The organism is Pseudomonas sp. RIT-PI-r (assembly GCF_001297015.1).
Taxonomy (GTDB): domain Bacteria; phylum Pseudomonadota; class Gammaproteobacteria; order Pseudomonadales; family Pseudomonadaceae; genus Aquipseudomonas.
On the sequence record NZ_LIGE01000011.1, the window covers coordinates 1 to 57,671 of the forward strand.

Annotated in this window: 44 protein-coding genes, 1 rRNA gene and 1 pseudogene (1 of these 46 running past the window's edge); 37 read left to right on the forward strand and 9 right to left on the reverse strand. The window is 59.6% G+C overall.

All coding sequences use genetic code 11. The features are described from left to right. The 7 genes from rrf to AK821_RS01485 all read left to right on the forward strand — a co-directional run. Positions 1 to 81: ribosomal RNA gene (gene rrf / locus AK821_RS31270) — 5S ribosomal RNA — on the forward strand; the annotation flags it as partial. 154 nt (positions 82 to 235) lie between these two features. Further along, entirely contained in the window at positions 236 to 3,688 is a 3,453-nt protein-coding gene (gene recC / locus AK821_RS01460; protein WP_064387814.1) for an exodeoxyribonuclease V subunit gamma, read from the forward strand. Then, entirely contained in the window at positions 3,685 to 7,374 is a 3,690-nt protein-coding gene (recB, locus tag AK821_RS01465) for an exodeoxyribonuclease V subunit beta (protein ID WP_064387815.1), read from the forward strand. The genes recC and recB overlap by 4 nt, the downstream gene beginning before the upstream one ends. Further along, positions 7,371 to 9,488, forward strand: coding sequence for an exodeoxyribonuclease V subunit alpha (gene recD, locus AK821_RS01470; protein WP_064387816.1), 2,118 nt, complete (start codon positions 7,371 to 7,373; stop codon positions 9,486 to 9,488). The genes recB and recD overlap by 4 nt, the downstream gene beginning before the upstream one ends. A 119-nt stretch (positions 9,489 to 9,607) precedes the next feature. Further along, positions 9,608 to 10,183 carry a YfiR family protein gene (locus AK821_RS01475; protein WP_064387817.1) on the forward strand — a complete coding sequence of 192 codons (576 nt, stop codon included), beginning with the start codon at positions 9,608 to 9,610 and terminating at the stop codon, positions 10,181 to 10,183. Beyond that, entirely contained in the window at positions 10,180 to 11,448 is a 1,269-nt protein-coding gene (locus AK821_RS01480) for a diguanylate cyclase domain-containing protein (RefSeq protein WP_064387818.1), read from the forward strand. The genes AK821_RS01475 and AK821_RS01480 overlap by 4 nt, the downstream gene beginning before the upstream one ends. Positions 11,449 to 11,494: 46 nt before the next feature. Continuing rightward, a complete protein-coding gene (locus AK821_RS01485) occupies positions 11,495 to 11,947 on the forward strand; it encodes an OmpA family protein (protein WP_177330934.1) in 453 nt (150 codons plus the stop codon). Here AK821_RS01485 and AK821_RS01490 read toward each other — a convergent pair. Then, on the reverse strand, positions 11,944 to 12,891 hold the full coding sequence (locus tag AK821_RS01490; protein ID WP_064387820.1) for a LysR family transcriptional regulator: 948 nt from the start codon (positions 12,889 to 12,891) through the stop codon (positions 11,944 to 11,946). The genes AK821_RS01485 and AK821_RS01490 overlap by 4 nt on opposite strands. Positions 12,892 to 13,040: 149 nt before the next feature. On the opposite strand from AK821_RS01490, the gene AK821_RS01495 reads away from it, so the two are divergent. Beyond that, complete coding sequence (locus tag AK821_RS01495) at positions 13,041 to 14,567, forward strand: CoA-acylating methylmalonate-semialdehyde dehydrogenase (RefSeq protein ID WP_064387821.1); 1,527 nt, start codon at positions 13,041 to 13,043, stop codon at positions 14,565 to 14,567. 10 nt (positions 14,568 to 14,577) lie between these two features. Then, complete coding sequence (gene mmsB, locus AK821_RS01500) at positions 14,578 to 15,480, forward strand: 3-hydroxyisobutyrate dehydrogenase (RefSeq protein WP_064387822.1); 903 nt, start codon at positions 14,578 to 14,580, stop codon at positions 15,478 to 15,480. Positions 15,481 to 15,642: 162 nt separating this feature from the next. On the opposite strand, the gene AK821_RS01505 is transcribed toward mmsB, so the two are convergent. Next, positions 15,643 to 15,987 (reverse strand): cupin domain-containing protein, encoded by a 345-nt coding sequence (locus AK821_RS01505; RefSeq protein WP_064387823.1) that lies wholly within the window; start codon positions 15,985 to 15,987, stop codon positions 15,643 to 15,645. Between the two features lie 564 nt (positions 15,988 to 16,551). Here AK821_RS01505 and AK821_RS01510 point away from each other — a divergent pair. From AK821_RS01510 to rfbA, 5 genes are all read left to right on the forward strand, one after another. Then, positions 16,552 to 17,523 (forward strand): acyltransferase, encoded by a 972-nt coding sequence (locus AK821_RS01510; RefSeq protein ID WP_064387824.1) that lies wholly within the window; start codon positions 16,552 to 16,554, stop codon positions 17,521 to 17,523. Between the two features lie 38 nt (positions 17,524 to 17,561). Next, positions 17,562 to 18,770 (forward strand): hypothetical protein, encoded by a 1,209-nt coding sequence (locus tag AK821_RS01515; RefSeq protein WP_224790783.1) that lies wholly within the window; start codon positions 17,562 to 17,564, stop codon positions 18,768 to 18,770. Between the two features lie 22 nt (positions 18,771 to 18,792). Further along, positions 18,793 to 20,970 carry a prenyltransferase/squalene oxidase repeat-containing protein gene (locus tag AK821_RS01520; RefSeq protein ID WP_064387826.1) on the forward strand — a complete coding sequence of 726 codons (2,178 nt, stop codon included), beginning with the start codon at positions 18,793 to 18,795 and terminating at the stop codon, positions 20,968 to 20,970. 64 nt (positions 20,971 to 21,034) lie between these two features. After that, positions 21,035 to 22,117, forward strand: coding sequence for a dTDP-glucose 4,6-dehydratase (rfbB, locus tag AK821_RS01525; protein WP_064387827.1), 1,083 nt, complete (start codon positions 21,035 to 21,037; stop codon positions 22,115 to 22,117). A 63-nt stretch (positions 22,118 to 22,180) separates the two neighbouring features. Further along, entirely contained in the window at positions 22,181 to 23,104 is a 924-nt protein-coding gene (gene rfbA / locus AK821_RS01530) for a glucose-1-phosphate thymidylyltransferase RfbA (protein ID WP_008083352.1), read from the forward strand. 13 nt (positions 23,105 to 23,117) lie between these two features. On the opposite strand, the gene AK821_RS01535 is transcribed toward rfbA, so the two are convergent. After that, positions 23,118 to 24,350 carry an LLM class flavin-dependent oxidoreductase gene (locus tag AK821_RS01535; RefSeq protein WP_236708290.1) on the reverse strand — a complete coding sequence of 411 codons (1,233 nt, stop codon included), beginning with the start codon at positions 24,348 to 24,350 and terminating at the stop codon, positions 23,118 to 23,120. A 122-nt stretch (positions 24,351 to 24,472) separates the two neighbouring features. Between AK821_RS01535 and AK821_RS01540 the strand changes: the two genes are divergently transcribed. The 7 genes from AK821_RS01540 to AK821_RS01570 all read left to right on the forward strand — a co-directional run bounded on the left by AK821_RS01540 (position 24,473) and on the right by AK821_RS01570 (position 33,675). After that, positions 24,473 to 25,381, forward strand: coding sequence for an NAD(P)-dependent oxidoreductase (locus AK821_RS01540; protein ID WP_269084678.1), 909 nt, complete (start codon positions 24,473 to 24,475; stop codon positions 25,379 to 25,381). A gap of 228 nt (positions 25,382 to 25,609) precedes the next feature. After that, the gene (locus tag AK821_RS01545; RefSeq protein ID WP_064387829.1) at positions 25,610 to 26,767 is read left to right on the forward strand and encodes an oxidoreductase; all 1,158 of its coding nucleotides are present in this window, start codon (positions 25,610 to 25,612) and stop codon (positions 26,765 to 26,767) included. Between the two features lie 135 nt (positions 26,768 to 26,902). Further along, positions 26,903 to 28,003 carry an efflux RND transporter periplasmic adaptor subunit gene (locus AK821_RS01550; protein ID WP_064387830.1) on the forward strand — a complete coding sequence of 367 codons (1,101 nt, stop codon included), beginning with the start codon at positions 26,903 to 26,905 and terminating at the stop codon, positions 28,001 to 28,003. After that, positions 28,000 to 31,077 (forward strand): MexW/MexI family multidrug efflux RND transporter permease subunit, encoded by a 3,078-nt coding sequence (locus AK821_RS01555; protein WP_064387831.1) that lies wholly within the window; start codon positions 28,000 to 28,002, stop codon positions 31,075 to 31,077. The genes AK821_RS01550 and AK821_RS01555 overlap by 4 nt, the downstream gene beginning before the upstream one ends. Before the next feature lie 10 nt (positions 31,078 to 31,087). Further along, complete coding sequence (locus AK821_RS01560; RefSeq protein WP_064387832.1) at positions 31,088 to 32,539, forward strand: efflux transporter outer membrane subunit; 1,452 nt, start codon at positions 31,088 to 31,090, stop codon at positions 32,537 to 32,539. A gap of 129 nt (positions 32,540 to 32,668) precedes the next feature. After that, on the forward strand, positions 32,669 to 33,034 hold the full coding sequence (locus AK821_RS01565; protein WP_064387833.1) for an ArsR/SmtB family transcription factor: 366 nt from the start codon (positions 32,669 to 32,671) through the stop codon (positions 33,032 to 33,034). Between the two features lie 80 nt (positions 33,035 to 33,114). Beyond that, entirely contained in the window at positions 33,115 to 33,675 is a 561-nt protein-coding gene (locus AK821_RS01570) for a chorismate--pyruvate lyase family protein (RefSeq protein ID WP_064387834.1), read from the forward strand. 33 nt (positions 33,676 to 33,708) lie between these two features. Here AK821_RS01570 and AK821_RS01575 read toward each other — a convergent pair whose 3' ends face one another. The 3 genes from AK821_RS01575 to AK821_RS01585 form a co-directional block, all read right to left on the reverse strand. Then, a complete protein-coding gene (locus tag AK821_RS01575; RefSeq protein WP_064387835.1) occupies positions 33,709 to 33,984 on the reverse strand; it encodes a LysR family transcriptional regulator in 276 nt (91 codons plus the stop codon). A gap of 67 nt (positions 33,985 to 34,051) precedes the next feature. Continuing rightward, positions 34,052 to 34,558 carry a flavin reductase gene (locus tag AK821_RS01580; RefSeq protein ID WP_045123182.1) on the reverse strand — a complete coding sequence of 169 codons (507 nt, stop codon included), beginning with the start codon at positions 34,556 to 34,558 and terminating at the stop codon, positions 34,052 to 34,054. A gap of 195 nt (positions 34,559 to 34,753) precedes the next feature. Next, a complete protein-coding gene (locus AK821_RS01585) occupies positions 34,754 to 35,635 on the reverse strand; it encodes a LysR family transcriptional regulator (RefSeq protein ID WP_064387836.1) in 882 nt (293 codons plus the stop codon). A 212-nt stretch (positions 35,636 to 35,847) separates the two neighbouring features. On the opposite strand from AK821_RS01585, the gene AK821_RS01590 reads away from it, so the two are divergent. After that, positions 35,848 to 36,612: a sulfite exporter TauE/SafE family protein gene (locus tag AK821_RS01590; protein ID WP_064387837.1), complete on the forward strand. Its 765-nt coding sequence runs from the start codon at positions 35,848 to 35,850 to the stop codon at positions 36,610 to 36,612. On the opposite strand, the gene AK821_RS01595 is transcribed toward AK821_RS01590, so the two are convergent. Beyond that, positions 36,602 to 36,916, reverse strand: coding sequence for a putative quinol monooxygenase (locus AK821_RS01595; RefSeq protein WP_064387838.1), 315 nt, complete (start codon positions 36,914 to 36,916; stop codon positions 36,602 to 36,604). The genes AK821_RS01590 and AK821_RS01595 overlap by 11 nt on opposite strands. A 185-nt stretch (positions 36,917 to 37,101) precedes the next feature. On the opposite strand from AK821_RS01595, the gene AK821_RS01600 reads away from it, so the two are divergent. From AK821_RS01600 to AK821_RS01635, 8 genes are all read left to right on the forward strand, one after another. Then, on the forward strand, positions 37,102 to 37,692 hold the full coding sequence (locus AK821_RS01600; RefSeq protein WP_064387839.1) for an NAD(P)H-dependent oxidoreductase: 591 nt from the start codon (positions 37,102 to 37,104) through the stop codon (positions 37,690 to 37,692). A gap of 120 nt (positions 37,693 to 37,812) precedes the next feature. Continuing rightward, entirely contained in the window at positions 37,813 to 38,724 is a 912-nt protein-coding gene (locus tag AK821_RS01605) for a LysR family transcriptional regulator (protein ID WP_064387840.1), read from the forward strand. Between the two features lie 103 nt (positions 38,725 to 38,827). Next, a complete protein-coding gene (locus tag AK821_RS01610; protein ID WP_064387841.1) occupies positions 38,828 to 39,721 on the forward strand; it encodes an NAD-dependent epimerase/dehydratase family protein in 894 nt (297 codons plus the stop codon). Positions 39,722 to 39,861: 140 nt separating this feature from the next. Continuing rightward, positions 39,862 to 40,479 (forward strand): Fic/DOC family protein, encoded by a 618-nt coding sequence (locus AK821_RS01615; protein ID WP_064387842.1) that lies wholly within the window; start codon positions 39,862 to 39,864, stop codon positions 40,477 to 40,479. Between the two features lie 631 nt (positions 40,480 to 41,110). Beyond that, entirely contained in the window at positions 41,111 to 42,460 is a 1,350-nt protein-coding gene (locus AK821_RS01620; RefSeq protein WP_064387937.1) for a GntP family permease, read from the forward strand. A gap of 16 nt (positions 42,461 to 42,476) precedes the next feature. Beyond that, the gene (locus tag AK821_RS01625) at positions 42,477 to 43,337 is read left to right on the forward strand and encodes a MurR/RpiR family transcriptional regulator (RefSeq protein WP_064387843.1); all 861 of its coding nucleotides are present in this window, start codon (positions 42,477 to 42,479) and stop codon (positions 43,335 to 43,337) included. A 1-nt stretch (position 43,338) separates the two neighbouring features. Next, positions 43,339 to 44,796 carry an N-acyl-D-amino-acid deacylase family protein gene (locus tag AK821_RS01630; protein ID WP_064387844.1) on the forward strand — a complete coding sequence of 486 codons (1,458 nt, stop codon included), beginning with the start codon at positions 43,339 to 43,341 and terminating at the stop codon, positions 44,794 to 44,796. A gap of 151 nt (positions 44,797 to 44,947) precedes the next feature. Continuing rightward, positions 44,948 to 45,316 carry a glyoxalase superfamily protein gene (locus AK821_RS01635; protein WP_064387845.1) on the forward strand — a complete coding sequence of 123 codons (369 nt, stop codon included), beginning with the start codon at positions 44,948 to 44,950 and terminating at the stop codon, positions 45,314 to 45,316. Between the two features lie 266 nt (positions 45,317 to 45,582). Here the strand turns inward: AK821_RS01635 and AK821_RS01640 are convergent. Beyond that, a pseudogene (locus tag AK821_RS01640) lies at positions 45,583 to 45,820 on the reverse strand (DUF6124 family protein); the annotation flags it as partial. Positions 45,821 to 46,112: 292 nt separating this feature from the next. Continuing rightward, positions 46,113 to 47,129, reverse strand: coding sequence for an AraC family transcriptional regulator GliR (gene gliR / locus AK821_RS01645; protein ID WP_064387846.1), 1,017 nt, complete (start codon positions 47,127 to 47,129; stop codon positions 46,113 to 46,115). A gap of 208 nt (positions 47,130 to 47,337) precedes the next feature. On the opposite strand from gliR, the gene AK821_RS01650 reads away from it, so the two are divergent. The 7 genes from AK821_RS01650 to AK821_RS01680 form a co-directional block, all read left to right on the forward strand. Then, positions 47,338 to 48,933, forward strand: a complete 1,596-nt coding sequence (locus AK821_RS01650; RefSeq protein ID WP_064387847.1) for an FAD-binding oxidoreductase — start codon at positions 47,338 to 47,340, stop codon at positions 48,931 to 48,933. Between the two features lie 5 nt (positions 48,934 to 48,938). After that, positions 48,939 to 50,534, forward strand: coding sequence for a glycerol-3-phosphate dehydrogenase/oxidase (locus AK821_RS01655; RefSeq protein ID WP_064387848.1), 1,596 nt, complete (start codon positions 48,939 to 48,941; stop codon positions 50,532 to 50,534). A 20-nt stretch (positions 50,535 to 50,554) separates the two neighbouring features. Further along, complete coding sequence (locus AK821_RS01660) at positions 50,555 to 52,123, forward strand: FGGY-family carbohydrate kinase (RefSeq protein ID WP_064387849.1); 1,569 nt, start codon at positions 50,555 to 50,557, stop codon at positions 52,121 to 52,123. Between the two features lie 241 nt (positions 52,124 to 52,364). Next, positions 52,365 to 53,654 (forward strand): phospholipase, encoded by a 1,290-nt coding sequence (locus tag AK821_RS01665; protein ID WP_064387850.1) that lies wholly within the window; start codon positions 52,365 to 52,367, stop codon positions 53,652 to 53,654. 49 nt (positions 53,655 to 53,703) lie between these two features. Further along, entirely contained in the window at positions 53,704 to 55,662 is a 1,959-nt protein-coding gene (locus AK821_RS01670; RefSeq protein ID WP_064387851.1) for a DUF1302 domain-containing protein, read from the forward strand. A gap of 163 nt (positions 55,663 to 55,825) precedes the next feature. Beyond that, positions 55,826 to 57,199 carry a DUF1329 domain-containing protein gene (locus tag AK821_RS01675; RefSeq protein ID WP_064387852.1) on the forward strand — a complete coding sequence of 458 codons (1,374 nt, stop codon included), beginning with the start codon at positions 55,826 to 55,828 and terminating at the stop codon, positions 57,197 to 57,199. Between the two features lie 164 nt (positions 57,200 to 57,363). After that, positions 57,364 to 57,671: the 5' portion of a hypothetical protein gene (locus AK821_RS01680; protein WP_105709261.1), read on the forward strand. Its footprint extends 172 nt past the window's final position; the window shows 308 of its 480 coding nt (coding positions 1-308); its start codon is at positions 57,364 to 57,366; the stop codon falls past the right edge of the window.

Consider the following 57,671-nt stretch of genomic DNA (forward strand, 5'->3'; position numbering starts at 1 on the left):
CATCCCGAACTCAGCAGTGAAACGATGCATCGCCGATGGTAGTGTGGGGTTTCCCCATGTGAGAGTAGGTCATCGTCAAGATTAAATTCCGAAACCCCAATTGCGAAAGCAGTTGGGGTTTTGTTTTGCCCGCAGGAAAGTTCTTACAGCATTCAAGGACGTCGTCCGGCTGTCACAGCCTGCCGACAATGCTAAGGTTCTGCCCTAGCTTTTGTACTTTTCCAAGGAAGCCTTTATGCCGGACGCCCAGTCCCTCAACGCTGCATTCATGGTGGTTCAGAGCAACAGCCTGGACGAACTGCGCAGCCTTGTGATCAGCATCATGCGACGCTATCCACTGGCGCCTCTGGAAAACGAAATTGCCCTGGTGCAAAGCAACGGAATTGCCCAATGGCTTAAATTGGCTTTGGCGGAAGACCCCGAAGAGGACGATCTCGGCGGCTGCGGTATTGCCGCAGCGATTGATGTGCAACTGCCCGGCAGTTTTATGTGGCAGCTCTACCGAATGGTTCTGGGCCGAGAACAAATCCCCGCCAAATCCCTGCTCGATAAAGCACCACTGACTTGGCGCCTCATGCGCCTGCTACCTCAGGTCATCGATCGCGCACATTTCGAGCCGCTGCAACGGTTCCTCACCCACGACACTGACTTGCGCAAGCGTTACCAACTCTCCGAACGCCTGGCGGATCTCTTCGACCAATACCAGGTGTATCGGGCTGACTGGCTTGAAGACTGGGCTGAAGGGCGGCATCAGCTAAGGAATGTCAGAGGCGAGGTTAAGGCATTGCCAGCCACCAGTTGCTGGCAAGCTGAACTGTGGCGAGCATTGCTGGAGGATGTGGGTGAACAAGGCATGGCACAAAGTCGTGCCGGTGTTCATCAGCGATTCATCGAGCGCATCAACAACCTCTCGGAAGCTCCGCCAGGGCTCCCCTCGCGAGTGATCGTTTTCGGGATTTCTTCGTTGCCGGCCCAAGTCCTTGAAGCGCTGGCCGGGCTCGCGCGTTTCAGCCAGGTTCTGCTTTGTGTGCACAACCCTTGTCGTCATCACTGGGCCGATATCGTCGCCGACAAGGACTTGCTGCGCCACCAATACAAACGACAGTCCCGCAAGAGCGGAATGCCTGTTGTGCTGGATCCGGAAACGTTGCACCAACATGCGCACCCGCTCCTGGCTGCATGGGGAAAACAAGGTCGCGACTACATCAACCTGCTCGATAGCTACGACGACCCCAACAGCTACCGTGCAGCGTTTCGCGATGGTCGAATCGATCTGTTCAGCGAAACTCAGGCGCACAACCTGCTCAATCAACTTCAGGACGATATCCTGGAACTGCGCCCGCTCAACGAAACCCGTGAGCACTGGCCTGCTGTTGATCTGACAAAAGACGACTCGATCCGTTTTCACATTGCCCACAGCGCTCAGCGTGAAGTTGAAATTCTCCACGACCAGCTCTTGGCCCGTTTCAGCGCAAATCCTGATTTGCGTCCTCGGGATGTCATTGTGATGGTGCCGGAGATCGACAGCTATGCGCCGCATATCCGTGCAGTATTCGGTCAACTTGATCGTCATGATCCACGCTTCATTCCTTTCACATTGGCGGACCAGGGCCAGCGGGGCCGCGATCCGCTACTGATCGCGGTCGAGCATCTGCTCAAACTGCCAGACAGCCGTTTTCCCGTCAGTGAGATCCTCGACCTGCTCGATGTTCCCGCATTGCGTGCCCGTTTCGGCGTGGAAGAACGCGACTTGCCGACGCTGCACCGCTGGATTGAAGGCGCAGGTGTCCGTTGGGGCATGAACGCCGAGCAACGTGCAGGGCTCGGCTTGCCCGATGAGCTGGAGCAGAACAGCTGGCATTTCGGTCTGCGCCGGATGTTGCTTGGTTACGCCGTTGGTAGCGCGAACGCCTGCGCGGGTATCGAACCCTATGATGAAATCGGTGGCCTGGATGCGGCATTGATCGGGCCGCTGGTGGCCTTGCTTGATGCACTGGAGCTCGCCCACCATGAGCTTACGCAGCCGGCCCAACCCAAAGAATGGGGCCAGCGACTGCAAGCGCTCATGCAACTGTTCTTCAAAGCCAGCAATGAACACGACGATTACTTGCTGACCCAACTCGAGGAGCTTCGCGAAACCTGGTTGGAGACCTGCGAAGCTGTGGGGCTGGTCGATGAATTACCACTGACTGTCGTGCGAGAAGCCTGGCTCGCCGGGCTGGATCAAGGCCGATTGTCTCAACGCTTCCTCGCCGGCGCGGTGAACTTCTGCACGTTGATGCCGATGCGCGCCATCCCCTTCAAACTGGTTTGTTTGCTGGGCATGAATGACGGGGACTACCCCCGTGCGCAACCACCCTTAGATTTCGATCTGATGGGCAGCGACTACCGTCCGGGTGATCGCTCCCGGCGTGAAGACGACCGCTATCTGTTACTCGAAGCGTTGCTGTCTGCGCGTAATCAGCTCTACATCAGTTGGGTTGGTCGCAGCATTCGTGACAACAGCGAGCGCCCGGCGTCGGTGCTGATCGGTCAGTTGCGCGATCACCTGGCCAGCGGCTGGCGACTGCTCGACGAAAATCGGGATTTGCTGAGCGCCATGACAGAGGAGCATCCGTTGCAACCGTTCAGTGCGCGTTATTTCCATGAAGGTGATCAACTGTTCAGCTACGCCAGTGAATGGCAGGTGTTGCATCAACAGCCTGTACCGAAAAATAACGCAGAGTTACTCACGCCTTTCGTTCAGGAGGAACCGCTGAGCCTCGCTCTCTTGCAGGACTTTCTGCGTAATCCTGTACGGCATTTCTTCACGCAGCGACTCAAGGTGTATTTCGAAGCCGCCGAAGCGCCGTTGGCCGATGAAGAGCCTTTTGTGCTCGACGCATTGCAGCGTTATACGCTCAGCGACAGCCTTCTCGAAGCTGCGCTGAGGCAACCGGACAACATTGATCAAGCCCTCGAGGTTCAAGCCCGCCGTCTGCAAAACAGTGGCCTGTTGCCGATGGCTGGCTTCGGCGAATGTTTACAGCGAGAACTGATCGAACCGCTGCCGGACCTGTTGCAGCGTTATCAACAACTACTGACGTTATGGCCGACACCGCTGACCAGTGCGATCCCGATCAGCCTCGATTTACAGGGTTTGCGCCTGGAAGGCTGGCTTTCAGGCCTGCATCAGCGCGCCGATGGTGGTGTGTTGTCGGTCACGACCATTCCCAACAGCATCGGCTCGATCAAAAGTCGCAAATGGCATCGATTGACCAAGCCGTGGGTCAATCATCTGGTCGCCTGCGCCTGCGGGCTTTCGTTGACCACAGCGTTGGTCGCCAGTGACGACACCTTGCTGCTTGAGCCGATGGAGCAAGAGCGAGCGCTGCGTTTCCTTGGCGATGTGCTGCTCGCCTGGCAGGCCGGTATGCGCCAGCCATTACCGATCGCCGTCAAAACCGCATTCGCCTGGCTGTCCCAGACCGATCCACTCAAGGCCGAAGCGGCCGCGCGTAAAGCCTACGAAGGTGATGGCCAGACCAGTGAAGGCGAGCGTCGCGAAAGTCCGGCGTTGTCCCGGCAATATGCCGACTTCGATGCGCTGCTCGCGGACGAAACATTCTCCGGCTGGTGCGACGCCTTGTACCGTCCATTGCTTGAAGCCCCTTGGCGCTCATTGTCCAGTGATGGGGCACGCGCATGAGTACAAAAACTCCACTTGCCTTGGCATTCCCCCTGCGTGGCAGCCAGTTGATCGAAGCGAGTGCCGGTACCGGCAAGACCTTCACTATCTCAGCACTTTATCTGCGCCTGATCCTGGGGCACGGAGGCGAAGCCAACAGCTTCGGTCGTGAGCTTTTGCCGCCGCAAATTCTCGTAGTGACATTCACCGACGCGGCGACCAAAGAACTGCGCGAACGGATTCGTACGCGACTGGCCGAGGCCGCACGATTCTTTCGTGACGAGATGGCGGCCCCTGACGGATTGATCGCAGAACTGCGCGATCAATTCGTCCCGCAGCAATGGCCCGGTTGCGCCAATCGTCTCGATATTGCCGCACAATGGATGGACGAAGCCGCCGTTTCGACCATCCACAGTTGGTGTCAGCGCATGCTGCGTGAGCATGCGTTCGACAGCGGCAGTCTGTTCACCCAATCCCTGGAAACCGATCACAGCGACCTGCTTGGCGAAGTGTTACGCGATTACTGGCGGCTGTTTTGTTACCCGATGCAGGGTGATGCGCTCAATTGGGTTCGCAACAACTGGGGCGGTCCTGCGGCATTGTTGCCGCGTGTCCGTGGCTTGTTCGCCAGTGAGCGTGACAGCGATGAAGGCAAGGCACCCGCTGAGCTTATCGAAGAGTGCCTGCAAGAACGCCGCGCTGCATTGATCGAACTGAAAATGCCGTGGCGCCAATGGGCAGACGAGTTGCTCGCCATCTGTCATCAAGGTGTTGCCAGCAAGACTGTCGATGGTCGCAAGATGCAAGCGCGTTACTTTGAACCGTGGTTCGAGAAGCTCAAGGCCTGGGCCGAAGACGAGGCCATGGAGCAACTGGACATCGGCACCGGCTTCACTCGACTGACTCCCGACGGCATGGCTGAGGCCTGGAAAGGCCAGGCCCCCAGTCATCCTGGGCTGGACGCCATGCACGGGCTCAAATCCAGTCTCGATGCATTGCCCACCCCCGACGCCGCTGTCCTGCAACACGCCGCCAAATGGGTCGGTGCGCGTTTCGAAGAAGAAAAACGCCGACGCGCCGAAATGGGTTTCGACGACATGCTGTTGCGTTTGGATGCCGCACTGCAATCCGAAGGAGGAGAGCGTCTTGCGATCTTGATTCGCGAGCAGTTTCCGGTCGCGCTGATCGACGAATTCCAGGACACCGATCCGGTGCAGTACCGGATTTTCGAGACGATCTATCGGATCGAAGAAAACAATCCAGACACCGGGCTGTTTCTGATCGGCGACCCGAAACAGGCGATCTATGCTTTTCGCGGTGCGGACATCTACACCTATTTGCGTGCGCGTCAGGCTACCAGCGGCCGCTTGCATACGCTCGGCACCAACTTCCGCTCCAGTCACGGCATGGTCAACGCGGTCAACCATGTATTCCAACGCGCCGAGTCCCGAGAGCAGGGACGCGGCGCGTTTTTGTTTCGGGAAAAAAATGGTGCTAACCCGGTGCCGTTTCTCCCTGTCGAGTCTCAGGGGCGCAAGGAAAAACTTCAGGTTGCCGGGCAAGACGTCGCAGCGCTGAATGTCTGGCTGTTGCCCAGCGATCAGCCATTGTCTGGCGCGGTCTATCGCCAACAATTGGCGGGCGCCTGTGCCAGTGAGATCACTGCGTTGCTCAATGGCGGGCAAAGCGCCAGTGCGGGATTCACCCAGGATGGTAAGGACTTCAGAGGCCTGCGCCCCTCGGACATCGCGATCCTCGTTCGTGACGGTAAAGAAGCCCAGGCCGTGCGCAGTGAACTCGCCAGTCGTGGTGTGCGCAGCGTTTATCTGTCGGACAAGGACTCGGTGTTCGCCGCTCAGGAGGCCCACGACCTGTTGTCGTGGCTCAAGGCCTGTGCCGAACCGGATGTCGAACGCTCGCTGAAAGCCGCGCTGGCCTGCATCACCCTGAACCTGCCCCTGGTTGAGCTGGAACGGCTGAATCAGGACGAGTTGGTCTGGGAAACCCGCGTCATGCAGTTTCGTGGTTACCGCGAACTGTGGCGCAAGCATGGCGTACTGCCGATGCTCCGACGTCTGTTGCACGACTTCCAATTGCCGCAGACCTTGATGGCGCGCAGCGATGGCGAGCGGGTACTGACCAACCTTTTGCACCTCTCGGAACTGATGCAGCAAGCCGCCGCTGAACTGGATGGCGAGCAAGCGCTGATCCGCCATCTGGCCGAGCTTCTGGCGTTGTCGGGGCAGGCCGGCGAAGAGCAGATCCTCCGTCTGGAAAGCGACGAGCAACTGGTCAAGGTGGTGACCATTCACAAGTCGAAAGGGCTCGAGTATCCACTGGTGTTCCTGCCATTCATCTGCTCGGCAAAACCGGTCGACGGCAGCCGATTGCCGCTGCATTACCACGACGCTTCGGGCAAGGCCCAAGTGAGCCTCAAGCCAACCGCCGAATTGATTGCGCAAGCGGATGAAGAGCGCCTCGCCGAGGATCTGCGTTTGCTGTATGTCGCCCTGACCCGCGCGCAACATGCCTGCTGGCTGGGCGTGACGGATCTCAAGCGCGGCAATAACAACAGCTCGGTGCTGCACCTTTCTGCGTTGGGTTATCTGCTGGGCGGTGGCGCGTCTCTGGGGGAATCCAGCGGACTCGACCGTTGGCTGCGAGATCTGCAGCAGGACTGCGCGGCAATCAGCATCGCAGAAACACCGCAGCCCTCCGACGAACACTACCGGCCGCCGCGCAACGAAGCCGTCCTCAGTGCCACGCTATTGCCCAAGCGCAAGGCCAGTGAAAACTGGTGGATCGCCTCCTACAGCGCGCTGCGCATCAGCGATGTGCTGAGTGTCGGCAGCGATGAAGCTCCGGACAGTCCGCAAGCGCAAAAGCTGTTCGATGACGAGCGCCTCGACCCGGACGCACCACGGGAAATCATTGCTGGCGGCGCTGATATTCACCGCTTCCCCCGAGGTCCGAATCCAGGAACGTTTCTCCACGGTTTACTGGAGTGGGCCGGAGACGATGGCTTCGCGGTGTCTCGCGAGGCGCTGGAAGATGCGATTGCTCGTCGCTGCAACTTGCGTGGCTGGGAAGGCTGGATCCTCACCCTCAGTGACTGGCTGCAGCACCTGCTTAAATCGCCATTGCCAATTGATGGCGGGCAGCCGCCGGTGATTCTCGAGCAACTCAAGCAGTACCGCGTCGAGATGGAGTTCTGGTTCGCCAGCCATAAAGTCGATGTGCTCAAACTTGACGAACTGGTGCGCCAGTACACGCACAATGGAGTCGCCCGTGTTGCGGCAGAACCAGTACAACTCAACGGCATGTTCAAAGGCTTCATCGACCTGACCTTTGAACACGATGGCCGTTATTACGTGGCTGATTACAAATCCAACTGGCTGGGCGTGGATGATCTGGCCTACACCGCGCAAGCCATGGAACAGTCGATCCTCGACAATCGCTACGACCTGCAATACGTATTGTACCTGTTGGCGCTGCATCGCCAGCTCAAGGCGCGGCTAGCGGAATACGATTACGACCGGCACATCGGTGGCGCGCTGTATATGTTCCTGCGTGGCACCCGTGCAGACAGTCGCGGTGTTTACTTTGCCCGTCCGCCGCGCGAGTTGATCGAGCGGCTGGACCGGATGTTCCAGGGTAAACCCGAACCCAAGGCCGAACCCGCATGGGAACAGGGAGTCCTGCTATGAGCCGCACTTTTGCTGATCTGTTGCCGACCCCGTTGGCGGCCGATAGCCTGTCGAAACTCGCGCCGCTGACCAGCGCCGATGATTTGCTGCTGTTACTCACCCGCTGGGTCGAGCGGGGTTGGTTGCGTGCGCTGGACAAGGCGTTCGTCGCATTTCTTCACGAGCTTGAGCCGGGCACCGATCCGTTGGTGTTGCTCGCTGCCGCACTGACCAGTCACCAGTTGGGCCACGGCCACGTGTGTCTGGATCTGTTCGAAACACTCAAGGCCCCGGATTTTGCTCTGTCGTTGCCGCCCGAGGGTGATGTGCAGGGCGGCGTGTTGCTGTTGCCCTCGCAACTGCTTGAAGCGCTCGACGGCGTGCATTGGTGCAAGACGCTGGCCGGAAGTGGTCTGGTCGCACTGGCGGCCGATACCCGAGAAGCGGCGCAGCAGCGGCCATTGGTGTTGGTCGGGAAACGTCTGTATCTGCGACGTTACTGGGCTTACGAACGGCGCATCGACGCGGCGTTGCGCCAGCGTTTGGCACAAACTGAGGCAACCCCGGAGGATCTGCCGCAGCGGTTGAATGAATTGTTCGGATCGGCCCGCTCCGGCGAGGTGATCGACTGGCAGAAGCTCGCCTGCGCCCTTGCCACTCGCAGTGCTTTCAGCATTGTCACTGGCGGCCCGGGCACCGGCAAAACGACGACGGTGGTACGTCTGCTCGCGCTGCTTCAAGCGCCGGCGGTTGAGGCGGGTCACCCGCTGCGGATTCGCCTTGCCGCCCCGACGGGTAAAGCGGCGGCGCGACTGACCGAGTCCATTAGTCAGCAAGTGCAATCGCTGAAAGTTGCCGAAGAGGTGCGCGCGAAAATCCCCTGCGACGTGACCACCGTGCACCGTTTGCTCGGCAGTCGCCCCGGTACGCGACACTTCCGCCACCACGCCGGCAACCGCTTGCCGCTGGATGTGCTGGTGGTCGACGAAGCGTCAATGATCGATCTGGAAATGATGGCCAACCTGCTCGACGCGTTGCCGGCCCATGCGCGACTCGTGCTGCTCGGTGACAAGGATCAACTCGCTTCCGTGGAAGCCGGCGCGGTTCTTGGTGATCTGTGTCGTGACGCCGAGCAGGGCTGGTACAACCCGCAAACCCGTCACTGGCTGGAATTTGTCAGCGGTGAATCGTTGCAAGGCAGCGGCCTGCACGAGGACATCGACGGCACCCATCCACTGGCGCAACAAGTGGTGATGCTGCGCCACTCGCGACGTTTTGGCGAGGGCAGTGGCATCGGTCAGCTCGCGCGGCGGGTCAATCAGCAGCTACCGCTTGAAGCGCGTCAGCTGCTGGACAGCGGGCACTATAAAGATGTGTTTGCGGTAAAACTGCCCAAGGGTGAACACGATCCCAAGCTCGAACGACTGGCGCTTGACGGCCACGGCGATGGCAACGGACCGCAAGGCTATCGGCACTATCTGAGCGTGCTGCGCAATCAGCGTCCGTCGCCCGACAGACCGCTGGAACATCCAGACTGGACCCACTGGGCGCGTGACGTCTTGCAGGCCTTCGACACCTTCCAGCTGTTGTGTGCCGTGCGCAAAGGAGCATGGGGCGTTGAGGGCCTGAACCTGCGCATCACCGCCGCGTTGCTCAAGGCACGCCTGATCGACAACGATCAGCAATGGTACGAAGGTCGCCCGGTACTGATGACCCGCAATGACTATGGTCTGGGTCTGATGAACGGCGACATCGGCATCGCACTCAAGCTACCCGAGCGCGACGGGCCGGATGCCGGCAAGCCGCTGCTGCGCGTAGCCTTCCCGCGTAACGATGGCCAGGGCGGTGTGCGTTTCGTATTGCCGAGTCGGCTCAACGACGTGGAAACCGTCTACGCAATGACGGTGCACAAGTCGCAGGGCTCGGAGTTCGCGCACACTGCGCTGATCCTTCCGGATGCCTTGAACCCGGTGCTGACCAAGGAACTGATCTACACCGGCATCACCCGCGCGAAACACTGGTTCACCCTCATCGAGCCGCGTACCGAGGTGTTTGAAGAGGCCGTACAGCGCAAGGTCAAGCGTCTCAGCGGACTGATGCTGGAACTGGAAGAGGGGGGCGTGCCTCACGGGTGAAAATCCAGACGTCGAACGGCGTTTATTGACCAACCGGTCAGGGGGCACCGCCTCGCTGGTGTTGCACCGCTGTGCTATCGTTGCGGCATCATTTCGCTACGATCCAAGAGAATCCCTGCATGAAGGTGTCTGTCTGGGCGACAGAGCGCGCGGTTCGCTGCAAGTACGCGTTGCTTGTCGGTCTGCTCTGGCTGTTGACGGGCGTGGCCGTCGCGCAAGTGCAAAAGCCGACGGGCATGGCTGAGCAACGCGCGCAGTCGGTCACTCAAGTGGTTCTCGGCATCCTCAGTTACGCTCGCTGGCCGGTGGAGCCTGCGCAACTGCGCCTGTGCATCGTCGGCCCTACCGAATACACCGATGATCTGGTCAAAGGCACCACGCAGGCCACTGGCCGACCGGTCATCGTGCGCCGCTTGCTGGCGGACAATCCGGCGATCGTCAGCGAGTGCGATGCGGTCTATATCGGCAAACTGACAGCGGATGAGCGCAGTCGTCTTTTCGAATCGTTGATTGGCCATCCGGTGCTGAGCATCAGCGAAGGTGACGATCAGTGCACGGTTGGCAGCCTGTTCTGCCTGCGCGTCGGCGATGAGCAGGTGTCTTTCGAGGTCAACCTCGACTCGGTTGCCCGCAGCGGCGTACGCATTCATCCAAGCGTGCTGCAATTGTCGCGTCGCAAGCCGGCGGCACCATGAAACTGTTCAGGTCGAATAGCCGCCCAACGCTGGGTTCAGTCATTGGCCGAGGGCATTTGACGGTCGCGCTGGTGGGTGTGGCGATGGCCAGCGTTTCGCTGACGTTGCTCGGCGTACTGGCTTTAAGGGTGTACGCCGATCACAACCTGCACTTGATCGCCCGTTCGATCAGCTACACCGTCGAAGCTGCGGTGGTGTTCAACGACAAGACGGCCGCCAATGAATCGCTGGCGCTGATTGCTTCTGCCGAAGAGGTCGCTGACGCCCAGGTGCTGAACAGCCAGGGACAAGTGCTCGCGCATTGGCAACGCCCGGAAAACGGTTTGTTCTCTGAGCTGGAAATGCAGATCACCCGCGCCATTCTGGAAAAACCCATCAGCCTGCCGATCGAGCATCAGGACCGTGAAATCGGTCGTGTGCTGCTTACCGGCCATGGTGGCAGCCTGATGCGCTTTCTGCTCAGCGGTCTGGCGGGGATCATCCTCTGCACCGCGATCAGCGCCTGGGTTGCGCTCTACCTGGCGCGTCGCCAGCTACGCGCGATCACCGGTCCTCTGCGCAGTCTGGCCAATGTGGCCCACGCCGCCCGCAGCGAACGCGCACTGGATCGGCGCGTGCCGCCGGCACAGATCGCCGAACTCGACAACCTCGGCAACGACTTCAATGCTTTGCTCGATGAGCTCGAGTCCTGGCAGAGCCATCTGCAAAGCGAAAACGAAAGCCTCGCGCATCAAGCCAGCCATGACAGCCTCACCGGTCTGCCGAACCGTGCGTTTTTCGAGGGGCGCTTGATTCGTGCCTTGCGCAATGCCGGCAAACTCAATGAGCGAGTGGCCGTGCTGTTTCTCGACAGTGATCGCTTCAAGGGCATCAACGATAACTTCGGCCATGCTGCCGGCGATGCGGTGTTGGTGGCCATCGCCAATCGCGTTCGCGCGCAATTGCGTGAAGAAGATCTGGTGGCGCGCCTGGGCGGCGATGAGTTCGCCGTATTGCTCACGCCCCTGCACAAGATCGAAGACGCCGAGCGTATTGCCGACAAGATCCTCGCCAGCATGGACATGCCCATCGCGCTGCCGGGCGACACCCGTGTCGTGACCTCGCTCAGTATCGGCATCGCGGTTTTCCCGGATCATGGCGCCACCCCCGGCGGCCTGCTCAATGCCGCCGATGCGGCGATGTATCAGGCCAAACGCCTGTCGCGTGGCGCTCAATTCACGGCTGGGTCGGAGCACCCGGCCGATCCCGTTCAAACCAGGAGCTAATCCCGTGTTCACACTTCCAATCCGACTGTTTTCCGCGTTGCTGTTGATGGCCGCACTGATATTGAGCGGTTGCCAGACGGCCCCGCAAAAAGGCCTGACCCCGGCGCAAGTCGCCGTGCTCAAACAACAAGGTTTCGAACTGACCGATGAAGGCTGGGAGTTTGGCCTGTCCGGTAAAGTGCTGTTCGGCAGCGACGTCGAAAGCCTCAATAAAGAAAGTACCGAGATCGTCGAACGCATCGGCAAGGCCTTGGTGGGCGTTGGCATCGAGCGCGTGCGGGTCGATGGCCATACCGACGCGTCAGGCAAGGAAACCTACAACCAGCAATTGTCACTGCGCCGCGCCAAGAGCGTTGCCAACGTACTCGGCACGGTCGGCATGAAGCAGGAAAACATCCAGCTGCAAGGCCTCGGCAGCAAAGAACCGGTGGCGTCCAACAGCACGGCAGCGGGACGCACCGAGAATCGCCGAGTGGCGATCGTGGTCAGCAACGACTAATCGGCGAACTGCATTTCGCCGGTTTCACCCATCAACAGCGCCTGATTGCGCTCGGTCACCTCACGGATGTAATCCCACAACAGGGTAATCCGCTTGAGCTTCCTCAGGTCCTCGCGGCAGTACATCCAGAACTGTCGGGTAATGTCGATCTCCTCCGGCAACACTGGCAGCAGGCGCGGATCCTGCGCGGCGAGGAAACACGGCAGAATCGCCAGCGAGCGCCCTTGCTGCGCCGCGACGAATTGCGCGATCACGCTGGTGCTGCGCAAGTTGGCGCTTGCGCCAGGCAACACGTTCGCCAAGTAGAGCAGCTCCGAGCTGAACGCCAGATCATCCACATAACTGATGAATTGATGCTTGCCCAAGTCTGCCGGGCGGCGGATCGGTGGGTGTTTGTCGAGATAGTCCTGGGTCGCGTAGAGCTGCAAGCGGTAGTCGCAGAGCTTGCAGCAGACGTACGGCCCATGCTCCGGGCGCTCCAGCGCGATAACGATGTCGGCCTCGCGCTTGGACAGGCTGATGAAGTGCGGCAGCGGCAGGATGTCCACCGAGATCGCCGGGTAGGCGTCGACGAAATGGCTCAGTTGCGGGGTGATGAAAAAACTGCCGAAACCTTCGGTGCAGCCCATGCGCACATGCCCGGACAGAGCCACGCCAGAGCCTGAAACCTGCTCGCACGCCATGTGCAATGTGCTTTCAATCGACTCGGCATAACCGAGCAAACGCTGACCTTCGGCGGTCAGCACGAAACCGCTGGTGCGCGACTTTTCAAACAACAACGTGCCGAGCGCCGCTTCCAGTGAACTGATTCGCCGTGACACCGTGGTGTAGTCGACGGCCAAGCGTTTGGCAGCAGTGCTGGCCTTGCGGGTACGGGCGACTTCGAGAAAAAACTTGAGGTCGTCCCAGTTCAGCGAGCCTAGGGAGGTGATGTTTTTTTGCATGATGGACGGGCTTATATGTGCGTTCTTATTAGAAGTTTGCACATCTATACTCCAAAAACAGTCCGACAACCAATTCGTGACACACGCCTCATCTCAAGGCGAACCCTTCGCCTTGGCTCCTACGATAAAAACAAGTTTCGGAGACCAGCATGAACGCATCGCTTACGCCCAACGAAACCACGCTGCAGAAGGTCAAGCTGCTGATCGACGGCGAATGGGTCGAATCGCAGACCACCGAATGGCACGACATCGTCAACCCGGCGACCCAGCAAGTGCTGGCGAAAGTCCCGTTCGCCACCGCCGCTGAAGTCGACGCCGCCGTCAGCGCCGCCCAGCGTGCGTTCCAGACCTGGAAACTGACCCCGATCGGTGCGCGAATGCGCATCATGCTCAAGCTGCAAGCGCTGATCCGCGAACACTCCAAACGCATCGCTATCGTCCTGAGTGCCGAGCAAGGCAAAACTATTGCTGACGCCGAGGGCGACATTTTCCGTGGGCTGGAAGTGGTCGAGCACGCGTGCTCCATCGGCACGCTGCAGATGGGCGAGTTCGCCGAGAACGTCGCCGGCGGTGTTGATACCTACACCTTGCGCCAGCCGATCGGCGTGTGCGCCGGCATCACCCCGTTTAACTTCCCGGCGATGATTCCGCTGTGGATGTTCCCGATGGCGATTGCCTGCGGCAACACTTTCGTCCTGAAACCTTCGGAACAGGATCCGCTGTCGACCATGTTGCTGGTGGAACTGGCAGTCGAGGCGGGCGTTCCGGCGGGCGTGTTGAACGTGGTTCACGGCGGCAAAGACGTGGTCGATGGCCTGTGCACGCACAAGGACATCAAAGCAGTGTCGTTCGTCGGTTCGACGGCGGTCGGCACTCACGTTTACGATTTGGCGGGTAAACACGGCAAACGCGTGCAATCGATGATGGGCGCGAAGAACCACGCTGTGGTGCTGGCCGATGCCAATCGCGAGCAAGCGCTGAATGCCTTGGTCGGTGCCGGTTTCGGTGCGGCCGGGCAACGTTGCATGGCCACCTCGGTGGTGGTGCTGGTTGGCGCGGCGAAACAATGGTTGCCGGATCTGAAGGCGCTGGCGCAGAAACTCACCGTCAACGCCGGCAACGAGCCGGGCACCGATGTCGGCCCGGTGATCTCGAAGAAAGCCAAGGCGCGAATTCTCGACCTGATCGAAAGCGGCATCAAGGAAGGCGCCAAGCTGGAACTGGACGGTCGTGACATCAAGGTGCCGGGCTACGAGCAAGGCAACTTTGTCGGCCCGACCCTGTTCTCGGGCGTGACCACCGACATGCAGATCTACACCCAGGAAATCTTCGGCCCGGTGCTGGTGGTGCTGGAAGTCGACACCCTCGATCAGGCCATCGCCCTGGTCAACGCCAACCCGTTCGGCAACGGCACCGGCCTGTTCACCCAGAGCGGTGCGGCGGCACGCAAATTCCAGACCGAAATCGACGTCGGCCAGGTCGGCATCAACATCCCGATTCCGGTGCCGGTGCCGTTCTTCAGCTTCACCGGTTCGCGCGGTTCGAAACTCGGCGACCTCGGCCCGTACGGCAAGCAAGTGGGGCAGTTCTACACGCAGACCAAAACGGTCACGGCACGCTGGTTCGATGACGACAGCGTCAAAGACGGCGTGAACACAACCATCAATCTGCGCTGAGGAATCGGCCATGAAAATCGCATTTATCGGTCTGGGCAACATGGGCGCGCCGATGGCGCGCAACCTGATCAAGGCTGGCCATTCGCTGAACCTGGTCGACCTGAACAAAACCGTGCTGGCGGAACTCGAGCAACTGGGCGGCAGCATTCGCGCTTCGGCGCGTGAGGCGGCCGAGGATGCCGAACTGGTGATCACCATGCTCCCGGCGGCTGTGCATGTGCGTAGCGTCTGGCTGGGTGAGGACGGTGTGCTCGCGGGCATCGGCAAAGGCGTGCCGGCGGTGGATTGCAGCACGATTGATCCGCAAACGGCTCGCGATGTGGCTGTCGCTGCGGCCAGACAAGGCGTGGCGATGGCTGACGCACCGGTCTCTGGCGGCACCGGCGGTGCGACCGCCGGCACGCTGGCCCTCATGGGCGGCGCCCCCCCGGAACTGTTCGCCACCCTGCAACCGGTGCTCGCGCAGATGGGCCGCAACATCGTGCATTGCGGTGAGGTCGGCACCGGGCAGATCGCCAAGATCTGCAACAACCTGCTGCTGGCGATCTCGATGGTCGGCGTCAGCGAGGCGATGGCGCTGGGCGATGCACTGGGGATCGATACGTCGGTGCTGGCCGGAATCATCAACAGCTCGACCGGGCGCTGCTGGAGTTCGGAGATGTACAACCCGTGGCCGGGGATTGTCGAAACGGCGCCGGCATCGCGCGGCTATACCGGTGGATTCGGTGCGGAATTGATGCTCAAGGATTTGGGTTTGGCGACGGAAGCGGCGCGTCAGGCGCATCAGCCGGTGGTGCTCGGCGCGGTGGCGCAACAGCTTTATCAGGCGATGAGTCAGCGTGGGGATGGCGGGAAGGATTTCTCGGCGATCATCAACAGCTATCGCAAGCCTGCAATAGAAGGGCAGCGTTGAACAAACTGTGGAGCGAGCCTGCTCTCGATGACGGCGGTAACTTCAACGCGGAGGTGACTGACCGTGCGCTTTCGCGAGCAGGCTCGCTCCCACAGGAGGATTGCGTATATCAGACATTGTTTGCCGGGAAATCACGTCGGGTGATCTCCCGGCTTTTTTGCATCAGGCAAACACGAAATACTTGCGCACGGTCTCGACCACTTCCCAGGTACCTTTCATCCCCGGCTCAATCACAAAGATGTCGCCAGCGCGCAAGTGAATCGGCGCCATGCCGTCCGGCGTGATCACGCAGTAGCCTTCCTGGAAATGGCAATACTCCCACTTCACATATTCCACGCGCCACTTGCCGGGTGTGCAGATCCACGTGCCCATGATCTTGTTGCCGTCTTCGCTGGTGTAGGCGTTGAGATTGACGGTGTGCGGGTCGCCTTCGAGTTTTTCCCACTTGCAGGCGTCGAGTACCGGAAGAGGATGGGTGTCACGCAGAACGGTGATGGGGGCGGACATGAAGGCTCCAGGCAAATGACGGATTGAACCGCCAACTTAGCGTCTGCTGAAACGGCCGGGATGTCTGAGGTCGACCTCCTGATGCCTGTGAGCGCTGAGCAGCAACACTCTCGTAACATCGAGCGTTGCACCATTGCCGTGCATATATGACGGTTTTAATACAGTCATGCCCCATAAAAGTTCAATGAATTTTTAGACTAAAACGAGATAACCGTTCTGACACCTATTGCAAAACAAAATCGTCTGTACTATAACATTCGTACTAAAGGACATTCCCACCCAGATGGAGTTACACCTGAGTCACGGACAGACTTGAATTGGTTTTTTCTCACGCAGACGACTGACTTGGCCATTGGCGCAAGCGTTGACTTCTACCTGTCGTTAATGAGCACTGGTAGTTGAATGGAACATTCAGTTAATAGTTGCGCGGACGCAATGTCCTGCGTGCTTTGCGTGAGCTTTAAATAAACAATTAACGATTAGTTCGCATCGATTGACTGCGTGCGCGGGATATCTTTGTGCGTCAAATCACTTGTGCTTGGCATCATGGAATGAGGCTGGATTGTGGACGACGTAAACGTAATTGAAGTTTCGACGACAGTGGACAGTGGCAGCGTACTTGGCCGCCATGTCTGGGTGCGCGCTGGCACTCGTCTACAAAATGTCCAGGTCGGTGATGACTGTTTTATCGGTTTTCGCTGCGATGTGCAGTTTGCCGCAATCGGCACTTCCAGCATGTTGGCCACGGGTGTGCACTGCATGGGCACCGCGCAGGCGCCGATCCGGATTGCCGAGAACGTCTGGCTGGGTGCCAAGGTTACTGTTAACGAGGGAGTCAGCATTGGTGCAGGCGCAGTGATCGCCGCCGGTGCGCTGGTCACGGCAGATGTGCCGGCTGACGCCATCATGGTGGGGCGCCCGGCGCGCTTCATCGGCTGGCGCTCGGTGGTCGAGGATGGCCGCCCAAGCCCGGAACAGGTGCTGGCAAAAGTCCGTGAAAGAGCTCGCTCGGGCTTGCCGTCGATGCTTGATCGCTCAACGCAATCGGTGGCCAGGCTGAAATCGTTGAACCCTGAAACCGCTACGTGGGAGATCAGCGACGAAGCGTTGATCGACGCGGAATTACGCGGTGGTGCGTCGGTGGAAATCGCCCACGATTGCATTCTGATCGGGCGCAGCAGCCGTCAGGGCGGGATGTCGCAACTGGGCGGTATCGAACTCGGCACGGGTGTCCGGCTCGGTGAAGGCGTGGTCATCGAAGCCGCTGGCGGCGTATCGATCGGCGCGTTCAGCGAGGTGGCGGCGGGCGTCACGATTGTGGCTTCAACTCACGATCATTCATTTCGCTCGTTGCCTTGGGAAGAGGCTCCCGTACGGATAGGAAGTCGTTGCGTCATCGGTGAGGGCGCGCTCTTGGTTGGTCCACTGAGTGTTGGTGATGGTGCGGTTATAAAACCACACTCGGTGGTTATAAGGGATGTATTGGAAAACACTGTGGTTCATGGCGTTGTTCAACTAATGGAGATTCAAGAATGATTTTGTTTGCCCCAAATCCGACAGGTTCCGGTCATAACATGCGTGCGCTTTCCATCGCTCAGGCGATAAAAAAGCAAAGCCCGAATATGCCGCTGACTGTGGCGCTGGCTTCTTTGCAGCCGACATTCACGCCGCTGTTCGAACAGTCCGGTATTGAAGTGGTAGATATTGCCGGTCGCCTGGTTGATTACTCGAAAAAGAGTAACTTGTCGAAAGAACTCGACTGGGCCAATTATATCGGCGGTTATATCGCCAATACCTTTTTGTCCGGTGAGCGAATTCTTTCCTACCTGGCGCTGATCGCCGAATACAAACCGACCGTGCTGGTCTCGGACTACAACATGGCGGCCTGTCTGGCGGCGATTTTCAGCGGTACGCCGCTGGTGTTCGTCACCGAACGCTATGACTTCACCCTCTGCCAGCTGGAAGACCATGACCTGGCCGACGGCGGTTTCGAGGTCAATGCGCTGGAAATGGCCCGGGCCCGCACCGCACTGCACAGCCAGTTCAACTGGATGATCAACCAGAGCCAATTGGTGCTGACTGACAAGCCGTACGTGGCTTCTCTGGATCACGGCACGCCGGTCGCCGAAGCGCTGCTCAGCGGCAAGGCGCACTTTGTCGGGCCGATGATTCGCGACATCAATGTGCAGAGCGGCCTGAACGTGCGCGAGCAACTGAACCTTGGCGATTCGCCGTTCATTGTCGCGTCGATCAGCGGCACCACTATGTTTGCGCAAAACAAGGATGCGCTGCTCGCCGCTTATCTCGACAGCTTCCGGATCCTGCGTGAACGCAATCCGGAACTGAAACTGGTGCTGTTGGGGCGTCAGGATATCCAGGCGCAGGACGGTGTGGTTTGCGTGCCGTATTACCCGGACTGGATGGGCCTGCTGCGCGAGGCCGAACTGCTGATTTCGGCTCCGGGATGGATCACCGTGACGGAAATCGCCGCATTGCATATTCCGACCCTGTTCGTGCTGCCATCGAAGTCGGAATACCACGAACTTGAAGCGTTGCGCCGCCTGGAACTGCTCGGTTTCCCGACTCACCTGGGGCACGACCGTGACCGTATCGTCGAACTGGTGCAAAACGAACTGGAGAAAGACACCCGGTCGCCGGCGTACTACGCGCCCCATCGACAAGTGGCGGCACCGGACGGCGAAGGCGCGGTACGCGCGGCGACCCGTATCATCGAATTGTGCAACGGCACGGTTGTGCCGCTGACCGAAAGCAAAGCGGCTTAACCTCACGGAAGAGGGATTCACCATGGCGCTGCATCCGCAGTTTCAATTTGATCAAGGCCTCATGGACATCGAATTCGGTGGTTTTTTTGCCGTCACCGATGCCAGTGGGAAAGTCGCGATTTCCAGCGACAAGCAGTTGCAGGATCAGATCGACGCAACGCTTTATCAGGCCGAACACGGCGACGACGCGCAACTGCGTTTCGCCCATGCCGGGCTGATGCGATTGCATGACGTCGCGAACGCAGGTTTTCACGAACTTGCCGATCGCTACTGGACGCCACATGGTTCGGGCCGTTGCAGAACACTGGCAGTGCAACTGGATGCGCTGGCAGCATTGATTGCCTATCAGCGCCGGGTGCCGGAGGACGCCAGCAACCGTGGGGTGATTGCCGCCATGCTCGAGCGAGTCGAAGCGCTCTACGCCAGATCCACAGTCGCCGGGTTATATACCAGCGACTGGTCGACGCCGCTGGAGCTTGCGACATCGATCGACCTCGACATCAGCGCCACGGCCCTGCTGGCGCGTATCGACAACGAGCCTTTGGGCCTCGGTCTGGTCGGGCATTTGCAGGTCCACGCGGAAAATCTGATCGCCCGCGTGGCGGGCAGCGATAGCGAGTCTTGCGTCGACGTCGCGCTGAGCCGTTGTGCGGTACGGGCGCAAGTCAGCCTGGTGCTGGCGCGTCTGGCCAGTGTGCGTGACGACAACGCGCTGGCCAATCTGGCGCGCTCGTTTCTGTTGCAGACTCTGGCGCTGTTCCGCGACCCGGCCTATGGCGGTTATTGGGATCGAGTCGGCATCAACGGCAAGGTTCGCTGCGACTGGCACACCTCCTACAAGCATCATGAGTCGCCATTTCCGATCAAAACGGCGTATGACGTGGCGTTGCTGTTGCAGGTGATCCAGGCATTGCCGGGAGGCGCGAGCGAAAGTGATCGAGCGTCGGTGACGGCCGCGCTGCTGGAGTTTCACGACACCTGCAACGGTGGGCTGTTCATGGGCAAAGGCTATTTCTGGTCAACGCCCGATGACCCGACCGTGCCGTTCATTCGCCAGTTCTGGGCACCGCCGCGTCAGCCGGGGATCTTCAGTATCGGCAACCTGACGTACTTGCCGCTGCACTTGAAGAGTCTGAAAACCCAACTCGCTGCGGCGCATGCCTTGCAATCCATTGCGCCGGTTACCGTTGCACAAGCGCACGACAATGCCGATCGGGTGAGCCGCGAGCTGGAGGTGATCGATGGCGGCGGCGACGTGCAGGACATTCACCCGCGCGGCGTGCCGTCGATCAATGTCGATCTGCAACGTTATCTCGCGTGGCTGGCCAAGGCCCGGGCGTCCAATCAGACACCTTACGGGTTGACCGCCGAAACCACACCGCTGGGCTTTCGCGCTGACAAGACCTGGCAGGTGTTTTCCGGTCTGCATGTGATCTCCGATCTGCATGCATTGGGTCTGCAGATTGAAAACAAGGCGAGCCTGATCGATTGCATTCAGGCCTCGCAAAATATCGACGGTGGTTTTGCCGAACAGCCCGGGCACCTCAGTGATGTCTTCGCCACGTACTGTGCGGTGTTGTCGCTTCGCGTGCTGGGTGCCTTGCCGGCCGATGCGCAGGCATGTGTCGGCTATCTGCAAGCGTGCCAGAACGCCGATGGCGGGTTCGGCGACGTGGCGGGTTTCGGCTCCGATATCTGGCACACCAACCTTGCCGTGTTGTCGCTGCATGCGCTCGGCGCCAAGGCTACGGATGAGCAAGCGGTGATGGCGTTCGCCTTGCGCTGCCGCTCGGTTGACGGCGGATTCGGCAACAAGCCGGGTTATCCACCGGATGCGTTTTCGGTGTATCGCGTGGTGTCCACGCTGTTCATTCTCAACCGGCGCATCGTCGATGCACGGCAGACCGTGGCATGGCTGCAAAGCCTGCAACTGGAAAACGGCTCGTTCCACTATCGGCCAGGCAAGGCAGTCAGTCTGGTGGGTACTTACATGGCGATTGCGGCGATGTACCTGCTCGATGCTCAGCCGACGCATTTACAGGCGTCGAAGGACTGGATCGCGGCTCACCAGAAACAGGACGGTGGTTTCGGCCCGCTCAACTCGACCTCGGCGACCACCGACGAAAGCTTCGTCTGCATCCAGACGCTGCTGATTCTTGAGCAAGGCCTGTCGCAATACTGGGTGGCATTACTGAACTGACCCGTCCCTGAAGGCGGGCAGCATCGAAGGACTGTGAATCATCATTTTGCCAGGGGAGGCGCTGATGAAAATTTTAGTGACAGGGGGCGCGGGCTTTATCGGCTCGGCAGTGGTGCGGTTTCTGCTCAATGAAACTGACTGCGAAGTGATCAATCTCGACAAATTGACTTACGCCGGCAATCTGGAATCGCTGGCTGAGGTCGCGGACTCACCGCGCTACCGTTTCTGCCAGGTGGATATTTGCGACAGGCCGGCGCTGGACGAAATCTTCATGCGCCTGCAGCCGGATGCGGTGATGCATCTGGCGGCCGAATCCCATGTGGATCGTTCGATCGATGGCCCTCAGGCTTTCATCGAAACCAACATCGTCGGCACTTACACCCTGCTCGAAGCCGCGCGCGGTTATTGGAACCGTCTGGACGCTGAGCGCCAGCAGGCGTTCCGCTTCCACCATATTTCCACCGACGAGGTGTATGGCGATCTGGAGCCTGAAGATCCGGCGTTTACCGAAACGACCGCCTATGCGCCCAGCTCACCTTACTCGGCGACCAAGGCCGGTTCGGATCACCTCGTGCGGGCCTGGCACCGCACGTTCGGGCTGCCGGTGGTGATGAGCAATTGCTCGAACAACTACGGGCCTTATCACTTCCCGGAAAAACTCATTCCGCACGTCATTCTCAATGCTCTGCAAGGCAAGCCGCTACCGGTGTACGGCGACGGTGCGCAGATCCGCGACTGGCTGTTTGTCGAGGATCACGCCCGGGCGCTGTACGCGGTGGTCAGCAATGGTGAAGTGGGGCAGACCTACAACATCGGTGGTCACAACGAGAAAACCAATCTCGAAGTGGTGCACACCTTGTGCGATCTGCTTGAAGCACGTGGGGCGCAGAAGCCGGCCGGGGTCGCGCATTTCCGCGACCTGATCACCTTCGTCAAGGATCGTCCGGGCCACGACAAGCGCTATGCCGTCGATGCCGGCAAGATCCACGCGCAGTTGGGCTGGACGCCGCAGGAAACCTTCGAAAGCGGCATGAAAAAAACCGTCGGCTGGTACCTCGACAATCGCGCCTGGTGGATTCGCGTGATGTCCGGCGCCTATGCCCTGGAGCGCCTCGGCGACCACCTGCAAGAAGCCCGCGTGGCTTGAAATCAACCCCCGTTCAATGACGCCGGCTGGCGTCAGTCATTTATTGCTGAAAAGGAAACAGGCATGGCCAAGTACAAGGGAATTCTGTTGGCGGGCGGCGCTGGCTCGCGGTTGCACCCAATCACTCTGGGCGTATCGAAACAGTCGCTGCCGGTGTATGACAAACCGATGATCTACTATCCGCTGTCGGTGCTGATGCTGGCGGAAATTCGCGAGATCCTGATCATCTCCACGCCCGAAGATCTGCCGGGCTTCCAGCGCATGCTCGGTGACGGCAGCCAATTGGGCCTGAGCCTGAGTTATGCCGTGCAGCCGAGCCCGGACGGCCTGGCGCAGGCGTTCATCATCGGTCGCGAGTTTGTCGGCGATGACAACGTCTGCCTGGTGCTCGGCGACAACATTTTCTATGGCGCCGGTTTCGGCGAAACGCTGTTGCAGGCCGCGACCCGCGAAGAGGGCGCGACCGTGTTCGGCTACTACGTGGCGGATCCGGAACGCTTTGGCGTGGTGGAATTCGACGCCAGCGGCAAGGCCCTGAGCATCTGCGAAAAACCGAGCGAGCCGAAGTCCAACTTCGCCGTCACCGGCCTGTATTTCTACGACAACGAAGTGCTGCGCATTGCCGCCGAGATCCAGCCGTCACCACGCGGCGAACTGGAAATTACCGACGTCAACAATGTTTACCTGCAACGCGGACAGTTGAACGTTTCGGTGATGGGCCGCGGCATGGCCTGGCTGGATACGGGGACTCACGACGCGTTGATGGAAGCGGGCAATTTTGTCCAGGCCATCGAGAAACGTCAGGGTCTGAAAATCGCTTGCCTGGAAGAGATTGCCTACAACAAGGGCTGGATCGATGACGCGCAGTTGCTGGTGCTGGCGGGCAGCATGAGCAAGACCGGTTACGGTCAGTATCTGGCACGACTGATCAACGATGACGTGCTGACGGTGCTGGATGCCCAGCGCTCGTTGAAGGGCGCGGCCTGATTGGTCAGCAGCGTCAGGTGGAGCGAGTTTGCCGACGAAGCGCTCGGAGGGGCGAACACCCCGCACGGGCGCTTTCGCGAGCACGCCCGCTTTCTGCGGTTTTAGTGGCCGGGACGCTGTCCGCTTGCGCGGTATTGGCGTTCGGGCGTTGATCGACAGACGGCATCTGCAGCGATTGCAGATGTGCCAGGCGATTGGCGTGGGTCGGTGCTTCGGCGGCGAGCGGCGAGCGGCGTTTGCGGGTTTCTTCACGCAGCACCGGCAGCACTTCCTTGCCGAACATGTCGAGTTGTTCCAGCACGGTTTTCAACGGAATACCGCCATGGTCGAACAGAAAGAGCTGGCGCTGATAGTCGCCGAAGTACTCGCGGAAAGTCAGCGTCTTGTCGATGATTTCCTGCGGGCTGCCAACGGCCAGCGGGGTCATCTCCATGAACTCTTCCAGGGATGGACCGTGGCCATACACCGGCGCGTTGTCGAAGTACGGACGGAACTCGCGGCGGGCATCCTGAGAATTGCGGCGCATGAAAATGTGCCCGCCGAGACCGACGATGGCTTGCTCCGGCGTGCCATGCCCGTAGTGGGCGAAACGCGCCCGATAGAACTCGACCAGAGCCATGAAATGTTCACGCGGCCAGAGGATGTGGCTGGCGAAAAAACCGTCACCGTAATACGCCGCTTGTTCGGCGATTTCCGGGGTGCGGATCGAGCCATGCCAGACGAAGGGCGGCAGGTCGTCCAGCGGACGGGGAATGGACGTGAAGTTTTTCAACGGGGTGCGAAAACGTCCGCTCCAGTTGATGTCTTCTTCGCGCCAGAGCCGATGCAGCAAGCGATAGTTTTCCATCGCCAGCGGCAGTCCGTCGCTGATGCTTTTGCCGAACCATGGATAGACCGGTGCGGTGTTGCCGCGCCCGAGCATCAAGTCCATGCGCCCGCCGCAGAGGTTTTGCAGCAGCGAATATTCTTCGGCCAGGCGTACCGGGTCGTTGGTGCTGATGAGGGTGGTGGACGTCGACAGAATGATGCGCTGGGTTTTCGCGGCAATGTAGGCCAGCAGCGTGGTGGGAGAGGAGGTGATGAACGGTGGGTTGTGATGCTCGCCGGTGGCGAAAACATCCAGACCGATGTCTTCGGCTTTCTGCGCAATTTGCAGGGTCGCCTGGATGCGTTCCGATTCGCTGGGGGTACGGGCGTTGGTAGGGTCTTGCGTGACGTCGCCAACGGTGTAGATCCCGAATTGCATAAAGCCTCCTTGCCTTGGGTAAAGGTTTGTTTGAAACCCTGCCGCGAAGGTTAAATCTTCGAGGCACTTGAAATGTACGCCTGTACACGTACAATCGCAATCGTGGATCATCGTTCGAACGGATTTCGAAGACCTCATCTAGACGGGAGCGCAACATGGAACTGGGATTTATCGGGTTGGGTACGATGGGCGCACCGATGGTGCTGAACCTGCTGAAAGCCGGACATCGGGTGCGCGTCTGGAACCGTTCGGCGGCGCCGTTACAGGCGTTGGTTGCTGCCGGTGCCGAAGCCGTCGACAGCCCGGCGCTCGCGGCTCGCGCCGAGGTGCTGATCTCAATGCTCGGTGACGATGCGGCGATTCGTGCGGTGTTTCTGAATGCCCGCGCCATCGACGGTCTGGCGCCCGGCAGCGTTCACGTCAACATGTCCACAGTGTCTGTCGCCCTGGCCCGGGAAATGGCAGCTTTGCACACGGCGTGCGGTGTCGGTTATGTGTCGGCACCGGTGTTGGGTCGGGTGGACGTCGCGGCGGCTGGCAACCTGAATATCCTCGCTTCCGGGGCCGCTGATGCACTGGCGCGGGTACAGCCATTGTTTGACGTGCTGGGACGCAAGACCTGGCCGTTCGGCGCAGACGCTGAAAGCGCTTGCGTGGCCAAACTCTCGGCCAATCTGATGATTGCCGCCGCGATCGAAGCGACCGCTGAGGCTTCGACCCTGGCCAATGGTTATGGGATCAGCCGCGCGGATTTCATCGAGATGATCACCTCGACGCTGTTCGCGGTTCCGGTCTATCAGGGCTACGGCAAACTGATGGTCGACAAACAGTTCGAGCCTGCCGGATTCAAACTGTCGCTGGGGCTCAAGGATGTACGCCTGGCGCTGGAGGCCGGCGAGGCTGCGCAGGTGCCACTGCCGTTTGCCAGTGTGTTGAAGGATAACCTGCTCGATGGCATGGCCCATGGTCAGGCCGATCAGGACTGGGCATCACTTTCAGAGGTCAGTGCCCGACGCGCCGGCTCCAGGTAACAAATTAACTGTACAGACCGTAACTTGCGTGCAAGTTCGGCTGACACTTTGCGCCTGGAATTATTGTCGGACAGTTATTGGTTTTTTACTGAAATATGCAAGAAGTCTGATAATAACGCTTGTCAATGTACGACTGTAGACGTACATTTTTATCGGGGTTTAACAACAATAAAATTCTGTCTGTTTTTTCATCTGCTGACCCTTAATAAATAATAGCTAGGAGCCGTTATGAAGAATCTAATGCAATGGAACAGCCTTCCCTCCGAATCCAGTGAATGGCTTGAGAAGGTGCGTGCACTGAGTCCGCTGATCGTTCAGCACCGAGATTACAGCGAGCAGACGAACGCGACGCACAAGGATGTGATGTCTCAATTTTTCAAGGAAGGTTTTGGCCGCACTTCGGTGTCCAGGGCGTTCGGCGGATCACAGGTCGATATCCAGACCACGTCCGCCCTGTTGCTCGAATTTGCCCGTCACGACGCTTCGCTGTCCTGGCAGCTGGCGGTGCAGGTGGCCATGGGCCGACTCTCCGACTACTTGCCGGAAAGCACTTCTGAGGCTATCTACAATCACTGCGACGGCTTTGTCATCGGTGCTATTCACTCCGGTGGCGAAGCGCTGCCGATGGGTGACGATTACTTGCTCAGTGGCCGTTGGGCGTTCGCCAGCGGTTCGGCGCATGCCGACTGGCTGGTCTGCACCGCCACCGTCAAAGGCACCGAAAACAACACTACGCCAGAAGTGCGCATGTTCTTCGTGCCGGCCAGCCAATGCAAAATCCTCCCGACCTGGGACACCCTCGGCATGCGCGGCACCGGCAGCCATCACTTCGAATGCTCGCAGGTGCTGGTCAACAAGGCCTTCTCCCTGAACACCGAAAGCCTCAAGCAATCCCCTGAGGCACGCAGTTCGCGTGCCTACGCCACCGGTTATTACGAGTTCGGCACGCTGGCGGCGATGTCCACCGTGTTGGGCGTGGCTCGGGCCGCAGTCGATCACTTCCGTAACGACCGCGCCGTCAATGCCGATCCAGGTTTGGAAGGGGTAATTTTCGAGAAAACCGGCCGGGCGATCTCTTCGGTGCACACCGCCCAGTTGCTGCTCGAAGACGCGATTCACCAAGTGATCAATCGCGGTGAAACCTTCGGTGAACCGGTCAGCGCACGGGTCGGGCTGGCGGCTTCGGTACTTACCGAAAATTCGGTGAGCGCGGTCAATCAGATCTTTTCGATGGCCGGTTCGAAGGCGGTTTACAAGTCGCACTTCCTGGAACGCTGCTTCCGCGACATTCATACCGGTTCGAAGCACTTCACGTTGTCGCCTTTGAACTTGCACGGTATCGGTAAATATTATCTGGATAAAACCAATGCGCTGGCAGCGGCTTGACAGGTAACTAACAAAACAGGCGCGTTACACGTGAATTGCCACAGGGATATATAGCGCGCCTGTTTTGTGCAACAACCTTTATTTTCTTAATAACTGAACTTTTGTGCTCGCAATAAAGAGTCAAGGGAGTGCCATATGCTTGCCCGAAATATCATTAAATCGATTGTTTTTGTTTTACTTGTGCTGATCTTTTCCGCTGCTCTTGGCTGGCGCTTCTGGGCGCCACCGCAAGCCGCTGCCGACCAGCGCATTCCGAGTACTCGGGTCGGTCTGGCCGTGGCCAAAAAACAACCGTACACCTACTACCTCGAAGCGATCGGCAAACTGGAAGCGCAGCGTCAGGTGCTGGTCTCGGCCGAAGTCAGCGGCAAAGTGGTGGACATCGATTTCGAGTCCGGCGATCAAGTGGCGGCAGGGCAGGTGTTGCTCAAACTCAATGACGCGCCGGAGCAGGGCGAACTGGTACGTCTCAAAGGCGAGTTCGAATCGGCCAAGGCTCAATTCGTCCGAGTTCAGGAGCTGGCCAAAAGCGGCGCAGAAAGCCGTCGTGCTTTCGACAGTGCCCGGGCGCAATTCGACGCAGCCAAAGGCGACATGGAACGGATGCAGGCACAGATTGCCCAGCGTCATATCCGTGCGCCATTTGCCGGCACCCTCGGTATTCGCCAGGCGCACTTGGGTCAATATCTGCAGGCTGGCAGTGCGGTAGCAACGCTGACGGATCCCGGCGTGTTGCGAGTCAACTTCACCCTCGCCGAGCGCGATGGCTCGCAAGTGCAACTGGGGCAGACGGTGCAGGCCAAGGTCGATGCCTGGGCGGACCAGACGTTTGCCGGGAAGATTGTTGCGGTCGATCCACAGATCAATCAGTCCCACACCATCAATGTGCAAGCGGTCATCACCGATACCAAAAAACTTCTGCGTCCAGGCATGTATGCACGGGTCTCGGTGACATTGCCGCAGACCGCCGAATTGCTCATTCCGGAAACCGCCATCACTTACAACGCCTATGGCGAGAGTGTGTTCTCGGTCTACACCGACGAAGCCGGTGTGCAAAAGGTCAAGCGTGAAAGCATCAAGGTCGGCGAGCGTCGCGATGGTTGGGCGGTGGTCGACAAAGGCTTGAGCGACGGCGCGCAGGTGGTGACTTCAGGGCAATTGAAACTGCATGACGGCGTCGCTGTGGAAGGTATCCCGGACACGATCGCTCTCAAACTCAGCGGGCTGGAAAAATGAATTTCACCGACCTCTTTCTTCGCCGGCCGGTGCTGGCCGTGGTGGTCAGCACACTGATCCTGTTGTTCGGTGTGCGTGCGCTGATGAACCTGCCGGTCCGCCAGTATCCGATGCTGGAAACGTCGACCATCACGGTCACGACCCAATACCCGGGTGCTTCCTCGGAGCTGATGCAGGGCTTCGTCACGCAGCCGATCAGCCAGGCGGTGGCCTCGGTCGAGGGCATCGATTATCTGTCTTCGGCTTCGACTCAGGGCCGCAGCCAGGTAACGATCCGCATGGCGCTCAACAGTGATTCCATCGCGGCGCTGACCGAGGTCATGGCCAAGGTCAACCAGATCAAATATCGCTTGCCCAAGGACGCCTACGATCCGGTGGTCGAGCGCACTTCGGGTGGTTTCACCAGTGTTGCTTACGTGGCGTTTGCCAGTTCCAACCTGACCATTCCAGAAATGTCGGACTACATTTCCCGCGTCGTCGAACCGATGTTCGCCGGCATCGAAGGTGTGGCCAAGATCAACATCATGGGCGAGCAGAAACTCTCCATGCGCCTGTGGCTGGACCCGCAACGCCTGGCCGCATATGGCATGACCGGACAGGACGTTTCGACCGCTATCGAGGGCAACAACTTCCAGGCTGCACCCGGCCAGGTCAAAGGCTTGTATGTGGTCAGCAACCTGCGGGTCAACACGGACCTGAACAGCGTGGAAGACTTCCGCGACATGGTGCTGCGCAACGATAACGGCCACATCATTCGTGTGCGCGATGTCGGCACGGTCGAGCTGAATGCGGCGTCTACCGATACCAGCGGCGCGATGAGCGATGTACCGGCGCTGTTCCTCGGTCTCGATGCAGCGCCCACCGGCAACCCGCTGGTGATCGTCAAGCGTGTGCGCGAATTGCTGCCACAGATCCAGGAAACCCTGCCACCGGGCGTGACCGTACAGATTCCTTTCGAAGTGGCGCACTTCATTCAGTCGTCGATCGATGAGGTGTCTTACACGCTGCTCGAAGCGCTGGTGATCGTGGTGCTGGTGATCTACCTCTGCCTGGGCACGTTCCGCACGGTATTGATTCCGCTGGTGACGATTCCATTGTCGATGCTTGGCGCGGCGATGCTCATGCAGATGTTCGGTTTCAGCCTCAATCTGCTGACCCTGCTCGCCATGGTTCTGGCCATCGGGCTGGTGGTGGACGACGCCATCGTTGTGGTCGAAAACGTCCACCGGCATATCGAGGAGGGCAAGACTCCGTTTGATGCGGCGTTGATCGGTGCGCGGGAAGTGGCCGGGCCGGTGGTGGCGATGACCTTCACCCTGGCGGCGGTGTACGCCCCGATCGGTTTGATGGGCGGCCTGACCGGCACACTGTTCAAGGAATTCGCACTGACCCTGGCTGGCGCCGTGGTGATTTCCGGCATCGTCGCGCTGACCTTGTCGCCGATCATGAGCACGCGTTTGCTGGATGCGAAAACCAGTGAAGGGTTCATGGCGGTCAAGGCCGATCGCTTCTTCCAGAACCTGTCGCGTCGTTATGGCGTATTGCTCGGCGGTTCGCTGGCGAAGCGCTGGATCAGTCTGACCGTGGCGTTGGTGATCTTCTTCAGCCTGCCGTTCCTCTATCGCTCGGCGCAGACCGAACTGGCGCCGCTGGAAGACCAGAACATTCTGCTGACCGCGATCAAGGCGCCACAGCACGCCAACCTCAACTACCTGGAGGCCTACGCGCACAAGCTCTACGAGACTTTCAACGAAATTCCCGAGGGCTACAGCAACTGGGTGGCCAACGGTACGGACGGCCTGTCCAACAGCGTCGGCGGGATCAACCTCGTGGATTGGGAAAAACGTGGCCGCGATGCCAATACCATTCAGCCGGATTTGCAGGCTCGGGTGAACCAGATCGAAGGCACGAGCATTTTCGTCTTCCAGATGCCGCCTCTGCCGGGCTCCACCGGTGGCTTGCCGGTGCAGATGGTGATCCGCAGCGATCAGGATTACCTGGCGCTGTTCAACGTGATGGATCAGCTCAAGAAAGCGGCGCAGGCCAGCGGTCTGTTCGCGGTGGTCGACAGTGATCTGGACTTCAACAACCCAGTGGTGGAGATTCAGGTCGATCGCGCCAAGGCGAACGCCCTGGGCATCCGCATGCAGGACATCGGCGAGACGCTGAACAGTCTGATCGGCGAGAAGTACGTCAACCGGTTCTCTTTCCACGGTCGTTCGTACGATGTGATTCCACAATCGATCTCTTCGGACCGCCTGACCCCGGAAACCCTGAAGCTCTATTACGTCAAGGACCAGAAGGGCAATCCGGTGCCGTTGTCGACGCTGGCAACCCTCAGCGTCAAGGTCGAGCCGAATCGCCTGACCCAGTTCAATCAACAGAACTCCGCGACGTTCCAGGCCATTCCGGCACCGGGCGTGACGCTGGGGGCTGCGGTGGAGTTCCTGCAAAAACAATCGGAAAGTTTTCCCGCCGGTTTCAGCTTCGACTGGCAGTCCGACGCGCGCCAATACGTGCAGGAAGGCAACAGCCTGGCGTTCACCTTCGGCCTGGCCCTGGTGATCATCTACCTGGTGCTGAGCGTGCAGTACGAGAGCTTCCGCGACCCGTTCATCATCCTCATCAGCGTGCCGCTGTCGATCTGTGGCGCATTGGTGCCGCTGGCGCTGGGCATGACTTCGATGAACATCTACACGCAGATCGGTTTGATCACGCTGATCGGCTTGATCAGCAAGCACGGGATTCTGATGGTCGCGTTTGCCAACGAACTGCAACGCAAGGAGGGAATGGACCGTGTGCAAGCCATTCAGCACGCCGCGCAAGTACGACTGCGGCCGATCCTGATGACCACTGCGGCGATGGTGGTCGGTCTGGCGCCGTTGCTGTTTGCCAGTGGTGCCGGCGCCAACAGCCGTTTCGGCCTGGGCCTGGTGATCGTGGTGGGGATGCTCATCGGTACGTTGTTCACCCTGTTCATTCTGCCGTCGGTCTACACCTTGCTGAGCTCGATCAAACAGCCGGCCAGCGTCCCTGAAACCGCTTTGGCCAGTGCGCCGCAAACCACCTTCTGAGGACGTTTTCATGTATCGGATTACACGCTTCATGCTGGCGCCTCTGGCGGTATCCATCCTGTTGTCGGCGGGTTGTGTGAACTACGCCGGGATCAATCACCAAGGCAAACTGTTGTCTCTTGGTGACGCGCCTTCCGACAGCCTCAAAGACACCTTGCCGCCGGCCGCATGGCCGAGCAGCGACTGGTGGGCATCGTTGGGTGATCCACGCCTCGGCGCGCTGATCGAGGAGGCTTATGCGAGCAACCCGGATTTGCAGGAAGTCACGGCGCGGGTGGCCAAGGCCAATGCGTTTCTCGACTTGCGCGACGCCGAACGCTACCCGCAGATGGACGCGGCGGCCGGTGTCACGCGGGGTCGCCTGTCGAAGTTCGAGGACTACAGCGGCGAGGGGCACCAGTACTTCACCGCGCGCAACCTGGCGGTCAATTTCAACTACACCTTCGACCTCTGGGGCGGCCAGCGTGCCGCCTGGGAGTCGGCGCTCAACAGCGCGATGGCCGCGGAAGTCGATCTGCAATCGTCGCGCCTGATTCTGACGGTCAATGTGGTCAAGGCCTACAACCAGTTGGCGTATGCCTGGCAGGTGTCGGAGCTCAATCGCCGCGATCTGGAGCGACTGAGCAAACTGGTCGAGCTGACCGATTCACGCTATGGCTCGGGGCTCGATAACCTGTCGCAACTCAAGCAGGTGCAGAGTCTCAAGGCGCGTTCGGAGTCGACACTGATCGGCGCCAACGAGGACATCGAAATCGCCCGGTTGCAGTTGTCGGCGCTGATCGGCAAAGGCGTTGATCGTGCGCACACCATTGAACGCCCGGCGAGTCTGCAAGCCAGCGTCGTGGCGTTGCCCGCGCAATTGCCGGCGCAACTGCTCGGGCGCCGTCCGGACATCGTTGCGGCGCGCTGGCGCGTCGAAGCCGAAAACAAAAACATCGACGCGGTGAAGACCACGTTCTATCCCAACATCAATCTGGTCGCGGCTGCAGGCTCGCACGCGCTGACCGGGGACGCGCTGTTCGCCGGCGTCAGCAAGTTCTGGAACGTTGCGCCAACGGTGACGCTGCCGATCTTCGATGCCGGGCGCCTGCGCTCCGACCTCAAGGCTGGCAATGCACAGCTGGACAGTTCAATTGCACAGTACAACCGCGTGCTGAGTTCGGCCCTGCACGAAGTGGCGATTTCGGTGACACAACTGCGCTCATTCGAACAGCAGATTGTCGTGCAGCGTGATGCCTGCACGATTGCCCAGTCGTCTTACGATCTGTCGCAGTCGCGCTACAAGGCCGGGGAGGATACGTTCCTCGATGCGCTAAACATCGAGCAACAATTGATTCAGGACGAGATGCGCCTGGCGTTCCTCAACAGCAAGCACATCGACAGCTCGATTTCCTTGATGGCAGCGCTGGGCGGCGGGTTCCAGGAGCCGCCGCTGCAGGGCGAGAAGAGCGCTGGACTGTAGTTTCGGACGTGCCGTAGCCACCGGGACGGCTGTCGCGGGAGAAGGGCTTGTTGTGTATAGTCTTACTGTTCTCGTATAGACGAATTCAAGCAAGTTTTCTCCCGCCTATATCATCAAAGGTACCTACCTATGAACGTCCCGAATCACCCCAATCAGGATCAGATTCTTCTTGAAAATGTTCTGTCTGCATTGGGCAGCCCATTGCGTCTGACCGTGTTGAAAGTGTTGGCCGATGGCCAGGAACATCCTTGCGGCCGGATTCTTCGAGGCGCATCGAAGTCGACCATGACTCACCACTGGCGAGTGCTGCGTGACAGCGGTCTGATTTGGCAACGGCCTTTCGGTCGGGAAAACCTGCTGTCGCTGCGTCGCGAAGACATGGACGTGCGGTTTCCCGGCCTGCTCGATTCGCTGCTCACAGCGGTCAAGTTCGATGAGCAGACCGTTGATGTGATCAGCAAGCACGAAGTGACCGAAGACAGCAGTACAGAGTGACAACGACAACGCGACGCTGAAGGACCCGTTCTTCAGCGTCAGCAACGGATTGACGATCAACAGGGAGGTTGAGTGCAGTTATGGATACGAGTCATTACTGGTCGTCGCGACCACTGGCGCAATTGACCGGCGCGGAGCATCACTGGCTGTTTCTGCCGGGCGCACTGACACCGCGCTTGAAAGCCATGGGCGCCTACTCCATCGAAGTCGTCGAGCAGTTCCAGGGCGTGCTCAACCCGGATGAGGCGCACGCCTTGGACGTGCCCGCGCAGAGCACGGGCTGGGTGCGTGAAGTGGTGATGAAGCTGGATGGCGAGGCGTGCGTCACGGCGCGCAGCCTGACCAGCATGCCTGCGTTGAACAGCGACTGGGCAGAGTTGAATAACTACGGCGGACGCCCACTGGCCGAGATTCTCTACGCTTCGGAGCAGACCCTGCGCGAGCCGTTCCAGTGTGCCTTGTTATCCCCCGGTGCGCCGTTGGCGGCACTGTCCCATCGCTTTGCGCCACAGGCCAAACGCCTGTTGGCGCGGCGCTCGCGATTTACCCGCAATGGCTCGCCGCTGCTGGTCAGTGAGTGCTTTTTGCCCGCGTTCTGGGCCCGTATCGAGTATGCCTCGGGTCTGAAATCCGCGTCATGAGTTGAAGCCTTGCGGGAGCACGCTCCCGCAAGATCACAGCCGAATCACCGCTTCAATCTGACTGATCGCCGGGCTCAACGCCTGCGCCAGTTGTTGCGCTTTGAAGGTCGGGTGCATGGTTCGCGACGAACGCAGAAACAACGGATCATCGAAGCGCTTGCGCAGACGCGCGAGCGATCCACTGATGGCGGGTTGTTTGACGTTCAGGCGCTCGGCAGTGCGCGAAACGCTGCGCTCACGAAACAACACCAGAAAGGTGATGATCAGGTTCAGGTCGATATCCGCGAAGTTGTCTTCATTGAATAGCATGGGCACTTCCCTGTTTTGACCGTCAGGCCGACGTGCAGCGCTGGCGCACGTCGGCCCGCAGGCGCATTCACTGATCCGGGGCCAGGCGCAATTCGTCGTTCAGACGGTAATAATTGCGATTGAAGTAGACGAGGCCTTCCGTGGCTTCGCTGTGCTGCAGTTCGAGAATTTCACAGTAAAAGATGCTGTGAGTGCCAACCTCGTCGATCTTGGCGACGCGACAATCAAGGCTGACCAACGCCTCGGCAATCACCGGCGAACCGGTCACCAGCGTCTGGCAGTTGACGCTGGAAAAGCGCTCCTGCATGGTCAACTGCCGGTTGGCGAACGCCCCGGAAGTCGATTGATGGCCACCGGTCAGCACGTTCACGCACAGTACGCCGTTGGTTTTGAAATGCTCGTGATTGGACGACGAGCGATTGACACACACCAGCAGCGTTGGCGGCGAATCCGTCACGCTGCACACCGCCGACGCGGTAAACCCGAAACGCCCGGCAGGGCCGTCGGTTGTGACGATGGTGACAGCACTCCCCAGCATCGCCATTGCATTACGAAACTCCGTTGAATCAACCACAGCGTCACCTCATTCCATGTAGGTCATTGGGAGCCGATCCGTTCTTCCTTGTCCGTTGTCGTTGTGCGAAAACGGTATCGGGCAACACGTTCGCTCTGGCGATATAGTACGTATGTATACGTACCTTGCAAGCTATTCCTTGTGCTTATTTTGCAGAAATACTGGCTCGTGTGATCAACCGGCAATGCGCGCCCTTCAAGCATCAGACAAGGTGTCCAGCAGAGCTCTGGCATAACTTGGCAATGCGCTGAATTCGCGGGCGCACAAGAGCAATTTACGCCGCGCCCAAGGCTCGTTCAGCGCCAGGCTTTTGCAGGTTGGCAAGGGCGCGCGCTCGAGCGCCGCCAACGGCACGATGGCGATGCCCGCGCCCGACGCGACCATACGCATCACGCCATCGAAACCGTCGGCGCGAATCCGAATCTGCATCCGTGCGCCCGCGTGCAATGCCTGTTCCTCCAGGTACACCGCCAACGCGCTGTCGGCGCGCAACCCGACAAAGTCGTGGCGCAAGGTGTCGCTGAAACTGACCTCGCTCAAGCCGGACAGAGGATGTTCGAGTGGCAGGATCAGCACCAGTGGATCGTCGCGGAACGCCCGGGTTTGCAAATCGCTGGTGTCGACCGCGTCGGACACGATGCCGATGTCGGCGGCACCCTGGCGCAACGCATGAGTGATACGTGCGCTGGGCAGTTCCTGCAGATCAATGTCGAGATTGGCATGGCGCTGCAGGAATTCGGCGAGCACTTCCGGCAGGTACTCGGTGATCGCCGTGGTATTGCACAACAGGCGCCCCTGGCCTTTGACGCCTTGCGCGTAATCCGCCAGATCCTGCTGCATGCGCTCGGCCTGTTGCAGGAGCACGCGGGCGTGTTGCGCCAGCGCCTTGCCGACCGGTGTCGGGGTGACGCCCCGACGACCACGCTCGAGGAAGTCGATGCCGAGCGAGGCTTCCATGGCGCGGATTCTGGCACTGGCAGCGGCGAGCGATAAATGGCTGCGAGCAGCGCCGGCGGTAATGTTGCCGGGGTCGAGGATGTGCAGGTAGAGGCGCAGGTCGGGGAGGTCGAAGGGCATGTCGGCAGCCGGTTTTGGGGGGATTAAGCCGGCCCCATCGCGAGCAGGCTCACTCCTACAGGTTTTGTGTTCGCCACAGATCTAATGTAGGAGTGAGCCTGCTCGCGCTGGGGCCAGAAGCCGCAATAAAAATTACAGCCTCTTGTAAATAGAGAGGCAACCTCAGTATATGGCAGATTTTCACCCCGGCCCGACTGGCGCACAGTAACGCCATGAACACACTTGCAGACATCTACCAAAATCTCGGCCTGACCCTGTCCTTGCTGGTCATCGCTACCTTCATGCTGGCCGGCCTGATCAAAGGCATCATCGGCCTCGGCCTGCCCACCGTCGCCATGGGCCTGCTCGGTCTGGCTATGGCGCCCTCGCAGGCAGCCGCCTTGTTGATCATCCCGGCGACGCTGACCAACCTCTGGCAACTGGCATTCGGCGGACATTTAAAAGGCCTGATCAAACGCCTCTGGCCAATGCTCCTGACGATCTTCCTCGGCACCGGCATCGGCACCTTGTGGATCGGCATGGCCGGCGGACATTGGGTGGTGCGCGGACTCGGCGCGGCGTTGTTGCTGTATGCGCTGAGCGGCTTGTTGCTGCCGACACTCAGCGTAAACCCCCGCCATGAAGGCTGGCTTGGCCCGGTCTGCGGTTTGATCACCGGCATCATCACCGCTGCCACGGGCGTGTTCGTGATTCCGGCGGTGCCTTATCTACAGGCGCTGGGTTTGAGCCGTGACGAACTGGTGCAGGCGCTTGGCCTGTCGTTCACCGTCTCGACCCTGGCGCTGGCCGGCGGCCTGCTCTGGCGTGGCGCACTCGGCGGCGGTGAATTGAGCGCCTCGCTGCTGGCGCTGATTCCGGCGGTGCTGGGCATGTTGCTCGGCCAATGGCTGCGGCAACGCATCAGCGCTGTGTTGTTCAAGCGGGTGTTCTTCATTGGACTGGGCGCGCTCGGCGCCCATTTGCTGATCAGCGGTTAGCCGATGAATCGCTGAGCATCTCGATCGGGCGGATGTCGAAATCGCGCTCCAGATATTCCATGCGCTCGGCAAAAAATGCCTTCATGTGCGGCAGGTTCGAATGCACATCCAGATGCGCCTGGCTCGCCCAGATCTCGTAGAAGATGAACAGCGTCGGGTCTTCCTTGTCGCGCAGCATGTGGTATTCGATGCAGCCGGGCTCGGCGCGGCTCGGCTCAACATAGGCGCGGAACAGTGCTTCAAAAGCCGCGGATTTTTCCGGGCGGGTCTTGGCGTGCAGGATAAATCCCTGGCGTTCACTCATCTCGAATAGCTCCTCAAATGCAGATGGTCGCGCATGCTAGGGCAATAATCGGCATTCGATTCGTGCTTTTCAGTCAAATGTATTTTGCGCAATCACGGCTTATTCCGCGCGAGAAGGATCGTTAATCTGCCGCCATTCCAGTTTCCCTTCTCCACCCAGTCGAATGGCTGCGCCGAGGCTTTCTCATGAAAAAAGTATTGTTGCTCAATGGCGGTAAAAAATTCGCTCACTCCGACGGTCGCTACAACGCCACCCTGCATGAAGCGGCGCTCAGTGTGCTCGACCGTGGCGGGCTCGACGTCAAAACCACCTTTATCGACGAGGGTTACGACGTCGCGGAAGAAGTGGCCAAATTCCTTTGGGCCGACGTGATCATTTATCAGATGCCGGGCTGGTGGATGGGCGCGCCGTGGACAGTGAAAAAGTACCTTGATGAAGTCTTCACCGAAGGCCACGGCAGCCTCTACGCCAGCGATGGCCGCACCCGCTCCGATGCCTCGCAGAAATACGGCAGCGGCGGTCTGATTCAGGGCAAGCAATACATGCTGTCGCTGACCTGGAACGCACCGCAACAAGCCTTCGATGACCCGACGGATTTCTTCGAAGCCAAAGGTGTGGACGCGGTGTACTTCCCCTTCCACAAGGCCAATGAATTTTTGGGCATGACCGGGTTGCCGACCTTTTTGTGTGTGGACGTGATGAAACGCCCAAACATCGAAGGGGATGTGGCGCGTTACGAGCAGCATCTGACCGAGGTGTTTGACCTTAAGGCTTAAGTGATTTAGGGCTACTATCGGCGGTAACAGCGAAAGATCGCAGCCTGCGGCAGCTCCTGCAGCGTTCACATGTAGGAGCTGCCGCAGGCTGCGATCTTGGCGATCTCAAAGAGGACACCCGTGAAAGCCAGATCCGATGAGTTGCAGATTTTCGTCTGTGTGATCGAGTGCGGTTCCATTTCCGCCGCCGCCGAGCAGGTCGGGCAGACGCCGTCGGCGGTCAGTCGCACGTTGTCGAAGCTGGAAGCCAAGCTCGACACCACGCTGATCAACCGCACCACGCGGCGCATGGACCTGACCGAAGAGGGCAAGTACTTCTTCGAGCACGCCAAGCTGATTCTTGACCAGATGGACCAACTCGAAGAACGCCTGTCGTCACGCCAGCAAACCCCGTCCGGGCGCCTGCGCATCAACGCGGCCTCGCCATTTATGCTCCACGCGGTGGTTCCGTACATCGACGAATTCCGTCGTCTCTATCCGGACATCCAGCTCGAACTCAACAGCAATGACCTGATCATTGACCTGCTGGAACAAAGCACCGACATCGCCATCCGCATCGGCACCCTCGCCGATTCGACGCTGCACGCGCGTTCGCTCGGTTGCAGTCCGCTGCTGATCGTCGCCAGCCCTGCGTATCTGGAAAAACACGGCGCGCCGCAGCAAGTCGCTGACCTGGGCGAACACACCTTGCTCGGTTTCACTCAAAACGAAGGCCTCAACCAATGGCCGCTGCGCTACGTGCACGGCGACCGCTGGCCAATCACCCCGGCGATCAGTGCCTCCAGCGGCGAGACCGTGCGTCATCTGGCGCTGGAAGGGCAGGGCATCGCTTGCCTGTCGCACTTCATGACCATCGACGACATCCGTGCCGGCCGTTTGAAAGTCCTGCTCGGCGAATTCAACAGCGGTTATCGCCAGCCGATCAACGCGGTGTACTACCGTAACTCGCAATTGGCGCTGCGCATTCAGTGCTTCCTCGACTTCATCCAGAGCAAACTCGCCGCTTACGCCAGCGCCGATTTCAAGGGCTGATTCGTGACCTCTGCGCAAGAGTGAATTGGCCGAGGGCGGGTTTTTCCCTCGGGCTCACGGGCCGATACTCGTCCCATCACTTACTCACGCAGGGAGTTTCTCCATGAACGTATTCGTCACCGGCGCTGCCGGATTTATCGGCGGCTCGATCGCTACCGGTCTGGTTCAGGCCGGGCATAACGTTACCGGGCTGGTGCGCAGCGCCGAACAGGCTGCCGAGCTGCAAGCGCTGGGCATAACCCCGGTTATCGGCACTCTGGATGACAAAGCACTGCTCACCGAACAGGCCCGCGCCGCCGATGCGGTAATCAACGCCGCCAGCAGCGACCATCGCGGCGCCGTCGAAGCCTTGCTCGACGCGTTACGTGGGTCGAACAAAGTGTTCCTGCACACCAGCGGTTCGAGCATCGTTGGCGATGCGTCGGGCGGCAAGTCCAGTGACGTCATCTACTTTGAAGACAACCTGCCAGAACCGACCGTCGACAAGGCCGCACGCGTGGCCATCGACAACCTGATCCTCGCCGCGGCGAAGGACGGCGTGAATTCGGCAGTGATCTGCAACACGCTGATCTACGGCCACAGCCTGGGCGTCAATCGTGACAGCGTGCAACTGCCGCGACTGCTCAAACAGGCTCGCAAAAGCGGCGTGGTGCGCCACGTCGGCACCGGCCAGAACCTCTGGTCCAACGTACACATCGAAGACGTCGTCGCCCTGTATCTGCTGGCACTGACCAAAAACGTCCCGGGTACTTTCTACTTCGTCGAAAGCGGCGAAGCCTCGTTCATCGACATAACCACCGCCATGGCCGGAGCGCTGAACCTGGGCCAACCACAAGACTGGCCGCTGAAAGACGCCGAAGCCGAATGGGGCTACGAAATGGCCAACTACGGCCTCGGCTCCAACAGCCGAGTGCGCGGCAAACATGCGCGCGAACTGCTGGGCTGGGCGCCGAAGCGCACGTCAGTGGTTGAATGGATTCGTAACGAAATGGTGTGATTACTGTTTGAGCCCCGCCGGGCTTTGTTATCACTCTTTAGAGCGGCTGCCATCGGGCAGCCGTTTTCGTTTCGGGCTTTGCGCTTGTGTCACGCCAGACCTATGGTGCTCTGAACATTGCCAGTTCAGCAGGTACAAGGATGATTGACCGATATGAAGCAGAAGGGGCGCAAAGCAGCTTTCAGCCCGGCTCGAATGAGCAAGTGCTGAGCAATAAACTGGGAATTATCGAACCCGAAGACATGGATGATGCAGAGCTGGTTTTGTTGGAAAAGCTCTACCAGTCTGTGCTCATCGAGCATTTGCCTGATCGGTCAATCACTGTTCAGGATCTGAAGGATTGGCATCGACACTGGCTCGGGAATATCTATCCATGGGCGGGCGATGTCCGCGCGGTAAATTTGGGCAAGGATGGATTTTTCTTTGCTGCTGCGCCGCAAATTCCTCGATTGCTCGATGGATTTGAAAAGGACTGCCTGTCCAAATACACGCCATGTGGTCCCGATCTGGATGAGAACCTGATTCGCGCCATCGCTGTAACGCACGTCGAGTTCATCCTGATTCATCCCTTTCGCGAAGGTAATGGGCGCTTGTCGCGATTATTGGCGGATGTCATGGCCGTTCAGGCGGGCTACGTGCCGCTGGACTACAGCAGTTGGGAACGAAACAAAGAGGCTTATTTTGCAGCCATCAACCAAGGGCTGAACTGCAACTACGAACCCATGGAGTATTGGGTCCGGCAGGCAGTATGGACTTGAGGCGGAACTACTTGGCCAGGGACAAGTGCAGGAACTTACTGGACCTGAGTTTGAGTTTGCGCTCAATGGTTTCCACGCTTTGACCTGTCTCGATGGCTGTCGAACTGGCAACTGCGCGGATCAACGTTTCGGTTGTCAGTTTTTTTTTGGTACGAGGCGTGGGGCTCATGGCAGGTACTCCGGGAGGTTGTCAGGCGAGTATAGCGCTTGGCTGGATTTGAAAAACATGTCTATGGCTGGGCACCGAAGCGCACGTCGGTGGTTGAATGGATTCGTAACGAAATGGTGTGAGTCGTCCACCAGCTCCCACAGGTTTTGCGCATTCTGTCTGGAGGAATGCGATCAAAACTGTGGGAGCGAGCCTGCTCGCGAAAGCGGTTTTTCAGTCGATAGAGATGTTGAATGTGAAGCCGCCTTCGCGAGCAGGCTCGCTCCCACATTGGTTTCTCGTTCACCGAAAAGCCATGTAAATCCCTCCCCCTGATTTTCATTAATCACGACAAGACATGCCTGTTAGCGACACGCCTTACCTCTCCACGAAAATTACTTTCATGCGGTTTGAAATCTCGATCTCGAAATGATTTATGAGTTTCACAACCCATTCGAACGTGACCCTTTCGAGGAGTACCGCATGACGCCTTCCTTCGGCTATTGGCTGCTGGTCTATGCCGCCGTCGCCATCATCGCGCTGATCGTGTTGATCGCCCGTTACCGGCTCAACCCGTTCATCGTCATCACCCTGATTTCCATTGGTCTTGCGCTGGTCGCGGGGATGCCGCCGTCAGGTGTGGTGGGGGCGTATGAGGCCGGGGTGGGCAAGACGCTGGGACATATCGCGCTGGTGGTCGCGCTGGGGACGATGCTCGGCAAGATGATGGCCGAATCCGGCGGTGCCGAGCAGATGGCGCGCACGCTGATCGATAAATTCGGCGAGAAGAACGCGCACTGGGCGATGGTCTGCATCGCGTTTCTGGTTGGGCTGCCGTTGTTCTTCGAGGTCGGTTTCGTCTTGCTGGTGCCGATTGCGTTCACCGTGGCGCGACGCGTGGGTGTGTCGATTCTGATGGTCGGGTTGCCGATGGTCGCTGGCCTGTCGGTGGTGCATGCGCTGGTGCCGCCGCACCCGGCGGCGATGCTGGCGGTGCAGGCTTATCAGGCTTCAGTCGGGCAGACCTTGCTGTATGCGATTGCCATCGGCATTCCCACCGCGATCATTGCCGGGCCGCTGTACGCCAAATTCATCGTGCCGCGCATTCACTTGCCGGCGGATAACCCGCTGGAAAAACAATTCCTCGACCGCGAACCGCGCGACAAGCTGCCGGGTTTCGGCATCACCATGGCGACCATTCTGTTGCCGGTGGTATTAATGCTGATCGGTGGTTGGGCCAACCTGATTTCCACGCCGGGTGGCGGTTTCAACCAGTTTCTGTTGTTCATCGGCAACTCAGTGATTGCCTTGCTGCTGGCGACCTTGCTGAGTTTCTGGACGCTCGGCATCGCCCAGGGTTTCAACCGTGAATCGATCCTCAAGTTCACCAACGAATGCCTGGCACCCACCGCCAGCATCACCTTGCTGGTCGGTGCTGGTGGTGGTTTGAACCGGATTCTGGTCGACGCTGGCGTCACCGATCAGATCGTCGGCCTCGCTCATGAATTCCACCTGTCGCCGCTGATCATGGGCTGGCTGTTCGCCGCGCTGATGCGCATCGCCACAGGCTCGGCGACCGTGGCCATGACCACCGCGTCCGGCGTGGTCGCGCCGGTGGCCATTGGTCTGGGTTATCCACACCCTGAACTGTTGGTGCTGGCGACCGGCGCCGGCTCGGTTATCTTTTCCCACGTCAACGACGGCGGCTTCTGGTTGATCAAAGAATACTTCAACATGACGGTCGCGCAGACGTTCAAGACCTGGACCGTGCTCGAGACGCTTATCTCGGTAGTCGCGTTCGGCCTGACCGTCGGCCTTTCTTACTTGCTGTAACCGGAGCCTGCCGCCCATGGACATCCTCTACCAGATCCGCGCCCGCCAGGATTCCTTCAGCGCCGGCGAAGGCCGCATCGCCCGTTTGATGCTCGATGACGTCGGTTTTGCCGCGAGCGCCAGCCTCGAAGACCTCGCACAACGTGCCGAAGTCAGCACCGCCACGCTGTCGCGTTTTGCCCGTACGGTCGGCTGTCGCGACTTACGTGATCTGCGCCTGCAACTGGCTCAGGCCAGCGGCGTTGGCAGCCGTTTTCTCGACCCGGCGGGCACGCCAGAGCAGTCGGCGTTCTACGGGCAGATCGTCGGCGATATCGAAACCACGTTGCGTCAGCATCTGGCCGGTTTCGACGAATCACGTTTTGCCGATGCGGTGAAACTGCTCGGTCAGGCACGGATGATTCATGCCTTCGGCATGGGCGGTTGCTCGACGCTTTGCAGTGATGAATTGCAAGTGCGCCTGGTGCGCCTCGGCTATCCGATCGCGGTGTGCCATGACGCGGTGATGATGCGCGTCACCGCCGCCAGCCTCAACGCCGAACAAGTGGTGATTGTCTGTTCGCTGACCGGCATCACCCCGGAGCTTTTGGAAACTGTCGAACTCGCGCGCAACTACGGCGCACGTATTCTCGCCATCACCCGCGCCGATTCGCCGTTGGCGCAACTGGCCGACATCGTCCTGCCGCTGCAAGGCGCAGAAACTTCGTTCATCTACAAACCGACGGCGGCTCGCTACGGCATGCTGCTCGCCATCGACGTGCTGGCGACCGAGCTGGCGCTGGCCAATCCTGAAGACAATCAAGAACGTCTGCGGCGCATCAAACTCGCCCTCGACGAATACCGTGGCGGCGACGATCACCTGCCGCTGGGAGACTGACATGCTGTACGACACCCTGATTCGCAATGCCCTGATCATCGACGGCAGCAACACCCCCGGTTACTGCGCCGACGTGGCGATTCGCGCGGGCCGCATCGAGCGTATCGGTGACTTGCACGACGCCACGGCAACCGAAGAAATCGACGCCGCCGGCCGCGTGCTGGCGCCCGGTTTTATCGACGTGCACACCCACGACGACACGGTGGTGATTCGTCAGCCGGAGATGCTGCCAAAACTCAGCCAAGGCGTGACCACGGTGATTGTCGGCAACTGCGGGATCAGCGCTTCGCCCGTGACATTGAAGGGCAATCCGCCGGATCCGATGAACCTGCTCGGCACCGCGGCGGCGTTTGTTTATCCACGCTTCAGCGATTACCGCGCGGCGGTAGAAGCGGCCAATACCACTCTGAACGTGGCGGCACTGATCGGCCATACTGCGCTGCGCAGCAATCATCTCGATGACTTGTTCCGCACCGCGACGCCAGAAGAAATCGCCGCGATGCGCGAGCAGTTACGCGAAAGCCTTGAGGCCGGTGCGTTGGGTTTATCCACAGGTCTGGCGTACGCCAGCGCCTACAACGCTTCCACCGATGAAGTCATGCAACTGACTGAAGAACTGACAGCATTTGGCGCGGTGTATACCACGCATTTGCGCAGCGAATTCGCCCCGGTGCTGGAAGCAATGGACGAAGCTTTTCAAATCGGTCGCCACGCCAAATCACCGGTGATCATTTCCCACCTCAAGTGTGCAGGTGTGGGTAACTGGGGGCGCAGCCCTGAGCTCCTCGCTTCATTGGAAGAAGCCGCGAAAACCCACCCGGTCGGCTGCGATTGCTACCCGTATGCGGCGAGTTCTTCGACGCTGGATCTGAAGCAAGTCACCGACGCCCACCGCATCACCATCACCTGGTCGACACCGCACCCGCAAGTCAGCGGTCGCGACCTGATCGACATCGCTGCGGACTGGAATCTGCCGCTGCTTGATGCCGCGAAACGCTTGCAACCGGCGGGGGCTGTTTACTACGGCATGGACGAGGCGGATGTACGAAGAATCCTCGCTCATCCGCTTTCGATGGTCGGTTCTGACGGACTGCCGGAAGATCCGTTCCCGCATCCACGCTTGTGGGGCGCGTTCCCACGGGTGTTGGGCCATTTCAGTCGTGATGTCGGGCTGTTTCCGCTGCACACCGCCGTGCACAAGATGACTGGGCTGTCGGCGGCGCGATTTGGTTTGAAGGAGCGCGGCGAGATTCGTGAAGGCTATTGGGCGGATCTGGTGTTGTTCGATCCGGCGACCGTGCGTGATGTCGCCGATTTCAATGATCCGCAAAGAGCGGCGCAGGGCATTGACGGGGTTTGGGTTAATGGCGTGTTGAGTTACCGCGACGGGCAGGCAAATGGGCGCAGGGAAGGGCGGTTTCTGGCGCGCGAAGGTGATTTGCGCGAAGGTTTTCATTGAGCGCAATGTCCCTGTAGGAGCTGCCGCAGGCTGCGATCTTTTGATCCATGTCTCATAGTGGCACTCTGCGATTAAAGAAAGCCAGCAACAAGCCGAAGTGCTGACATCCAGCCCAACTACACTGTCGGGCCAACCAGTCAGGGAGCACCCCATGAGCTTCGGTAAAACCACCCCGATCCTGCGGATCTTCGATGAAGCCAAGGCCGTAGAATTCTACGTCGACTTCCTTGGCTTCAAGATCGACTGGCAGCACCGTTTCGAAGCGAATTTCCCGTTGTATCTGCAGGTGTCTCGCGGTGAGTGCGTGTTGCATCTGTCCGAACATCACGGCGATGCGAGCCCGGGTTCGGCGTTGCGCATCGAGACGGATGAGCTGGAGGTGTTTCAGCAGCAATTGATCGCCAAGGACTACAAGTTCTCGCATCCGCAGATTCAGGCCATGCCGTGGGGGAGTCAGGACATGACGATTGCCGATCCGTTTGGCAATCGGTTGGTGTTTACCAATGCGATTAGCCTCTAGAACGAAAAGCCCCTCACCCTAGCCCTCCCGAAACGTCGGACCGCCCGGAGGGAGAGGGGACCGATCCGGGGATGCTTGAGAGATACACCAACCTGAACCAGCTCGGTCGAATCCATAATCGACTCGGTCATTCAGGTCGATGTATAGCGCCAGACACCTCGGTCGGCCCCCTCTCCCTCGGGAGAGGGCTGGGGTGAGGGGAACATGACACACCGCAAAAAGAAGCCCGCCATCCAACCCTTCCTGTTGGGCCGCGGGCTCTTGCGTTACTCGGTCGGCACTAACTGGTCCAGCACGCGATTGACCGCCATTTCCGCCACCATCACCACTTGCGCGATGCCTTGCAGGGTCTTGCGGTGCGGTGCCTTCAACCTGCGCGGCATGGTTGTTGAGCATGACCGTCTCCGAACCCAGGGTTTCGCTGGCGTCGGTCAGCAGGGATTCGGTGTTCGCCGCGGGGTTGGCCATGTACAGCGTGTTGGGCGAATAGGGCGTGGCCATGAGGTCGCCGTTCGTCGGCATGCTCAGGGCGCACAAGCCGGCGGATTCTGGCGCAGGCGTAGGTTACGGCGCAAGGATTTGTGGGGTGTTTCGCGTAACGCTGAGTGTCTTTAAACACCTGTGGTGCGGGATGTTTATTGCGCTCAAGTATCGAAGATTTACCTGTAGGAATCGGTTGCTGCCACTGACGCCATCGCTGGCAAGCCAGCTCCCACAGGTTTATGTGCAAGTAATAGATTTTGTGGACGACTCGGACACTGTGGGAGCTGGCTTGCCAGCGAAGGGGCCAGAACAATCAACCCCGATGCATCTGCCGAAACTCCCCCGGCGGCATCCCGCGTCGGCTCTTGAACGTACGGTGAAACGACCTCGGTTCGGTAAACCCCAGATACTGCGCAATGTCCTGAATCGGCAACGTACTGTTGAGCAAATAATGCTCCGCCAGCTCCTGGCGCAAATCATCGAGAATCTGCTGATACGACGTCCCCGCCTGATGCAACTGCCGCTGCAACGTTCGCACCGAAACGCTCAACTGTTCGGCCACCTGCTCCTTGCGTGGCAAGCCTTCCTTGAGCAACTGCCGCAGGATGTTCTTCACCTGCTGCTCCAGCGACGCATCCTCCAGCGTTGCCATCAACCCCAGCGCATGTTCCTCCAGCGTGCGCAGCAACTGCGCATCCGCCTGACGCAACGGCAACTGCAAATAAGCCAGCGGCACGATCAACGCCGAATACGCCTGATCAAACACCACCGGGCAATCGAAAAACGCTTCGTACTGCGCCGGCGTAGCCTCGGCCGGGCACGAATGTTCGAGCCAGACCCCGGCCGGCGACATCTGTGTATCGGCGATCCAGCGTGCATATTGCAGCCATGAACCGAGTACGTTTTCCACCAGGTGCCGACGAATCCGTGGACGCTGATAACGGCACGTCCAGATCAGATGCACATGGCCATCCAGCACCTCGGCGCGGCTGACGCCCATGTCGCCGACCAGTTTTTCGAACGGCATGATCCGGCTCATCGCATCGCCCAGCGTCGCGCAGTTCATGGTGATGTAACCGAGCACGCTCCACGAATTGGGCAGGACGAAATTCGCCGCGTTGAGCCCGAACAACGGATCGCCCGAGTGTTCGCAGAAATAATCCAGCAACCGTTCATGCGCCTCACCGGGCAAACGCAGGGTGTTGTCGCTCAACTGCTGCGCCTGCAAACCCGCCGCCGCCAATGCAGGCTCGATGACCATGCCCAGTTGTTCGGCATGGCGCAGGTATTTGAGCAGCGGCGGAACTGAGGTGAAGCCGAGCGATTGCATGATCCCTTCCTTTGATCGACGGCCGCGTGGGCGGATGAATGCCTGAAAGGTAATTTGAAACCCCGACTAAAGTAAATGGCTGACGCTTGCGCGACGTTTGACTCAATTGGCTACACGAACTGGCCGGATGCGACCGTGACACTTTGCGGCCGCTGGCTAGTATGGGGGCCTGAAATATCACTGATCTGACGGTTAGAAGGACACACGCATGCGACGCTGGAACGGCTGGGGAGATGCAACCACGGTGGTCGAACTGCCGGCCCAGGGCGCGGAGTTTCTTCATGAGCGACTGGGCGAGGGGCGCGCGCTGCCCGATTCGACCCTTGAAGCCGCATTGGCGCGTGTGCCGGCCTCGCGGTTGTCGGCGCACACGTTGTACAGCATCGATGCCCACGACCGTTTGCTGCATGCCCGAGGCCAGAGCCTGCCGGACTGGCTGGCGTTGCGCGAAGGTGCGCTGGGCAATTATCCCGATGCGGTGGCGTTTCCCGAGACCGCTGAGCATATTCGCCAATTGCTGGCGCTCGCTCACGAACAGGACTCGTGCCTGATCCCTTATGGCGGCGGTACATCGGAGGCCGGGCACATCAATCCGCCGGATTCGGCGCGGCCCGTGGAGACGGTGTCGCTGGCGCGGATGAATCGCCTGATCGACCTCGACGAACAGAGCCTGCTGGCGACGTTTGGTCCCGGTGCGAGTGGCCCGCAGGTGGAAAGTCAGCTGCGTGCGCGGGGCTACACGCTGGGGCATTTTCCGCAGTCGTGGGAGTTGTCGACATTGGGCGGCTGGGTGGCCAGTCGTTCCAGTGGTCAGCAGTCGTTGCGCTATGGCCGGATCGAGCAATTATTTGCTGGCGGGACGCTGGAAACCTTTGCCGGGCCTTTGGAAATTCCAACGTTCCCGGCCTCAGCGGCGGGTCCTGATCTGCGCGAAGTGGTGCTCGGTTGCGAGGGCCGTTTCGGAATCATTTCCGAGGTGAAAGTACGCGTCAGTGCACTGCCCGCCGATGAACGTTTCTACGGCGTTTTTCTCCCCGACTGGCCGCAGGCTCTCAGAGCCATTCGCCAATTGGCCCAGGCACGCGTGCCGCTGTCGATGCTGCGTTTATCCAACGCCGTGGAAACCGAAACGCAACTGGCACTGGCCGGTCATCCGCAACAAATCGCCTGGCTGGAAAAGTATCTGAAGCTAAGGGGGGCGGCAGAGGGCAAGTGCCTGCTGACCTTCGGCGTCACCGGCAATCGCCGGCAAAACGCGCTGTCGCTAAAACAGGCGAGACATCACCTGAAATCGTTCGGCGGCGTATTCACCGGCACCTTGCTCGGCAAGAAATGGGCGCAGAACCGCTTCCGTTTCCCTTACTTGCGCGAGAACCTGTGGAACGCCGGTTACGTGGTCGACACCCTCGAAACCGCCACCGACTGGAGCAACGTCGACAACCTGCTCAACCTCATCGAAGCCAGCCTGCGCGAGGCCTTGGCCGCCGAGGGCGAGCGCGTGCATGTCTTCACCCATTTGTCCCATGTCTACGGTGAAGGTTCGAGCATCTACACCACTTACGTGTTTCGCCCGGCCGCTGACTATCCGGCGACGCTGGCGCGCTGGAAAGCGCTCAAACACGCGGCCAGCCAGACCATTGTCGACAACCACGGCACCATCAGCCATCAGCACGGCGTCGGCAAGGATCACGCGCTGTACCTGTTGCGCGAGAAGGGCGCGCTGGCGATGGATACCTTGCAGGCGCTGAGCAAACACTTCGATCCGGCCGGGCGCCTCAACCCCGGCACGCTGTTGCCGGAGTGACGGCCATGAGTCAGGACTGGAACGCCGCGTGGCGCCAGCAGATTCTGCCAACACTGGCGGATGAAACCTGGGATCTGATCGTTATCGGTGGCGGCATCAGCGGCGCCGGGATTTTGCGTGAAGCGGCGCGTCGCGGCTGGCGCTGCCTGTTGCTGGAACAGCGCGACTTTGCTTGGGGCACCTCCAGCCGATCATCGAAAATGGTCCATGGCGGTTTGCGTTATATCGCCAAGGGCCAGTGGCGTCTGACCCGCGATTCGGTGCGCGAGCGTCAGCGCTTGCTCGACGAAGCGCCGGGGCTGGTCGAGCCGATGAGTTTCCTGATGCCGCACTATCGCGGCGGCTTTCCCGGGCCTCGGGTGTTGGGTGGTTTGCTGAGCGTTTACGACGCCTTGGCGGGACGGCGCAGCCATCGTTTTCATGATGCACAACAGCTTCGATATCTGGCGCCGGGCGTGAAGGAAAGTGACTTGCTCGGCGGCACCAGTTTTGTCGATGCGCTGACCGATGATGCGCGACTGGTGATGCGTGTGTTGAGCGAGGCGCGGGCGGATGGTGCTGTGGTGGTTAACAGCGTTCGTGTCGAGCATTTGCTGCGAGAAAACGGACGGGTGTGCGGCGTTCAGATCGAAGATTGCGAAGCCGGCGCGACCCTGCAAATGCGTTGTGGTGTGCTCGCTGTGGCCACTGGCGCGTGGGCTGAGCGCTTGCGGCCGACTGAGGCACCACGGCAATTACGCCCATTGCGCGGCAGTCATTTATTGCTGCCGGGTTGGCGTTTGCCGGTGGCGCAGGCGTTCACGTTTCTGCATGAGCGCGACCGGCGACCGGTGTTTGTTTTCCCTTGGGAAGGCGCGACGGTGGTGGGCACCACGGATCTTGATCATCGCGAGGATCTAGATCAGAGCGCGAGTATTAGCGGCGAGGAACTCGACTATCTACTGGCGGCCTGCATACAACAATTCCCCGGCGCTGAAGTGACGGCGAATGATGTGCTGTCGACCTGGTCCGGCGTGCGTCCGGTGGTCGGCAGCGCAGCGGTTAATCATCAAGACAAACCCTCGAACGAAACCCGCGAGCATGTGCTGTGGCAGGAGTCCGGTTGCGTGACTCTGGCCGGCGGTAAACTGACTACGTTTCGCCCGCAAGCCATCGAAGTGCTCAAGGCCTGCGCGGACATGCTCGAACGTCCCTTCGTCGACGATGCCGCGCCGGTGTTTGCCGCCGTACCTGCGCTGGCGATTGCAGAATTGAGCAACCAGCAATGGCGACGACTGGCCGGAAGGCATGGCCGAAACCTGCCGAGGCTGGCGCAACTGATCAACGATATCGGCCACGAAAAGGTTGGCGCCACGGACACCTTATGGGCAGAACTGGCCTTCGCCTGCGAAGCGGAAATGGTCTTGCACCTCGACGATCTGCTCCTGCGCCGCACGCGTCTCGGTCTGCTGTTACCGCGCGGTGGCGAAGAGTATTTCGCCGCCATTCGCCAACTCTGCCAGTCACGACTGGCCTGGAACGACGACCACTGGCAGCACGAAGAACAGCGTTATCGGGCGTTGTGGCAACGCCATCACGGTCTGCCGGATGCCACGCCTTGATGCCCCTTGAAGAGAGCTCCATGGATAACCACCCGAACAAGCGTTACCTGCTGGCGATCGACAACGGCACCCAGAGCGTGCGCGCGCTGCTCTTCGATCTGCAGGGCAATCTGCTTGGCAAAGGCAAGGTTGAACTGCAGGCGTATTACTCGACGCAACCGGGCTGGGCTGAGCAGGATCCGCAATATTACTGGGCGAAGCTCGGCGAGGCGTGTCAGCAAGTCTGGGCGCAGACCGGCATTGATCGCTCGCAAATTGCCGGCGTTTCCCTGACCACTCAGCGCGGCACGGTGATCAATGTCGATGCCGAGGGCAAGCCATTGCGCCCGGCGATTCTGTGGCTCGATCAACGTCAGAGTGAAGTCGAGGGCGGGATCAAAGGGCCATGGGGCTGGTTGTTCAAACTGGTCGGCGCGCAAGGCACCGTGGATTATTTTCGCGCCCAGGCTGAGGCTAACTGGATAGCAAAATATCAGCCTGACGTGTGGGCGGCGACCGACAAGTTTTTACTGCTGTCGGGGTTTCTTACCCATCGACTCTGCGGGCGTTTTGTCGACTCCGTAGGGTGCTGCGTCGGCTACCTGCCGTTCGACTTCAAACGCCTGAAATGGGCTGCACCGAGTGACTGGAAATGGCAGGCGTTGGCGGTGCGTCCCGAGCAATTGCCTACCTTGCACAAACCCGGTGAAACCCTCGGCTACATCACTGCTGAAGCCGCTCGCCACACCGGCATTCCCGAAGGCTTGCCGCTGATCGCTGCTGGCGCCGACAAGGCCTGCGAAGTGGTCGGTGCCGGCGTGGTCGATGCGGGTACGGTGTGTCTGTCTTACGGCACCACGGCGACGATCACCAGCACCCGTTCGCGCTATCTGGAAATCGTCCCGTTGATTCCGCCGTATCCGTCAGCGGTGCCGGATCAGTTCAACTGCGAGGTGATGATTTATCGCGGTTACTGGATGGTCAGTTGGTTCAAGAACGAGTTCGGTTTGCGTGAAATGCAGCAGGCCAAAGAGCAGGGCATCGAGCCGGAGCAGTTGTTCGATGCGCTGGTCGATGCGGTTCCACCGGGATCGATGGGTTTGATGCTGCAGCCGTACTGGTCGCCGGGGATTCGTGAACCGGGAGTCGAGGCGAAAGGCGCGATGATCGGCTTCGGCGATGTGCACACCCGCGCGCATATTTACCGGGCGATTCTTGAAGGGTTGGCGTATGCGTTGCGCCAGGGCATGGAGAATATCGAGCGGCGTTCGAAGGTGTCGGTCGAGCGTTTGCGCGTGGCCGGTGGCGGTTCGCAGAGCGATGCGGCGATGCAGCTTACGGCGAATATTTTCGGTTTGCCGGCGGAGCGTCCGCATGTGTATGAAGCGTCGGGTCTGGGCGCGGCGATTTGTTGTGCGGTGGGGTTGGGATTGCATGCGGATTTTCCTACGGCCATCGCGGCGATGACCCGCGTCGGCGCGGTGTTCACCCCGCAGCCCGAAGCGCAGAAGATCTACCAGCAACTGTACAAAGAGGTCTACCTGCGCATGTACCGCCAACTCAAACCGCTGTATCAAAGCATCCGCAAAATCACCGGCTATCCCGTTTAGCTGACCACCACAAATCCCCTGTAGGAGTGAGCCTGCTCGCGATAGCGGAGGGTCAGCCAACATCTATCTGACTGACACACCGCTATCGCGAGCAGGCTCACTCCTACAGGGGGCGGTGGTGTTTTTGATATCGGGTATATGGCGCCATCGGAGAACTTTTCTGGTGAGATCGGACAGTGTCAGCGGCGGGGTCGGTTGTTAGGCTCCTCCCCCCCCGCCCCGCCCATAAGAACCACAAGCAATGAAGCTGACCCTCCTCCCGTTGCTGCTTTGTGCCACCGCCCCCCGCGCCGGGGGCTGGTCGAACCATACGGTGGGCAGCTATCTGGCATTGCAGGAACTGCCGGCGTTGCGCGATGCGCCACCGGTGGAAGTCGAGCCGCTGGAAACCTTTCTTGCGCAGCAATACGAGGCCGTGAGTGCACTGCTGGAGGAACAGGAAACCTTCGCCCGCGAGCACTTCGCCAAATATCCACCACGCCCCGACGCGCTGAAATTACCCGGCTCGCCGAGTGACAATCTGCGCCACGACTTCCTTACCGCGTTGCGCATCAATCCGCAGATTCATCTGGCGATGATCATCCAGCCATTGCCCGGTAAAGACCTGCCCGAACGTGAGCATTTGCAGGCCAATCAAGTCATGGTCGAGCAAACCCTTTCGCCGTGGAATCGCCAGCGCTTCATCGTTGTCGCCGAGCACGAAAAAGTCCCACCTGTTGCGGTGCTCGCCAGTGCTGCAGACGAGCCGGATTACGGCCACGACATCAATCTGTTCAGCGACAACCCTGGCGAGGTCGGCGCGCTCTACGGCTTCGGCCCGCAACCGTTCGGCGATGAGCGGTTTCAATACAGTTCTCAAGCGCCGTTCCACATGGGCTTTTTCCATGAAAGCCCTGTGGTGTACGCCGCTGCCGGTTTCCTCGAACGCAGTTGGCCGGATTGGCGCGCGTATCAATACATGGGTCTGGCGCGATTGGCGTTTGCCAGCGGTCATCCGTATTGGGGTTATCGCTTTCTTGGCTGGGGCCTGCACCACATTCAGGACCTGACTCAGCCGTATCACGCCAAGCCGTTGCCCGGCGTCGACCTCGCCAGTCTTTTGCTGCTGGAAGGCAAGGCCATCGCCGGTTTCGCTGAGGACAAACAAGCCTCCATTGAGCGCGTCGCCACGCGGCACATGGAAGTGGAGAAGTACCAGTCGATCTGGCTGCGGCGCTTGCTGCGCGCCGGTCTGCCGCATCCGATGCTCGACGCTTACGCCGATGTGGCTCAGGACAAACGCTATCCGCCGTACTCGGTGGACTACCTGCGTGAAGTGGTCAGCGCCGAGTCGGTCGACGATTCCGCAGCTTTCGACGAGGCCATCGGCCAGTGGCTTGCAACGGCGCCAGCGACCAGTGATTTCAGCAGCGGCAATCAGCTGCAACGGGAAAGTTTCGACCATCCGGCGCTCAATCAGCAGCTGTTCAAATTGCTCGGCCATTTCGGCGCGCACAGCCGGATTTACGTCAGCGCGGGATTGGCACCCTAGCCCTCGCGGCAGGACAAAAAAACAATAAAAAACAGGGAAGGAGGAACACATGATCAACTCTCGATTGCGCCTGACGGGCGCGGCGCTCCCCGGTGTCGGCCTGGCCGGGTTGCTGCAACTGTGCGCAGTCGATGGCGCGCACGCAGTGGAGTTCAGCGTGCTGGACAAACAGGTCACCGGCTCGTTCGACACGACCTTGTCCTATGGCCGTTTGTGGCGGGTGCAGGGGCGCGATAAAACCAACGATGACGTCAACACCAACGACGGCAATCGCAACTTCGACACCGGGCTGGTCTCCGAGGTGTACAAGATCACCTCCGAGCTCGAAGCCAACTATCAGAACTACGGTTTGTTCATGCGCGGCACCGCGTTTTACGACACGCAGTTGATGGACAAACGCAACAACTACTACGACAACAACAACCCGTCGCAACCGAGTCAGAGCTACCCGCAGGACGACCATTTCACCAGCCAGACCCGCGACATCGCCGGCAGCCGCATCGAGATGCTCGACGCCTACGTGCATGGCAGTTGGGACGTTGCGCAGATGCCGGTGACCGCGCGCGTCGGTCGGCAGGTGTTCAACTGGGGCGAGGGGATTTTCTATCGCGGCGGGATCAACACAACCAACCCGGTGGACGCTGCCAAGTACCGCTTGCCCGGCGCCGAAGTGAAGGAAGTGCTGGTGCCGGTCGAGGCGCTGAGCTTCAACGTCGGCCTCACCGATTCGCTGACGATGGAGAGTTTCTACCAGACCAACTGGAAGGAAACCCGCATCGATCCGGTCGGCACCTTCTACTCGCAAACCGACCTGTTCGCTGACGGCGGCAACACCGGTTACAACAACTTCAGCGGCACGGCGCTCGATACGCCGGTGCCGGGGTTTGGCAATGTCATCGGTTTGTACAGCGCGCTGGGCAACAATCCCCTGTTGAGTTCTGCGCTGCAAAGCACGGGGCTGTACGCCAACGGCGTGACCCCGACCTACGGCAATACGCTGAAAGTGGCGAGCATCGGCAAGGACTACAACGCACGCAACGACGGTCAGTTCGGCTTCGCCTTTCGTTACATCGCCGAGCAGCTCAACAGCACCGAGTTCGGTTTGTACATGGTCAATTACCACGCCAAGGAACCGACCATTGCAGCAGATCTGGGCGGCTACCAAGGCATCGACATGAATGCCCTGACCAACCTGCTGTCCGGCGTCGCAGGTGATCAGGCCGGCGCGCTGGCCAATGGTCTGGCCACCGCTGATGTGATGGGCAATATCCAGGCGCATCGGCGTTACGCCGAAGACATCCGCATGTACGGCTTCAGCTTCAACACCACGCTGGGCGAGGCCTCGGTGTTCGGTGAAATCGCTTATCGGCCGAACTTGCCAATCGGTGTCGCAGCCACCAACGATTTGATCGGTGACCTGGCCAACGGAGCTGCCGTGGCGGTAACGGGGAGGTCGATCAACGTCGGCGGGCAGATGGTCAACCTCAACAGCGAGATCAACAACGCCGAACGTGTCGAAGCGTTCAACACCTCGCTGGGGACCATCTACAACTTCGGCCCGACGGCCTCGTTCGACTCGCTGTTCGGCATCTTTGAACTGGCCTCGGAACATCTGCGCGGCAGCAGTCTGCAATACACCGCTTATGACGGCACGAACCGTTATTACGCCGGCACCGGTAACTATTCCTATGTGTCGGGCGGTGATCGCGACGATCAGGTCAACCGTGATTCCTACAGCTACACGGCGATGCTCAACGGCACCTGGAACGACGTGTACGCCGGGGTCAACGTCTCGCCTTACATCGTTTACAAGGACGACTTCCAGGGCAACAGCTACCAGGCCGGCAACACCATCGAAGGTCGCAAGGCCTACACGCTGGGGATCAAGGCCAACTACCAGAACAAGCTCGAAGCCGAACTGCAATACACCGAGTTTTACGGTGGCGGGCAGAACAACGGCATCCGCGACCGCGACAACGTCGGGTTCAACCTCAAGTATTTCCTTTGATACCCAGAATACCGACGCACCCCTTGTAGGAGCGAGCCTGCTCGTGATGGCGGACTTTCAGTCGCAGTAGTTTTTGCCTGATACACCGCTATCGCGAGCAGGCTCACTCCTACAGGGGATCTGCGGTGATTTGCAGACCTCACTCCCATTTCGGAGATTGATCATGTTTCACAACTCACGATTGACTAAGGCTTCGCTCGGGCTTGTTCTAGGTCTGGCCGCCGGCAGCGTTTTCGCCGCCATCACCCCACAACAAGCCGAACAACTGAAAACCTCCCTGACCCCCATGGGCGCCGAGCGCGCCGGCAACGCCGCCGGCACCATCCCCGCGTGGACCGGCGGCATCACTCAAGCCCCGGCCGGCTACAAACCCGGCCAGCACCACCCCGATCCATACGCGGCCGACAAACCGCTGTTCACCATCACCAAAGCCAATCTCGACCAGTACAAAACGCACCTCAGCCCCGGTCAGATCGCCCTGTTCAATAGCTACCCGGACACCTTTCAGATGCCGATCTACCCGTCCCGGCGCTCCGGTTCGGCACCGCAATGGCTGTACGACAACACCCTGAAAAACGCCACCTCAGCCAAGCTGCTCGAAGGCGGCAGCGGCTTCTCCGATGCCTACGGCGGCGTACCATTCCCGGTGCCCAAGGACGGCGTTGAAGTGCTGTGGAACCACATCACCCGCTATCGCGGCATCTACGTCGTGCGCCGCGCTTCCGAAGCGCCGGTCCAGCGCAACGGCAGCTTCGCGCTGGTGACATCGCAGCAGGAAGCCCTGTTCAACTACTACCGCCCGAACGGCCAGTTCGCCGACCTGAAAAACATCCTGTTCTACTACCTCGCCTTCGTGAAAAGCCCCGCACGATTGGCCGGCGGTGCCGCACTCGTGCATGAAACCCTCGATCAGCTCAAGGACGCGCGCCAAGCGTGGATCTACGATGCCGGCCAACGCCGTGTGCGCCGCGCACCGAACCTCGCTTACGACACGCCGATCGCATCCTCCGATGGCCTGCGCACCGCCGACGACACCGACCTGTTCAACGGCTCACCGGATCGCTACGACTGGAAGCTCAAGGGCAAACAGGAAATCTACATCCCCTACAACAATTACAAGGTTGGCAGCCCCGAGGTGAAATACGCGCAACTGCTCACGCCCGGCCACCTCAACCCGCAATACACCCGCTACGAACTGCACCGGGTCTGGGTCGTAGAAGGCAACCTGAAACCGGGTTCGCGACACATCTATTCCAAGCGTGTGCTGTTTCTCGATGAAGACAGCTGGGGCGCGGCACTGGTCGATCAATACGATGGGCGTGGGGAGTTGTGGCGCGTGTCGATGGCCTACCTGAAAAACTTCTACGACCTGCCCACCACGTGGAGTGCGCTGGACGTGTTCCACGATTTGCAGGCGCGGCGTTACTACGTGCAGAACCTTGATAACGAAGAGGCGGAGACGGTCGATTTTGCGCAGCCGGTGCCGGAGGATGCGTACTTCATGCCGTCGGCGTTGCGCCAGCGCGGCACGCGGTAATGGTCAGACGTTGCGCCTGAAATGCGCGTATCAACAGTGGATTTTAATCGCGATTGAGTCTTTCGAACTGTCAGTTCTAACAGGTCAAAAGACTCTTTACTTGCAGCATGCTGCTCTTGCGCCGATACCGGTGTGGGCGTTGGGCAGAGCGAGAGGTCGACGATATGGATGCTGATCAGGCAAGTAAAGCATCGCGTGGCACGATGAAAGGAATGGTTCAGAGTTACCGGGGAGGTGATGACCAGTTAGTTGACGAGTTCAGATTTGAATCGACACTGGTTCACCGATTTGACGACCAGGGCATTGGATTGATCGTTTCGGGAGATATAGATAAGCCACGCAACGCGCAGATTTACGTGGCTTTTAAAAATGACCGTCAGCCCAGTGGCAAATTTTCTTTTCCAAATGCAGAGATCAAGCATCTGGTGTTTATCGACGGCGAGTTTTACCCAACATACGGGGCGCGTGCCGG

Bases quoted from the DNA above. Each gene is read 5' to 3' on its own strand.
- AK821_RS01555 (WP_064387831.1), top strand. From the start codon at position 28,000: ATGAATTTCACCGACCTCTTTCTTCGCCGGCCGGTGCTGGCCGTGGTG.
- AK821_RS01560 (WP_064387832.1), top strand. From the start codon at position 31,088: ATGTATCGGATTACACGCTTCATGCTGGCGCCTCTGGCGGTATCCATC.
- recD (WP_064387816.1), top strand. From the start codon at position 7,371: ATGAGCCGCACTTTTGCTGATCTGTTGCCGACCCCGTTGGCGGCCGAT.
- AK821_RS01485 (WP_177330934.1), top strand. From the start codon at position 11,495: ATGGCCGCACTGATATTGAGCGGTTGCCAGACGGCCCCGCAAAAAGGC.
- AK821_RS01515 (WP_224790783.1), top strand. From the start codon at position 17,562: ATGCGTGCGCTTTCCATCGCTCAGGCGATAAAAAAGCAAAGCCCGAAT.
- AK821_RS01675 (WP_064387852.1), top strand. From the start codon at position 55,826: ATGTTTCACAACTCACGATTGACTAAGGCTTCGCTCGGGCTTGTTCTA.
- AK821_RS01600 (WP_064387839.1), top strand. From the start codon at position 37,102: ATGAAAAAAGTATTGTTGCTCAATGGCGGTAAAAAATTCGCTCACTCC.
- recB (WP_064387815.1), top strand. From the start codon at position 3,685: ATGAGTACAAAAACTCCACTTGCCTTGGCATTCCCCCTGCGTGGCAGC.
- AK821_RS01575 (WP_064387835.1), bottom strand. From the start codon at position 33,984: ATGCTATTCAATGAAGACAACTTCGCGGATATCGACCTGAACCTGATC.
- AK821_RS01490 (WP_064387820.1), bottom strand. From the start codon at position 12,891: ATGCAAAAAAACATCACCTCCCTAGGCTCGCTGAACTGGGACGACCTC.
- AK821_RS01570 (WP_064387834.1), top strand. From the start codon at position 33,115: ATGGATACGAGTCATTACTGGTCGTCGCGACCACTGGCGCAATTGACC.
- AK821_RS01660 (WP_064387849.1), top strand. From the start codon at position 50,555: ATGGATAACCACCCGAACAAGCGTTACCTGCTGGCGATCGACAACGGC.
- AK821_RS01535 (WP_236708290.1), bottom strand. From the start codon at position 24,350: ATGCAATTCGGGATCTACACCGTTGGCGACGTCACGCAAGACCCTACC.
- AK821_RS01630 (WP_064387844.1), top strand. From the start codon at position 43,339: ATGCTGTACGACACCCTGATTCGCAATGCCCTGATCATCGACGGCAGC.
- AK821_RS01625 (WP_064387843.1), top strand. From the start codon at position 42,477: ATGGACATCCTCTACCAGATCCGCGCCCGCCAGGATTCCTTCAGCGCC.
- AK821_RS01635 (WP_064387845.1), top strand. From the start codon at position 44,948: ATGAGCTTCGGTAAAACCACCCCGATCCTGCGGATCTTCGATGAAGCC.
- AK821_RS01620 (WP_064387937.1), top strand. From the start codon at position 41,111: ATGACGCCTTCCTTCGGCTATTGGCTGCTGGTCTATGCCGCCGTCGCC.
- mmsB (WP_064387822.1), top strand. From the start codon at position 14,578: ATGAAAATCGCATTTATCGGTCTGGGCAACATGGGCGCGCCGATGGCG.
- rfbA (WP_008083352.1), top strand. From the start codon at position 22,181: ATGGCCAAGTACAAGGGAATTCTGTTGGCGGGCGGCGCTGGCTCGCGG.
- AK821_RS01545 (WP_064387829.1), top strand. From the start codon at position 25,610: ATGAAGAATCTAATGCAATGGAACAGCCTTCCCTCCGAATCCAGTGAA.
- AK821_RS01550 (WP_064387830.1), top strand. From the start codon at position 26,903: ATGCTTGCCCGAAATATCATTAAATCGATTGTTTTTGTTTTACTTGTG.
- AK821_RS01480 (WP_064387818.1), top strand. From the start codon at position 10,180: ATGAAACTGTTCAGGTCGAATAGCCGCCCAACGCTGGGTTCAGTCATT.
- AK821_RS01475 (WP_064387817.1), top strand. From the start codon at position 9,608: ATGAAGGTGTCTGTCTGGGCGACAGAGCGCGCGGTTCGCTGCAAGTAC.
- AK821_RS01495 (WP_064387821.1), top strand. From the start codon at position 13,041: ATGAACGCATCGCTTACGCCCAACGAAACCACGCTGCAGAAGGTCAAG.
- AK821_RS01670 (WP_064387851.1), top strand. From the start codon at position 53,704: ATGATCAACTCTCGATTGCGCCTGACGGGCGCGGCGCTCCCCGGTGTC.
- AK821_RS01520 (WP_064387826.1), top strand. From the start codon at position 18,793: ATGGCGCTGCATCCGCAGTTTCAATTTGATCAAGGCCTCATGGACATC.
- AK821_RS01665 (WP_064387850.1), top strand. From the start codon at position 52,365: ATGAAGCTGACCCTCCTCCCGTTGCTGCTTTGTGCCACCGCCCCCCGC.
- gliR (WP_064387846.1), bottom strand. From the start codon at position 47,129: ATGCAATCGCTCGGCTTCACCTCAGTTCCGCCGCTGCTCAAATACCTG.
- AK821_RS01585 (WP_064387836.1), bottom strand. From the start codon at position 35,635: ATGCCCTTCGACCTCCCCGACCTGCGCCTCTACCTGCACATCCTCGAC.
- AK821_RS01565 (WP_064387833.1), top strand. From the start codon at position 32,669: ATGAACGTCCCGAATCACCCCAATCAGGATCAGATTCTTCTTGAAAAT.
- rfbB (WP_064387827.1), top strand. From the start codon at position 21,035: ATGAAAATTTTAGTGACAGGGGGCGCGGGCTTTATCGGCTCGGCAGTG.
- AK821_RS01590 (WP_064387837.1), top strand. From the start codon at position 35,848: ATGAACACACTTGCAGACATCTACCAAAATCTCGGCCTGACCCTGTCC.
- AK821_RS01650 (WP_064387847.1), top strand. From the start codon at position 47,338: ATGCGACGCTGGAACGGCTGGGGAGATGCAACCACGGTGGTCGAACTG.
- AK821_RS01505 (WP_064387823.1), bottom strand. From the start codon at position 15,987: ATGTCCGCCCCCATCACCGTTCTGCGTGACACCCATCCTCTTCCGGTA.
- recC (WP_064387814.1), top strand. From the start codon at position 236: ATGCCGGACGCCCAGTCCCTCAACGCTGCATTCATGGTGGTTCAGAGC.
- AK821_RS01655 (WP_064387848.1), top strand. From the start codon at position 48,939: ATGAGTCAGGACTGGAACGCCGCGTGGCGCCAGCAGATTCTGCCAACA.
- AK821_RS01610 (WP_064387841.1), top strand. From the start codon at position 38,828: ATGAACGTATTCGTCACCGGCGCTGCCGGATTTATCGGCGGCTCGATC.
- AK821_RS01595 (WP_064387838.1), bottom strand. From the start codon at position 36,916: ATGAGTGAACGCCAGGGATTTATCCTGCACGCCAAGACCCGCCCGGAA.
- AK821_RS01615 (WP_064387842.1), top strand. From the start codon at position 39,862: ATGATTGACCGATATGAAGCAGAAGGGGCGCAAAGCAGCTTTCAGCCC.